The 55,661-nt window shown below is 70.8% G+C and carries 53 protein-coding genes and 1 pseudogene (1 of these 54 only partly in view); 35 read left to right on the plus strand and 19 right to left on the minus strand.

Annotation, left to right across the window (positions count from 1 at the left end):
* From ABZX12_RS11030 to ABZX12_RS11075, 10 genes and pseudogenes are all read left to right on the plus strand, one after another.
* Positions 1-358, plus strand: partial view of a 2Fe-2S iron-sulfur cluster-binding protein gene (locus ABZX12_RS11030; RefSeq protein WP_355692000.1) — the 3' portion only. Its footprint begins 662 nt before the window's first position; the window shows 358 of its 1,020 coding nt (coding positions 663-1,020); its start codon lies off the left edge, out of view; its stop codon occupies positions 356-358.
* 1 nt (position 359) lies between these two features.
* Positions 360-1,457 carry an aromatic/alkene monooxygenase hydroxylase subunit beta gene (locus ABZX12_RS11035; RefSeq protein ID WP_355692001.1) on the plus strand — a complete coding sequence of 366 codons (1,098 nt, stop codon included), beginning with the start codon at positions 360-362 and terminating at the stop codon, positions 1,455-1,457.
* A 2-nt stretch (positions 1,458-1,459) separates the two neighbouring features.
* Entirely contained in the window at positions 1,460-1,795 is a 336-nt protein-coding gene (mimD, locus tag ABZX12_RS11040) for a propane 2-monooxygenase effector subunit MimD (protein ID WP_355692847.1), read from the plus strand.
* 10 nt (positions 1,796-1,805) lie between these two features.
* Positions 1,806-2,837, plus strand: coding sequence for an amidohydrolase family protein (locus ABZX12_RS11045; protein WP_355692002.1), 1,032 nt, complete (start codon positions 1,806-1,808; stop codon positions 2,835-2,837).
* Positions 2,834-3,544: an iron-sulfur cluster assembly protein gene (locus tag ABZX12_RS11050; protein WP_355692004.1), complete on the plus strand. Its 711-nt coding sequence runs from the start codon at positions 2,834-2,836 to the stop codon at positions 3,542-3,544. Before ABZX12_RS11045 ends, ABZX12_RS11050 begins: the two co-directional genes overlap by 4 nt.
* Positions 3,541-4,566 (plus strand): NAD(P)-dependent alcohol dehydrogenase, encoded by a 1,026-nt coding sequence (locus tag ABZX12_RS11055; RefSeq protein ID WP_355692006.1) that lies wholly within the window; start codon positions 3,541-3,543, stop codon positions 4,564-4,566. The genes ABZX12_RS11050 and ABZX12_RS11055 overlap by 4 nt, the downstream gene beginning before the upstream one ends.
* Positions 4,567-4,585: 19 nt before the next feature.
* Positions 4,586-6,235 carry a chaperonin GroEL gene (gene groL, locus ABZX12_RS11060; RefSeq protein WP_355692008.1) on the plus strand — a complete coding sequence of 550 codons (1,650 nt, stop codon included), beginning with the start codon at positions 4,586-4,588 and terminating at the stop codon, positions 6,233-6,235.
* Positions 6,236-6,249: 14 nt separating this feature from the next.
* Positions 6,250-6,597, plus strand: a complete 348-nt coding sequence (locus ABZX12_RS11065) for a metalloregulator ArsR/SmtB family transcription factor (protein ID WP_355692010.1) — start codon at positions 6,250-6,252, stop codon at positions 6,595-6,597.
* Between the two features lie 27 nt (positions 6,598-6,624).
* Positions 6,625-6,966, plus strand: a pseudogene (locus ABZX12_RS11070) (MFS transporter); the annotation flags it as partial.
* 121 nt (positions 6,967-7,087) lie between these two features.
* Positions 7,088-7,729: an MFS transporter gene (locus ABZX12_RS11075; protein WP_355692012.1), complete on the plus strand. Its 642-nt coding sequence runs from the start codon at positions 7,088-7,090 to the stop codon at positions 7,727-7,729.
* Here ABZX12_RS11075 and ABZX12_RS11080 read toward each other — a convergent pair.
* Positions 7,695-8,273: a TetR/AcrR family transcriptional regulator gene (locus ABZX12_RS11080; protein WP_355692013.1), complete on the minus strand. Its 579-nt coding sequence runs from the start codon at positions 8,271-8,273 to the stop codon at positions 7,695-7,697. The two genes, ABZX12_RS11075 and ABZX12_RS11080, sit on opposite strands and share 35 nt — an antisense overlap.
* Positions 8,274-8,343: 70 nt before the next feature.
* On the opposite strand from ABZX12_RS11080, the gene ABZX12_RS11085 reads away from it, so the two are divergent.
* Positions 8,344-9,435 carry a serine hydrolase domain-containing protein gene (locus ABZX12_RS11085; protein ID WP_355692015.1) on the plus strand — a complete coding sequence of 364 codons (1,092 nt, stop codon included), beginning with the start codon at positions 8,344-8,346 and terminating at the stop codon, positions 9,433-9,435.
* On the opposite strand, the gene ABZX12_RS11090 is transcribed toward ABZX12_RS11085, so the two are convergent.
* On the minus strand, positions 9,404-10,846 hold the full coding sequence (locus tag ABZX12_RS11090; RefSeq protein WP_355692017.1) for an alkaline phosphatase PhoX: 1,443 nt from the start codon (positions 10,844-10,846) through the stop codon (positions 9,404-9,406). The two genes, ABZX12_RS11085 and ABZX12_RS11090, sit on opposite strands and share 32 nt — an antisense overlap.
* Before the next feature lie 244 nt (positions 10,847-11,090).
* Between ABZX12_RS11090 and ABZX12_RS11095 the strand changes: the two genes are divergently transcribed.
* On the plus strand, positions 11,091-11,402 hold the full coding sequence (locus ABZX12_RS11095) for a hypothetical protein (protein WP_355692019.1): 312 nt from the start codon (positions 11,091-11,093) through the stop codon (positions 11,400-11,402).
* Between the two features lie 187 nt (positions 11,403-11,589).
* Here the strand turns inward: ABZX12_RS11095 and ABZX12_RS11100 are convergent, their stop codons facing one another.
* Positions 11,590-12,864 carry a S8 family serine peptidase gene (locus ABZX12_RS11100; protein ID WP_355692020.1) on the minus strand — a complete coding sequence of 425 codons (1,275 nt, stop codon included), beginning with the start codon at positions 12,862-12,864 and terminating at the stop codon, positions 11,590-11,592.
* A gap of 45 nt (positions 12,865-12,909) precedes the next feature.
* Between ABZX12_RS11100 and ABZX12_RS11105 the strand changes: the two genes are divergently transcribed.
* The 3 genes from ABZX12_RS11105 to ABZX12_RS11115 all read left to right on the plus strand — a co-directional run bounded on the left by ABZX12_RS11105 (position 12,910) and on the right by ABZX12_RS11115 (position 16,640).
* Positions 12,910-15,522 carry a CHAT domain-containing tetratricopeptide repeat protein gene (locus ABZX12_RS11105; protein WP_355692022.1) on the plus strand — a complete coding sequence of 871 codons (2,613 nt, stop codon included), beginning with the start codon at positions 12,910-12,912 and terminating at the stop codon, positions 15,520-15,522.
* Positions 15,523-15,588: 66 nt separating this feature from the next.
* Positions 15,589-16,170 carry a sigma-70 family RNA polymerase sigma factor gene (locus ABZX12_RS11110; RefSeq protein WP_355692024.1) on the plus strand — a complete coding sequence of 194 codons (582 nt, stop codon included), beginning with the start codon at positions 15,589-15,591 and terminating at the stop codon, positions 16,168-16,170.
* Between the two features lie 17 nt (positions 16,171-16,187).
* A complete protein-coding gene (locus tag ABZX12_RS11115) occupies positions 16,188-16,640 on the plus strand; it encodes a hypothetical protein (RefSeq protein WP_355692026.1) in 453 nt (150 codons plus the stop codon).
* A 13-nt stretch (positions 16,641-16,653) separates the two neighbouring features.
* On the opposite strand, the gene ABZX12_RS11120 is transcribed toward ABZX12_RS11115, so the two are convergent.
* Genes ABZX12_RS11120 through ABZX12_RS11130 form a run of 3 tightly spaced genes read right to left on the minus strand, consistent with a single transcriptional unit; the run spans position 16,654 to position 19,385 of the window.
* A complete protein-coding gene (locus ABZX12_RS11120) occupies positions 16,654-17,085 on the minus strand; it encodes a VOC family protein (protein ID WP_355692027.1) in 432 nt (143 codons plus the stop codon).
* Between the two features lie 8 nt (positions 17,086-17,093).
* The gene (locus tag ABZX12_RS11125; protein ID WP_355692029.1) at positions 17,094-17,915 is read right to left on the minus strand and encodes an IclR family transcriptional regulator C-terminal domain-containing protein; all 822 of its coding nucleotides are present in this window, start codon (positions 17,913-17,915) and stop codon (positions 17,094-17,096) included.
* A gap of 21 nt (positions 17,916-17,936) precedes the next feature.
* The gene (locus ABZX12_RS11130) at positions 17,937-19,385 is read right to left on the minus strand and encodes an amidohydrolase family protein (protein WP_355692031.1); all 1,449 of its coding nucleotides are present in this window, start codon (positions 19,383-19,385) and stop codon (positions 17,937-17,939) included.
* A 164-nt stretch (positions 19,386-19,549) separates the two neighbouring features.
* Between ABZX12_RS11130 and ABZX12_RS11135 the strand changes: the two genes are divergently transcribed.
* From ABZX12_RS11135 to ABZX12_RS11155, 5 genes are all read left to right on the plus strand, one after another.
* A complete protein-coding gene (locus ABZX12_RS11135; RefSeq protein WP_355692033.1) occupies positions 19,550-20,677 on the plus strand; it encodes a CoA transferase in 1,128 nt (375 codons plus the stop codon).
* Entirely contained in the window at positions 20,674-21,444 is a 771-nt protein-coding gene (locus tag ABZX12_RS11140) for a citryl-CoA lyase (RefSeq protein WP_355692035.1), read from the plus strand. Before ABZX12_RS11135 ends, ABZX12_RS11140 begins: the two co-directional genes overlap by 4 nt.
* Positions 21,445-21,455: 11 nt before the next feature.
* The gene (locus tag ABZX12_RS11145) at positions 21,456-22,319 is read left to right on the plus strand and encodes a hypothetical protein (RefSeq protein ID WP_355692037.1); all 864 of its coding nucleotides are present in this window, start codon (positions 21,456-21,458) and stop codon (positions 22,317-22,319) included.
* Between the two features lie 73 nt (positions 22,320-22,392).
* Entirely contained in the window at positions 22,393-22,755 is a 363-nt protein-coding gene (locus ABZX12_RS11150; protein ID WP_355692039.1) for a hypothetical protein, read from the plus strand.
* Positions 22,756-22,764: 9 nt separating this feature from the next.
* Positions 22,765-23,730, plus strand: coding sequence for a zinc-binding alcohol dehydrogenase family protein (locus ABZX12_RS11155; protein WP_355692041.1), 966 nt, complete (start codon positions 22,765-22,767; stop codon positions 23,728-23,730).
* Positions 23,731-23,846: 116 nt separating this feature from the next.
* Here ABZX12_RS11155 and ABZX12_RS11160 read toward each other — a convergent pair whose 3' ends face one another.
* Both ABZX12_RS11160 and ABZX12_RS11165 read right to left on the minus strand, forming a co-directional pair.
* Positions 23,847-24,533, minus strand: a complete 687-nt coding sequence (locus tag ABZX12_RS11160; protein WP_355692043.1) for an ATP-dependent Clp protease proteolytic subunit — start codon at positions 24,531-24,533, stop codon at positions 23,847-23,849.
* A gap of 75 nt (positions 24,534-24,608) precedes the next feature.
* Positions 24,609-25,538 (minus strand): nucleoside hydrolase, encoded by a 930-nt coding sequence (locus ABZX12_RS11165; protein ID WP_355692044.1) that lies wholly within the window; start codon positions 25,536-25,538, stop codon positions 24,609-24,611.
* A 58-nt stretch (positions 25,539-25,596) separates the two neighbouring features.
* Here ABZX12_RS11165 and ftsH point away from each other — a divergent pair, with 58 nt between their 5' ends.
* The gene (ftsH, locus tag ABZX12_RS11170) at positions 25,597-27,567 is read left to right on the plus strand and encodes an ATP-dependent zinc metalloprotease FtsH (protein WP_355692046.1); all 1,971 of its coding nucleotides are present in this window, start codon (positions 25,597-25,599) and stop codon (positions 27,565-27,567) included.
* An 83-nt stretch (positions 27,568-27,650) separates the two neighbouring features.
* Here the strand turns inward: ftsH and ABZX12_RS11175 are convergent, their stop codons facing one another.
* Genes ABZX12_RS11175 through ABZX12_RS11185 form a run of 3 tightly spaced genes read right to left on the minus strand, consistent with a single transcriptional unit; the run spans position 27,651 to position 31,995 of the window.
* Entirely contained in the window at positions 27,651-29,060 is a 1,410-nt protein-coding gene (locus tag ABZX12_RS11175; protein WP_355692047.1) for a DUF4832 domain-containing protein, read from the minus strand.
* A gap of 8 nt (positions 29,061-29,068) precedes the next feature.
* Positions 29,069-30,802, minus strand: a complete 1,734-nt coding sequence (locus ABZX12_RS11180; protein WP_355692049.1) for a DUF4832 domain-containing protein — start codon at positions 30,800-30,802, stop codon at positions 29,069-29,071.
* Positions 30,803-30,861: 59 nt separating this feature from the next.
* Positions 30,862-31,995, minus strand: coding sequence for an ROK family protein (locus ABZX12_RS11185; RefSeq protein ID WP_355692050.1), 1,134 nt, complete (start codon positions 31,993-31,995; stop codon positions 30,862-30,864).
* Positions 31,996-32,172: 177 nt separating this feature from the next.
* On the opposite strand from ABZX12_RS11185, the gene ABZX12_RS11190 reads away from it, so the two are divergent.
* Together ABZX12_RS11190 and ABZX12_RS11195 are read left to right on the plus strand one after the other, a co-directional pair.
* Positions 32,173-33,153: a Gfo/Idh/MocA family oxidoreductase gene (locus ABZX12_RS11190; protein ID WP_355692052.1), complete on the plus strand. Its 981-nt coding sequence runs from the start codon at positions 32,173-32,175 to the stop codon at positions 33,151-33,153.
* A gap of 12 nt (positions 33,154-33,165) precedes the next feature.
* A complete protein-coding gene (locus tag ABZX12_RS11195; protein ID WP_355692054.1) occupies positions 33,166-34,158 on the plus strand; it encodes a Gfo/Idh/MocA family oxidoreductase in 993 nt (330 codons plus the stop codon).
* 48 nt (positions 34,159-34,206) lie between these two features.
* Here ABZX12_RS11195 and ABZX12_RS11200 read toward each other — a convergent pair whose 3' ends face one another.
* Positions 34,207-35,121 carry an SDR family oxidoreductase gene (locus tag ABZX12_RS11200; protein ID WP_355692056.1) on the minus strand — a complete coding sequence of 305 codons (915 nt, stop codon included), beginning with the start codon at positions 35,119-35,121 and terminating at the stop codon, positions 34,207-34,209.
* Between the two features lie 88 nt (positions 35,122-35,209).
* On the opposite strand from ABZX12_RS11200, the gene ABZX12_RS11205 reads away from it, so the two are divergent.
* Entirely contained in the window at positions 35,210-35,773 is a 564-nt protein-coding gene (locus ABZX12_RS11205; RefSeq protein WP_355692058.1) for a TetR family transcriptional regulator, read from the plus strand.
* On the opposite strand, the gene ABZX12_RS11210 is transcribed toward ABZX12_RS11205, so the two are convergent.
* Entirely contained in the window at positions 35,763-36,950 is a 1,188-nt protein-coding gene (locus tag ABZX12_RS11210) for a low temperature requirement protein A (protein ID WP_355692060.1), read from the minus strand. The two genes, ABZX12_RS11205 and ABZX12_RS11210, sit on opposite strands and share 11 nt — an antisense overlap.
* A gap of 125 nt (positions 36,951-37,075) precedes the next feature.
* Here ABZX12_RS11210 and ABZX12_RS11215 point away from each other — a divergent pair, with 125 nt between their 5' ends.
* The 6 genes from ABZX12_RS11215 to ABZX12_RS11240 are packed head-to-tail and all read left to right on the plus strand — an operon-like array spanning position 37,076 to position 41,049.
* Positions 37,076-37,822, plus strand: coding sequence for an SDR family oxidoreductase (locus ABZX12_RS11215; protein ID WP_355692062.1), 747 nt, complete (start codon positions 37,076-37,078; stop codon positions 37,820-37,822).
* A complete protein-coding gene (locus ABZX12_RS11220; protein ID WP_355692064.1) occupies positions 37,819-38,043 on the plus strand; it encodes a hypothetical protein in 225 nt (74 codons plus the stop codon). Before ABZX12_RS11215 ends, ABZX12_RS11220 begins: the two co-directional genes overlap by 4 nt.
* Positions 38,036-38,902 (plus strand): RNA polymerase sigma-70 factor, encoded by an 867-nt coding sequence (locus ABZX12_RS11225; RefSeq protein WP_355692066.1) that lies wholly within the window; start codon positions 38,036-38,038, stop codon positions 38,900-38,902. Before ABZX12_RS11220 ends, ABZX12_RS11225 begins: the two co-directional genes overlap by 8 nt.
* Positions 38,903-38,942: 40 nt before the next feature.
* Positions 38,943-39,281: a hypothetical protein gene (locus ABZX12_RS11230; protein ID WP_355692068.1), complete on the plus strand. Its 339-nt coding sequence runs from the start codon at positions 38,943-38,945 to the stop codon at positions 39,279-39,281.
* A 44-nt stretch (positions 39,282-39,325) separates the two neighbouring features.
* On the plus strand, positions 39,326-40,387 hold the full coding sequence (locus ABZX12_RS11235; RefSeq protein WP_355692070.1) for an LLM class flavin-dependent oxidoreductase: 1,062 nt from the start codon (positions 39,326-39,328) through the stop codon (positions 40,385-40,387).
* A complete protein-coding gene (locus ABZX12_RS11240) occupies positions 40,384-41,049 on the plus strand; it encodes an NAD(P)-binding domain-containing protein (protein WP_355692072.1) in 666 nt (221 codons plus the stop codon). Before ABZX12_RS11235 ends, ABZX12_RS11240 begins: the two co-directional genes overlap by 4 nt.
* A gap of 385 nt (positions 41,050-41,434) precedes the next feature.
* On the opposite strand, the gene ABZX12_RS11245 is transcribed toward ABZX12_RS11240, so the two are convergent.
* Positions 41,435-42,325 carry an EamA family transporter gene (locus ABZX12_RS11245; RefSeq protein ID WP_355692074.1) on the minus strand — a complete coding sequence of 297 codons (891 nt, stop codon included), beginning with the start codon at positions 42,323-42,325 and terminating at the stop codon, positions 41,435-41,437.
* Positions 42,326-42,397: 72 nt separating this feature from the next.
* Between ABZX12_RS11245 and ABZX12_RS11250 the strand changes: the two genes are divergently transcribed.
* Positions 42,398-43,306 (plus strand): LysR family transcriptional regulator, encoded by a 909-nt coding sequence (locus ABZX12_RS11250; protein WP_355692076.1) that lies wholly within the window; start codon positions 42,398-42,400, stop codon positions 43,304-43,306.
* On the opposite strand, the gene ABZX12_RS11255 is transcribed toward ABZX12_RS11250, so the two are convergent.
* A complete protein-coding gene (locus ABZX12_RS11255) occupies positions 43,257-44,006 on the minus strand; it encodes a methyltransferase domain-containing protein (RefSeq protein WP_355692077.1) in 750 nt (249 codons plus the stop codon). The genes ABZX12_RS11250 and ABZX12_RS11255 overlap by 50 nt on opposite strands.
* Positions 44,003-45,733: an FAD-dependent oxidoreductase gene (locus tag ABZX12_RS11260; RefSeq protein ID WP_355692079.1), complete on the minus strand. Its 1,731-nt coding sequence runs from the start codon at positions 45,731-45,733 to the stop codon at positions 44,003-44,005. Before ABZX12_RS11260 ends, ABZX12_RS11255 begins: the two co-directional genes overlap by 4 nt.
* A 134-nt stretch (positions 45,734-45,867) precedes the next feature.
* Here ABZX12_RS11260 and ABZX12_RS11265 point away from each other — a divergent pair, with 134 nt between their 5' ends.
* From ABZX12_RS11265 to ABZX12_RS11280, 4 genes are all read left to right on the plus strand, one after another.
* A complete protein-coding gene (locus ABZX12_RS11265; protein WP_355692081.1) occupies positions 45,868-46,578 on the plus strand; it encodes an alpha/beta hydrolase in 711 nt (236 codons plus the stop codon).
* Between the two features lie 126 nt (positions 46,579-46,704).
* On the plus strand, positions 46,705-47,196 hold the full coding sequence (locus ABZX12_RS11270; protein WP_355692083.1) for a sigma-70 family RNA polymerase sigma factor: 492 nt from the start codon (positions 46,705-46,707) through the stop codon (positions 47,194-47,196).
* A gap of 63 nt (positions 47,197-47,259) precedes the next feature.
* Complete coding sequence (locus ABZX12_RS11275; protein ID WP_355692085.1) at positions 47,260-49,992, plus strand: AAA family ATPase; 2,733 nt, start codon at positions 47,260-47,262, stop codon at positions 49,990-49,992.
* A gap of 62 nt (positions 49,993-50,054) precedes the next feature.
* Positions 50,055-51,395 (plus strand): FAD-dependent oxidoreductase, encoded by a 1,341-nt coding sequence (locus tag ABZX12_RS11280; RefSeq protein WP_355692087.1) that lies wholly within the window; start codon positions 50,055-50,057, stop codon positions 51,393-51,395.
* On the opposite strand, the gene ABZX12_RS11285 is transcribed toward ABZX12_RS11280, so the two are convergent.
* The 3 genes from ABZX12_RS11285 to ABZX12_RS11295 all read right to left on the minus strand — a co-directional run bounded on the left by ABZX12_RS11285 (position 51,373) and on the right by ABZX12_RS11295 (position 55,628).
* Positions 51,373-52,701 carry a peroxidase family protein gene (locus tag ABZX12_RS11285; protein WP_355692089.1) on the minus strand — a complete coding sequence of 443 codons (1,329 nt, stop codon included), beginning with the start codon at positions 52,699-52,701 and terminating at the stop codon, positions 51,373-51,375. The genes ABZX12_RS11280 and ABZX12_RS11285 overlap by 23 nt on opposite strands.
* Before the next feature lie 68 nt (positions 52,702-52,769).
* Positions 52,770-53,597: a DMT family transporter gene (locus tag ABZX12_RS11290; RefSeq protein WP_355692091.1), complete on the minus strand. Its 828-nt coding sequence runs from the start codon at positions 53,595-53,597 to the stop codon at positions 52,770-52,772.
* A gap of 39 nt (positions 53,598-53,636) precedes the next feature.
* Positions 53,637-55,628, minus strand: coding sequence for a heparinase II/III family protein (locus tag ABZX12_RS11295; protein WP_355692093.1), 1,992 nt, complete (start codon positions 55,626-55,628; stop codon positions 53,637-53,639).
* Positions 55,629-55,661 lie beyond the last annotated feature (33 nt).

The following is a 55,661-nucleotide window of genomic DNA, read 5'->3' on the forward strand; positions in this document are numbered from 1 at the left end:
CCTGTCCATCCTGCGGCACCTCGCCGGGACCGGCAGCACCCGGCCGGTCCGGTTCTACTACGGCGCCCGGACGGCGGCCGACCTCTTCTACCTGGACGCGATCCGCGACCTCGGGGCGACGCTGACCGATTTCGAGTTCGTGCCCTGCTTGTCCGAGTCGCCCGAGGGGGAGTACGAGGTCGGCAACGTCACCGAGGTCGTCGACCGCCGGGAGCCGCAGCTGGGCAAGTGCGAGGCGTACCTGTGCGGCCCGCCGCCGATGGTCGACGCCGCGCTCGCCCTGCTCGACAACCACGCCGTACCGAAGGACCAGGTCTTCTACGACAAGTTCACCAGCCCCGTTACCGATGGAGTCTGAGATGACACAGACCAAGCACCGCAGCTTCCCGAGGATCGAGTTCACCGACTCCGAGGCCGGCGCACTCGAGTTCCCCAGCTCGACCAGCCGCAGTTACAACTACTACAAGCCGGCCAAGCTGCGCGCGACGATGTACGAGGACGTCACCGTCGACGTCCAGCCGGACCCCGACCGGCACCTGACGCAGGGCTGGATCTACGGCTTCGGCGACGGCCCGGGCGGCTACCCGAAGGAGTGGACGGCCGCGAAGTCGTCGAACTGGCACGCGTTCCTCGACCCGAACGAGGAGTGGAACCAGACCATCTACCGGAACAACTCCGCGGTCGTCCGGCAGGTCGACCTGTGCCTGCAGAACGCCAAGCGGGCCAGGGCTTACGACAGCTGGAACCCGGCCTGGCTGAAGTTCGTCGAGCGCAACCTGGGCGCCTGGATGCACGCCGAGAACGGGCTCGCGCTGCATGTCTTCACCAGCATCCAGCGGTCCGGTCCGACGAACATGATCAACACCGCGGTCGCGGTCAACGCCGCGCACAAGATGCGGTTCGCGCAGGACCTCGCGCTGTTCAACCTCGACCTCGCCGAGGCCGACGTACCGTTCGACGGGTCCGCGCACAAGGAGGTCTGGAAGTCGGCGCCGGAGTGGCAACCGACCCGCGAGGTGGTCGAGCGACTGACCGCCGTCGGTGACTGGTGCCAGCTGCTGTTCGCCACCAACATCGTGTTCGAGCAGCTGGTCGGCTCGCTGTTCCGGACCGAGCTGGTGATGCAGATCGCCGCCCGCAACGGCGACTACATCACGCCGACCATCGTCGGCACCGGCGAGCACGACTACGACCGCGACCTCGGCTACACCCGCGGCCTGTTCCGGCTGCTGACCCGCGACGCCGAGTACGGCGAGGACAACAAGGCACTGTTCGGCGAATGGCTCGCGATCTGGGTGCCGCGCTGCCTCGACGCCGCGCTCGCGCTGCAGCCGATCTGGTCGCAGCCGGCCGACAAGTCGGTCACGTTCGCGGTCAGCCTGGACGCGGCCAAGCAGAAGTTCCGTTCCCTGCTCGAGGACCTCGGGCTCGACGTTCCGAAGGAGCTGGACCAGTGAGCATGCAGTTCGGATCCGACACCGAATTCTCCAACAAGTGCGGTGTGACCCTGATGAACACGCCGATCGGCCGGGTCGTGGCCCGGGTGATGGGCGCCAAGGACGGCGTCGAGCTGACCGAGTACCCCTCGATGATCCGCGTCGACGGCACCGGCGTCCTGGACTTCGACTACGCCGAGCTGACCGACGCGCTCGGGTCGGAGTTCGACGGGTCGGTGTTCGAGGAGATCAGCTCGACGCACTACGGGCGGATGGTCCACCTCGACGAGCGGACGCTGCTGTTCGCGAGCCCGGAGGACGCCGCGGAGTACATCGGCTTCGACCTCACCGCCCACTAGGAGGGCACGCATGTACGACAAGGACGGCGAGAAGTACTTCGTGGTCGACGCGCACATCGCCCTGTGGGACGGGCGGGCGGCGAACCACAAGAACATCCACGGCAAGCAGTTCATCGACTGCTTCTACGACTACCACAAGAACCTCAGCCCGGAAGAGGTCCTGTGGGACTACGACACCTACACCTACTACGGCGGCCAGCGGCTGATGAAGGACCTGTTCGACGACGGCTACGTCGACCACGCGATCTTCCAGCCGGCGATCCTCGGCGAGTTCTACCGCAACGGGTTCGGGCAGACCGAGGAGGCGTTCGGGCTGGCGCAGGAGCATCCGGACAAGCTGACGTACAACCACGCCTACGATCCGCGCAACGGGGAAGCGGGCCTGGAACAACTCCGCCGGGACGCGGAGCGGATGCACCTGAAGGGCGTCAAGCTCTACACCGCCGAGTGGCACGGCGACTCGCGCGGCTACAAGCTCGACGACCCGTGGTCGCGGCGGTACCTCGAGGAGTGTCTCGAGCTCGGGATCCACAACATCCACATCCACAAGGGCCCCACGATCCGCCCGCTGGACCGGGACGCGTTCGACGTCGCGGACATCGACAAGGTCGCGACCGACTACCTCGACCTGAACTTCGTCGTCGAGCACGTCGGCCTGCCGCGGCTGGAGGACTTCTGCTGGATCGCCACCCAGGAGTCCAACGTGTACGGCGGTCTCGCGGTCGCGATGCCGTTCATCCACACCCGGCCGAAGTACTTCGCCCAGATCATCGGGGAGCTGCTCTACTGGCTCGGCGAGGACAAGATCTTCTTCTCCAGCGACTACGCCCTGTGGACGCCGAAGTGGCTGGTCGAGAAGTTCGTCGACTTCCAGATCCCCGAGGAGCTGACCGAGTACGCGCCGATCACCACGGCGCAGAAGAAGAAGATCCTCGGCCTGAACGCCGCGGCGATGTACGACCTCGACGTACCGGCCGAGTTGCGGCTGCCGACCGAGGCCGGCGACGCCTCCGTCGAGGTGGCTGCGGGCGCGCGGCCATGATCGCGGTCGCCACGTCCGCCACGTCCGGCACGTCACTGTCCGACAAGGTGCTGGCGGCCCTGTCGGCGGTGACGGATCCCGAGCTGGACGAGCCGATCACCCAGCTCGGCTTCGTCCGCTCGATCCGGATCGAGAACCCGTGCGTCACCGTGCACCTGCGGCTGCCGACGTCGTTCTGCTCGCCGAACTTCGCCTACCTGATGGCGTCCGACGCACTGGACGCCCTCCGGAAGGTGGAGCGGATCGGGCAGGTGGTCGTCCAGTTGGACGACCACCACGACTCGGACAAGATCAACGCCGGCCTGGCCGCGGACGCTGGGTACGTCGGAACGTTCGGCGTCGAGGCCGAGGAAAGCCTCGACGAACTGCGGGAGATCTTCCACCGCAAGGCGCACACCGCGGCGATGGAACGGTGCGCCGAGCAGCTTCTGCGGACCACCGACGTGACCGTGGACGATCTCCACCGGGTCACGCTGGCCGACGTCCCCGCGGGGTCGCACAAGGAGGCGTTGCTGCGCCGCCGGGTCGCGGTCGGGCTCGGCGTACGGCCTGCGGATCCGCTGGTGGTGTCCGAGGACGGGCAGCCGCTGGCTCCCGAGGACGTTCCGCTCCGGCTGCGGTTCGCGAAGTCGGTGCGGATCTCGATGGAGGGCAACGCGCACTTCTGTCGTGGACTGTTGGCTACGAGATACGGGAGCACAGCATGAGAGCGGTCCGGGTGGTCGGTTATCACACAGGTCTGCGGCTCGACGACGTACCGGAGCCGAAGGTCGAGGGGCCGCTCGACGTGATCGTGCGGATCGGCGGAGCCGGGGTGTGCCGGACCGACCTGCACATCCTCGAAGGACAGTGGGCCGCGAAGTCCGGCGTGGTGCTGCCCTACACGATCGGGCACGAGAACGCCGGCTGGGTGCACGCGACCGGCGACGCGGTCACGAACGTGAAGCCCGGCGACAAGGTGATCCTGCATCCGCTGGTCACCTGCGGCCTGTGCCGTGCGTGCCGGTTCGGCGACGACGTGCACTGCGAGAACAGCCGGTTCCCGGGGATCGACACCGACGGCGGGTACGCCGAGTACCTGAAGACGACCGCCCGCAGTGTGGTGCGGATCGACGACAGTCTCGAACCGTCCGACGTCGCGGCGCTCGCGGACGCGGGGCTGACGGCGTACCACGCGGTGCGCAAGGCCGCGCGGACGCTGCGCCCGGGCGACGTGTGCGTGATGATCGGCGCCGGCGGGCTCGGGCACATCGGGATCCAGGTGCTGAAGGCGATCTCGGCGGCGACGCTGGTCGTCGTCGACCGCAACCCCGCCGCAGTCGGGCTCGCGGTCTCGATCGGCGCCGACCACGGGATCGTTGCCGACGGCACCCAGGTGCAGCAGGTGCTGGAGCTCACCGGCGGCCGCGGCGCCGAGGCGGTGGTGGACTTCGTCGGCGAGGGCGGGGCGACCGCGGAAGGCGTGGCGATGCTGCGCCGGGCCGGCAACTACTACGTCGTCGGCTACGGCGAAGACCTCGTCGTACCGACGATCGACGTCATCTCGACCGAGATCAACTTCGTCGGGAACCTGGTCGGCTCCTACACCGACCTGCAGGAGCTGATGGTTCTGGCCGCGCAGGGCAGGGTCACCCTGCACACCAGCAAGTACCCGCTCACCGACTTCCAGTCCGCGATCGACGACCTCGACCGCGGACTGGTCCGCGGCCGGGCGATTCTCATCCCATAACCCGAAGGGCGGCCCGACCATGGCCAAGGAACTGCGGTTCGACGAAGAAGCACGACGCCTGCTCGAGGCCGGGGTGAACACCCTGGCCGACGCGGTGAAGGTGACGCTGGGACCGAAGGGACGCAACGCCGTCCTGGAGAAGCTGACCGGGCCGCCGACGATCACCAACGACGGGGTGACGATCGCCCGGGAGATCCAGCTGCGCGAACCGTTCGCGAACATGGGCGCCCAGCTGGTGAAGGAAGTCGCGATGAAGACCAACGGCGTGGTCGGCGATGGGACGACGACCGCGACGGTGCTCGCCCAGGCGATGGTCCGCGAGGGCCTGCGGGCCGTCGACGCCGGCGCCAACCCGATGCGGGTCCGCCGCGGCATCGAGCAGACCGTACCGGTGGTGGTGGCGACGCTGCGGTCCTGGGCGGCCGAGGTCGGCGGCGGGCAGGACCTGCGGCACATCGCGACCATGGCCGCCGGTGACGACGAGTCGATCGGCGAGGTGATCGCCGCGGCGGTCGAGCGGGTCGGGCGCAACGGCGTCGTCACCACGGAGGAGTCCGACGAGCTCGGGATGTCGGTCGAGGTGGTCGACGGGATCGAGTTCGACCACGGCTACACCTCGGCGTACATGGTCACCGACAAGGAGCGGATGGAGGCCGTCCACGAGCGCCCGCTGGTCCTGCTCACGAACCGCAAGATCAACCAGGTGCAGGACATCATGCCGACGGTCGAGGTGGCCAAGCGCGCGGACCGGCCGCTGGTCGTGCTCGCCGAGGACGTCACCGGGCCGGCGCTGCAGTTCCTGGTCGGCGGGAACATGCACGGCACGATGCAGTCGGTCGTGGTCCGGGCCCCCGGCTTCGGGCACCGGCGGATCGCCGAGCTGGAAGACCTCGCGGTGGCGCTCGGCGGGCACGTGATCGCGCAGGACACCGGGCTCGAGCTCGCCGAGGTGGCGTTGGAGCACCTCGGCACCTGTGACCGGATCACGATCAGCGAGGCCAGTACGACGATCGTCGGCGGGCACGGCGACCCGGCGCTCGTCGAGGCACGGCTGCGGCAGCTCGAGACCCAGTTCGAGCGGGCCCGGATCGACGCCGACCGGGACAGCCTGCAGCTGCGGATGGCGCGGCTGTCCGGGCGGGTGGCCGTGATCCGGGTCGGCGGCGCGACGAGCGTCGAGCTCAAGGAGCGGATGCTGCGGGTCGAGGACTCGCTGGCCGCCACCCGGGCGGCGGTCGAGGAGGGCGTGGTGGCCGGCGGCGGTACGGCGCTCGTCCAGGCGCAGGAGGCGGTGTCGCGCGTCGAGCTCACCGGCGACGACGCGATCGGCCGCGAGGTCGTCCGGCGCGCGCTGCCCGAGCCGCTGCGGTGGATCGCGATCAACGCCGGGTACGACGGCGACGAGGTCGTCGCGAAGGTGGCGAGCCTGCCGCTGGGCCACGGGTTCAACGCGCTGACCGGGCACTACGACGACATGTTCGACGAAGGCGTGATGGACCCGCTGAAGGTGACCCGCGCGGCCCTGGAGAGCGCGGCGTCGATCGCGGCGCTGCTGATCACGACCGAGACCGCGGTGGTCGAGGAGGTCGTCGGCAACCCCGGCGCGATCCTGGCCCCGGGCTTCGGCGACCTGGCCGAGGGCATGGTCCGGCCCTCGAACATCTACTGAGATGACCAGGTGAGATGAACGGCTCCGAGCCCGCGGCGGCCGCGGTCAGGTCCGGGCGGATTGCCCCGACCCGCCGGCAGCTGGCCGCCGCGGCTCGGACCTTCGGGCTGCTGTCGCCGCCGGTGCGGCTGCATCTGGTGTGGTTCGCGGCGAACGGCGAGTACGACGTGGGCACGTTGGCGGAGCGTGCCGGCGTGAGCGTCGCGACCGCGAGCCAGCATCTCGGTAAGCTCCGGATCGCCGGCCTGATCACGGTCCGCCGGGCGGGGCGGCGGCACATCTACACCGTCGACGATCCGCACGTCGTCGCGCTGGTCGATCAGATCTTCGACCACATCGCCCCGGACGGCGGGTTCGCCTAGATAGTAACGAGCGGTACCATCTAGCCCATGACGGTTCCGGTCCGGCGGTTGTGGGTGGCGGTGCTGTGCGGGTATCTCGCGTTCGGCGCGGCGCTGCAGGTGTTGCCGTCGTACGTGCCGGACAGGTACGGCGGCGGCGCGCTGGCCAGTGGGACCGCGATCGGGATCGCGTTTCTCGCCACGGCGTGCGCGCGGCCGCTCGCGGGCGGGCTGGCTGATGCGGGGTGGTCGCGGCCGGTCGTTCTTGCCGGGGGAGTGCTCGCGGCGATTGGTGGCCTGGGGCAACTGTGGGCGCCCGGCCTGGGGGTGCTGCTGGTCGCGCGGCTGGTGATGGGGGCGGGGGAGGCGGCGCTGTTCTCGGCCGCGTTGCCGTGGGTGCTGTCGGGTGTGCGACCGGCGCAGCGCGGCCGGTTGGCGGGCTGGTTCGGGCTGCCTGGCCGCCGGTCCGCTCCTCGGATCTGCTGCGGGTGGTGCGGTTTGGTGGGTGGTCGTGGGGTTGTCGCTCGTGTCCGCGGGGCTCGTGCTGACGACTCGCCGGGACCCAGGGCTGCGCGAGCCGTTGGTGCGGCTCCGGGGTTTGGTGCCGCCCGGCGTTCCGTTGCCGGGGGTGACGATCGGGCTGGCCGCCTACTGCTACGGGACGGTGGCTGCGCTGCTCGTGCTGCGGTTACGTGCCGATCACATCGAGGTCGACGGCGTCGCGCTGGCGGTGTTCGCGGCGGCGTTCCTGGTCGTCCGATTCGCCGGCAGTCCGCTCGTCGACCGGTACGGCGGGCGCGTCGTGGCCGTCTCGACGATCTCGGTGGAAGTCGTGGCGCTGGCCGGGATCGCGTCGGCGAGCGGACCTGTCGGCGCGCTGGTGTTCATCGCGGCGGCCGGGGTCGGGTTGGCGTTGATCTATCCGGCGTGTGTGTCGATGACATTGGATCGCGTGCGGGGGCTGCGGCCCGGCGTGTCGATGGGGGTGATGACGTCGTTCTGGGATCTCGGGGTGATGGTCGCGGGCCCGGTTGGCGGGCTCGTCGCCGAGCGCGCCGGGTTCCGCGCGGCCTTCCTTCTGGCCGCCGGTGCGGGACTCGCGTGCGTCGCCGTACTGCTCAGAATGCCGCGTCCAGCAGGGTCTCGACGATGACCCGCGCCTCGGCGCCAAGTCCGGGGTCCTGGTCGACAGCGCTGATCAGCGTCGCACCTTCCAGGACGACGACCAGCTGCCGCGCGGTCACCTCGGGGTTGCGCGCGCCGATCAGCAGACGTTCGAACAGCTGCCGGTAGAACCTGAGATGATCCTGCGCGAGTCGTCGCGGCGCCCCGTCCTGCCCGCGATCCTCCGTCGCCGCGTTCATCATCGCGCACCCGCGGAACCCGGCCTCGGCGTACCAGGTCGCGATCAGCTCGAACACCGCCAGGATCTGCTCACGACCGGCCGGCGCCGCGTCGACCGCCTCGTTGTGCCACGCGCGGACCCGCTGCGTGCGGTCGGTCAGGACGGCCTCGACCAGCCCTTCCTTGGAGCCGAAGTTCTTGTAGATCGTCAGCTTGGACGCGCCGGCCGCTTCGACGATCTCGTTCATCCCGGCCGCGTGGATCCCGCGCCGGCCGAACACCTCCGCGGCCGCCTTCAGGATCCGCGCGCGGGTCGCCTCGGGATCAAGCCGCTCCCCAGCCTTCACCGGCATCGTGCCACCACCTCCGCAGCCACCCTACCGAGCTGGACCAAGATAAGAACGATCGGTACTATCGTTCGTCATGTGGGCACACGTAGCTGAGGCGTTCGCGCGCAACTTCACCGAGCGCGGCGAGGTGGGTGCGGCGTTCGCGGCGTACCACCGGGGCGAACTGGTGGTGGACCTCTGGGGCGGGACGGCTGATCCCGGCACGGGCAGGGCCTGGGATCGCGACACGATCCACTTGATGTTCTCCGGGACCAAAGGGCTCACGACCGCGTGCATTCTGCTGCTGGTGCAGGGCGGACGGCTCCGGCTGGACGACCCGCTCAGCCGCTACTGGCCCGAATTCGGTGCGCAGGGCAAGGAATCGATCACGATCGCCGACGTGCTGTCCCACCAGGCACGGTTGCCGTGGGTGGACGCCGGGTACGCCGATCTGCTCGACCACGACGCGATGGCAGCGCACCTGGCAGCTCAGGCCCCGGCAGCGGACGCCCGTGCCGGGTTCGTCTATCACCCGGTCACCTGGGGCTGGTTGCTGGACGAGCTGGTGCGCCGGGTGGACGGGCGGACCGTCGGCCGGTTCTTCGCGGACGAGTTCGCGGGGCCGCTCGGCCTCGAGGTGTGGATCGGGCTGCCCGAGGACCTGCACCGGCGCGCCGCGACGATGGTGGCACCGGACGGAGTCCTCGTCGACGGGCCGTGGACCGAGCTGAACCGGCCGAATCCGCTGTGGATCCCGGGCGCGGAGAAGATCTGGAACAGCGCCGAGTACCGCACCGCGGGACTGGCCGCGGTCGGCGGCTACGCGACGGCCCGCGGGATGGCCCGGTTCTACGCGTCGCTGATCGGCGACGTCGACGGCGCCCGCGTCCTGACCCCGCAGACCGTCGAACTCGGACGCCGCGAGCTCCGGCGCGGCCTCGAACCCAACTGGGGCAGCCCGATGAGGTACGGCGCCGGCTTCGAGTTGCAGACCGGCGACGGGCGGATGGGCGACGCGCCCGACGCGTTCGGTCATGCGGGAGCCGGCGGCTCGCGGCACGGCGCCTGGCCGCACCGCGAGGTCGCCTTCTCCTACCTGATGAACGAGGTCCGCGTCGGCCCCGACGACCGCCCGCTCACCTTGCTCGCATCGCTCAGCCGAGGTAGTCGCGCCACGGGCCGGTGATGGCCAGGGTGATGCCCGGGGTCTGGATGTTGACGAACAGCACCTTGCCGTCGGCGGAGAAGGTCGGGCCGGTGAACTCGGAGTCGTTCAGCATGTTCCGGGCGATGGCGTACGTCGGGCCGCCCGGCGTCGCGCTCAGCACGTGGCTGCTGGCGTTGCCGTCCTCGGCGAGCACCAGCGAGCCCCACGGCGTGACGGTGACGTTGTCCGGGCCGTCGAAGTTGTAGTCGTCGTACTTCGCCTCGGCGCCCTTGTTCGCGGCGGCGTTCTCCGGGAAGTACGTGACCAGCTGGATGGTCCGCTCGGCGTAGTTGTAGAACCAGACCATGCCGTCGTGCGGGACGGCGTCGGCGGGCAGGTCGGCGGTGCCGGACTCGGCGTAGGAGTTCACGACGTACACGCCCTGCTCGGTGCCGAAGACGCCCTCGAACTTCTTGCCGCGGGTGATCTGGCCGTCGGTGAACTGCTTGCGCACCGAGGTCGTCGCGCCGTCGCGGTCCGGCACCGGCACCCAGGCGACCCGGAACGGGCGCAGCAGCTGCGCCGAGGTCAGGTACGCGACGTCCGGGATCGGCTTGCCGTCGTCACCGAGGATGGCCAGCGCCTCCAGGGTGCCGAAGTCCTTGTTCTGCAGGTCCGTCCAGCTGTTCGGGCCGAGCTTGTAGCCGCGCGGCGCGGACCAGCGGTAGAAGGTGCCGTTCGGGCCGGAGGCGTCCTCGGACAGGTAGATGTGGGTCCGATCCGCGTCGATCGCGAGCGCCTCGTGGGCGTACCGGCCGAGGGCCTTCAGCGGCACCGGGTGCGCGGTCTTGCCGTCGCCCCAGACCTCGAAGACGTAGCCGTGATCCTTCAGCCGGGTGGTGCCGTTGGCCTTGTTCTCGGTCTCCTCGCACGTCATCCAGGTGCCCCACGGCGTCGGGCCGCCGGCGCAGTTGGTCAGGGTGCCGGAGATGCCGACCCACTCACCGAGGTTCGTGCCGTCCTTGCCCACGGTGATGACGGTGCAGCCACCGGCCGCGCCGACGCCGGCGTCGTACACGGTGCCCTCGATCGGCGGGACGCCGAGCGGACCGTCCGAGCTGATCTCGTGGTTCTGGATCAGCTGGTACTTGTTCCCGGTGCTGAAGACCGCGGTGCCGTCGTGGTGGTCCGGTGTCGGCTGGCCGGTGGTCAGCTTCGTCTGGCCGGCATAGGTGACGATCTTGTACTTGAACCCGGGCGGCAGCGCCAGGATGCCCTTCGGGTCGTCCAGCAGCGGCGGGAACGGCTTGTGCCGAGGGAACGGCGAACGGTCGCCGTGCGAAGCCGGCGCGGCCTCCGCGAGCGTCGGCACGGCGCCGACGGTGGTGAACCCGACCCCGGCGGCACCGGCGGCGGCGCCCCGGAGGACGGAACGACGATCGACTGACATGGGTTTGACTCCTTGGAAAGGCGGTTCCCGATCAGTCGAGATCCTTCACGCCGTGGACTGACACCTGGCAAACAGAACTTGAACAAATCGTCTGCAACGAATGGTGCCGGCCGGACGTCTACTGTGGGAGGTGATGGTGATGCGCAGCGTGACGAGTGTGGCGGGCAGGATCACGGGCATGGCGGCCGTGGCCGTGCTTCTGGTTGCATGTGGCAATGAAGCCCCGACAGGAGGACGACCGTCGATGACGCCGAGCAGCAGCAGTAGCAGCAGTTCCGGACCCGCGAGCCCGGGCGGCGGGGTGGTCGACCAGGCGAAGGCCGACCTCGTGCAGAAGCTCGGTGTCGACGCCGCCGCCGTCACCGTGGTCAGCTCCGAGGACGTGACCTGGCCGGACGGCAGCCTGGGCTGCCCGGAGCCGGGGATGCACTACACCCAGGCCTTGGTGCCCGGGAACCGGACTGTGCTGGAGGCCGGCGGGAAGCAGTACCACTACCACTCGGGCGGCCACCGGGCGCCGTTCCTTTGTGAGCAGCCGCAGCCGCCGGCTCGTTGAAAACTTTCCTGGTTGAGCGGTGTATCAACTCGCACCGAGGGTGACTCCGCAGAAGTGGGGGCAAGCCCTCGGGCCGTCGCAGGGGGAGGACGGGACGAGGGTGCAGAGGGGGATGCTGACGCGGTGCGGTGGTTCGGTGGGTCAGGCCGGAGGTCCGCACCGCGTCGGCGTGTGAACGGGCTGCCGGTCAGGGCGTGCCGAGGGACGTGAGCGCGTCCCCGGCGTGCAGGACGGGCCCGACGCCCGGCTCGGGCTGGGTCAGCGCGAACGCCAGCAGCGCGTCGGACGCCTGCTTCGCGCTCTCACCGGTGACCGACATCCGGCCGGCGATCAGGCCGGCCACGAGCGGCGTCGCGAACGACGTACCGCTCCAGCGTGCCATGCCCTGGAACGAGCGCAGCTGGCCGGTGTTCGGCGGTTCGGTGCACTCGTAGTCGCCGGTGAGGAACGCGTTCACCAGGTGCTCGCCCGGTGCGTAGACGTCGACCCAGCCGCCGAAGTTGCTGAACGACGCCCGGTCCCGCCCGTTCTCGGCAAGCGCGCCGACGCCGACGACCTCCGGGAACGCGGCCGGCCAGAAGTAGTCCCTGGACGACTCGTTGCCCGCCGCGGCGACCAGCGTGAGGCCGTTGACGCGATCCAGCCGGGTCCGGACGAACACGTCCAGGCCGAGCGCCGGCAGGTCGAACCGGGTCCGGGTGCCGGCCGACAGGCTGATGATGTCCGGCGCCAGGTCGAGCACCTCGTCCAGCGCCTGCGCGAGGTCGAACTCCCACATCGCCCCCGCGCTGGTGAAGTAGCTCTTCACCACGACCTCGACGTTCCGAGCGATCGCCCGCAGGACGCCGGCGATGAAGGTCCCGTGCCCGGCGTACGGCCGGATCCGCCCAGAGCCGTCGAACGCGTTCTCCGGATCGCCGGTCACGCCGGCCAGCCAGTACGCCGCCGGCGCGTCGGACCAGCCGACGTCGAGGACGACGACCTTGACGCCGCGGCCGTCCGCGGCGCCCGCGGCCAGGAAGGGGGTGGGCAGCACCGGGTCCGGCGGGATTCCGGGCGGCACCTCCTCCGGCTCGGTCGCCGGGCACGGGCTGACGCTCGGCGTCACGTAGAACAGGTGCTCCGGTGTCACCACGCCGCGGCCGAGCCGCAGGTCGGCGTACTTCAGGAACCGCTGCGTCGGCGATCGGTCCTCGGGCGCGTCCGGCGGCACCTCCTCCGGGAGCAGCAGCCGCGTGACGCCGCCGATCCCGCCTTCGTCGGGCCGGCCGCCCCGGAACAGTTCGACCACCCGCTGAAGGTCCTCGTCGCGGACCAGGACCACCCCGGTCCGGTAGAGGTAGTCGGCCCCCTCCGGCCGTTTCTCCCAGTCCTCGGGATGGACCGCGACCTCGCGCCCGAATGCCTCCAGAATCAGCTCGATCTGAGAGACGTATTTTCTCTCACTCGCTTGATCCGCCATTTCGTTCCTTCCCCCAGCTGCATGAATGGTCGATATGATTACAGAGTGCCATCGGCAGGGGGGAGTGCTGAGGCAGCAGAAAATCTGCTGCCGCTCGCGTTGTCGCGCCCGCACGACGCGATCGCGTCCGCGCGGACGCTGCTGGCCGGCGGTCCGCCGCAGGTCGAGGCGTCGATCGCGCATCAGGCCTGGGGGATCGGTCTGCGGCAGCTCGGCGACGTGCCGCGAGCGGTCCGGGAGTTGCGCACCGCGCTGCGGCTGGCGGAGCAGTCCGGGCGGTCGGAGCGAGAGGCGGATGTCCTTGCCACGCTGGGCGCAACGCTCGGCCGGGCCGGGCGCAGCCGGGAGGGTTTGGCGCGGCTCGATCGCGCGGTCGACCTCAGCCGCGGCGCCCTGACCGGCCGGGTGCTGCTGCGGCGCGCCGACGTACTGCTGGTGCTTGGGCGGCACCGCGAGGCGCTCGAGGATCTGCGCGCGGCGATCACGCGGCTGCGGCGGTCGGGCGACCAGGTCTGGGAGGCGCGGTCGCGCAACTATCGCGGATTCATCCAACTCGCCCTCGGCGGGACGAAACGGGCGGACGCGGATTTCGCGGTCGCGGAGAAGCTGTACGCCGCGACGGGTCAGGAGTTCGAGTACGCCGAAGCCCGGCAGAACCGGGGACTGGTCGCGTATTCGCGAGGCGATCTGCCGGCGGCGCTGCGGTATCTGGACGAGGCAGGCCGGCGCTTCGCGGCGGTCGGTGTCGTCTGGCCGGACCTCGCGATCGATCGCTGCGGCGTGCTGCTGGCCGCCGGTCTCAGCGCGGAGGCCCTGGCCGAGATGGACCAGGCGATCGCGGCCGAGGGCGGTACGGCGACCAAACGCGGCGAGCTGTGGTTCGCGGCCGCGACCGCGGCGCTGGCGGCCGGCGATCCGGCGGCGGCGCGGGAGCGGGCAGAGCAGGCCCGGCGGTTGTTCTCGGCGCAGCGGCGGGAGTGGTGGTCGGTGCGGTCGTCGATGGTGCTGCTCGAGGCGCGGTACCAGTCGGGCGAGCGCGGCGAGCCGCTCCTGCGCCGGGTGAGTGCGGTGGCGGCCCGGCTGGATGCGTTGGGTGCGTCCGAGGCGTCGGCCGCGCATCTGCTCGCGGGCCGGTTGGCGTTGGCCGCGGGCCGTGCGCGGGCGGCGGATCGGCAACTGGAGCTGGCCGGACGGCACAGCAAGGACGCGCCGCCGATCGCCCGGAGCGCTGCCTGGTTGGGGAAGGCGTTGCGCGCCGAGGCCCGGGGCGAGGTGCGCGGCATGTTGTCGGCGTGCGCCCGTGGTCTGGACGCGTTGGACGAGCACCGGCTGGCGATGGGTGCGACCGAGCTGCGGGCGTTGGCGACCGGACAGGGTGCGGAGCTGGCGGAGTTGGCGCTGCGGGACGCACTGCGGCGCGACGATCCGCGGCGGTTGCTGAGCTGGGGTGAGCGGTGGCGCGCGACGGCGCTCGGCGTACCGCCGGTGCGGCCGCCCGACGACGAGCAGTTGGTCGGTGAGCTGGCCGCGTTGCGCGACGTCGTACGGCGGTTGGACGCGTCACCGGATCCCGCGCTGGACAGGGAACGCCGGCGTCTGGAGAAGGCGGTTCGCGATCGGACGTTGCGGGCCGCGGGCGGCGGCGGGGCGGGCGCCCGGCGATTCGACGTCGACGAGTTGGCGGCGGCGTTGGGCGAGACCGTGCTGGTGGAGCTGGTCGAGGTGGACGGCCTGCTGCACGCGGTGGTGGTGCGGGACGGGCGTATCACCAGACACGAGGTCGGCCCGCTCGCGGCGGCTGCGCTCGAGGTCGAGCGCTCCCGATTCCGTCTGCGGCGGCTGGCCCACGGCCGCTCCCGCCCCGGCAGCACCCAGGGCCCGGCGCGGCCTGCTGGGCCTTCGCTCGAGGTGCTGGGGGCTCGGCTCGGGGACGCGATTCTCGGCCCGGCGCAGGAGTTGCTGAGGGATCGGGACGTGGTGCTGGTTCCGCCTGGGCGGTTGCATGCGTTGCCCTGGGGACTGGTTCCGGGGTTGGCCGATCGGGCCGTGAACGTGGTGCCGTCGGCGGCGACCTGGTTGCGCGCGCAGAGGTTGCGGCCGCCGTCGAACCGGCGGGTCGTGCTGGTCCTCGGTCCCGGGCTGTCCGCGGGTCGTGCCGAGGTGCTGCGGCTGGCCAAGGAGTATCCGGACGCGACCGTGCTGGCCGACGGCGACGCGTCCGCGGAGAACGTACTGCGCGAGCTCGACGGCGCGTGGATCGCGCACATCGCGGCGCACGGCACCTTCCGCTCGGACAGCCCGCTGTTCTCGTCGCTGCGGCTCGACGACGGGCCGTTGACGGTGTACGACTTCGAGCGGCTGCGCCGGGCGCCGTACCGGATGGTGCTGTCGAGCTGCGACTCCGGCCTCGCGAAGCCGGTCGGCGCGGACGAGTTGCTCGGACTGAGCAGCAGCCTGATCCCGCTCGGCGCGGCCGGCATCCTGGCGAGCGTCGTACCGGTGAACGACCCGGCGACCGCACCCTTGATGCTCGCGCTGCACGACAACCTGCGGGCCGGCCGGTCACTGGCGGCCGCGTTCGCCGCGGCGCGTCAAGGGACGGCGAACGACCCGGTCGCCGACGCCGCCGGCCGGTCCTTCGTTGCACTGGGCGCGTGATGTATCAGCAGTGGTCCGAACCGCTCTGTATCAATGAGAGGGCGGTCCGGAGGAAAGGGGGACGGCATGCGGGACGATCCGACAGTCGTCGACCTGGTCATCCGGGCCAGGGACGGCGAGAAGAGCGCTTGGGACGAGCTGGTGGAGAGATACGCGCCGCTCGTTTATTCGGTGTGCAGGCGGTATCGCCTGACCCAGCCGGACATCGACGACGTCGGGCAGAGCGTGTGGCTGCGGCTGGTCGAGCACCTGCCCGGTCTGCGCGAGCCGGCCGCGCTGCCGGGCTGGATCGCGACCACGACGCAACGCGAGTGCTTCCGGCTGATCCGTGCGACCAGCCGGGTCGAGCCGGTCGACCTGGTGCAGTCGCCCGACATCCCTGAGCAGGCGATCGCCGAGGAAGAGGTGCTGCGGCACGAACGCGGCGCGATCCTGCGCACCGCGTTCAGCGAGCTGTCGCGCAAGTGCCAGCAGTTGCTGTCGTTGCTGATGCAGGACCCGCCGGCGCCGTACGACGAGATCAGCCGGCGACTGAGCTTGCCGGTCGGCAGCATCGGACCGAACCGGGCGCGCTGCCTGACCCGGCTGCGGCAGACCCCGGCGCTCGCCCTGCTGGCGGCCGACGGCCCCGGACCGAACGACGAATGAACGAGGAGGTGAGACCCGTGATGGATCCCGAATGGCACGACGACGAGAAGTTGATCGCGGCCTTGCGCGAGGCCTTGGCCTCCGCCGACGACGTACCGTCGGCTTTCGTCGAGGCCGGCAAGGCTGCGTTCGCGTGGCGGAGCATCGACGCCGAGCTGGCGGCGCTCACCTACGACTCCGCGCTGGAACCGGTGGCGATCCGGTCGGAGAGTGCGATCCTGCGGTCGCTCACGTTCGCCTCGGACGGCTGGACGGTCGAGCTCGAGTTGACGCCGGACGCGGTCCTCGGACAGCTCGACCCGCCCGCCGTCGGCACGGTCACGGCCCGCGGCGACGGCGGCGAACTGGCCACCGCGGACATCGACGAACTCGGCTTCTTCGTCCTCGGCCCGCCGCCGACCGTACCGTACCGCCTGGTCTGCCAGACCGGCTCCGGCACGACCATCCTGACCGGCTGGATCACGCCCTAGCCGGACATCCGGCTCAGGCGGCGAAGACCTGGGAGTCGTCGGCGAAGGCCTTGAACTCCAGCGCGTTACCGGCCGGGTCGAGGAAGAACATCGTCCACTGTTCGCCGGTCTGTCCCTGGAACCGGACGTACGGCTCGATGACGAAGGTGGTGCCGGCCGCCCGCAGCCGCTCGGCGAAGCTCTGGAACTCCGCGACGGTCAGGATCAGGCCGAAGTGCGGCACCGGTACGTCGTGGCCGTCGACCGGGTTGTGGATCCGCTGCGCCCGCTCGGGTGCGACGTGCGTGACGAACTGGTGGCCGCGCAGGTTCCAGTCGATCCAGGTCTGCGAGCTGCGGCCCTGTTCGAGGCCGAGGACCTCGCCGTAGAAGTGCCGGGCCGCGTCCAGGTCGTCGACCGGCATCGCGAGATGGAACCGGGGGATGGGCGAGTCGAGAACAGTCATGCCTCCATTCAAGCAGTCGTTTCGTCGCGCTGCTCGATCTCGACGTGTGGCCTGGACTGCCACAGCGCCCACTCCGCACTGACGTCGCCGGCCGTCCGGAGCAGCAGCGGCAGGTGGTCGTGCAGCAGCTTGTCGACCGAGGTCTCGGCCGCGTGCACGGTCACGTTCATCGCGGCCCGCACGGTGCCGGTGCCGTCGCGCACCGGCGCCGCGACCGAGCGGACGCCGGGCGCGAGCTCCTCGTCCGCGAGTGCCCACCCGCGCGCCCGGATCTCGGTGAGTTCGTCGCGCAGCTGGTCCGCGGTGCGGCCGATGTACGGCGGGAGCCCGGCGCGGCTCGGTTGCGCGAGCACGCCGGCCAGGTCGTCGGGGGACAGCGCCGACAACAGCACCTTGCCCTGTGACGTCTGCGCCGCGGGGAACCGGGTGCCGATGTCGACGCGGAGCGCGATCAGCTTCGGCACCGACACGCGCGCGACGTACACGATGTCCGAGCCGTCGAGCTGCGCCATCGACGACGACTCGCCGGTGCGCGCGACGAGCGCCTCGAGATGCGGTTTCGCGATGTCCCAGAGGCCGAGCGAACCGACGTACGCCATCCCCAGCGTGAGCACCTTCGGGGTGAGCTGGAAGGACCCGCCGACGGTGCGGACGAAGCCGAGCTCCTCCAGTGTCAGCAGCAGCCGGCGCGCGGTCGGCCGGGCCAGACCGGCCGCGGTCGCGACCTCGGTGAGCGACATCGTGCGGTGGTCGGCGTCGAAGCACGCGAGCACGTCCAGCCCGCGCGCCAGTGCCTCGACGAAATCCGGACCCGCGCCGCGCCCTGCCATCTGGTGATCCTCCCGCTCGACTTACGACTCACCGAAGATGGTGCCACGGGCCTCGCGGGTGGAGTCGGACTTGTAGTCGGTGTACTGGTACGGGTTGTCCAGCACCTCGCCCTTCGGCAGCTCCGGGTTCATCCCGCTCTTCCACGCCTCCTCGCCGAGCGTCGATCGCAGGTAGTCGACGGTCGCCTCGACCTCCCGTCGTACGGCGGGCAGGTCGCAGCCGACCAGCTGGTGTTCGTGCTTGACCACGCGGCCGTCGACGATGACCGTGTGGACGTCGCCGCGCTGCGCCTGGAACGCCACCTGGCCGTACGGGTTGATCAGCGGGAACGACACCGGCGACGCGTCGTTCTTGATCAGGATCACGTCCGCCGTCTTGCCTGGTTCGAGGCTGCCCAGGTCGTCACGGCCGAGCGCGCGGGCGCCGCCGCGGGTCGCCCAGTCGACGACGTGCTCGGCGCGCAGATGGCTGTGCGTCACGGTGGCGCCCTTCATGTGCGCCTCCAGGTGTTCGCGGGCCCGGTCGGCGCCGAGCGTGGTCCGCATCGCGCTGAACAGGTCGCCGCTCCACCACACGCTGGTGTCCTGCGACAACGACACCGGAATGTCGTGCCGGCGGACCTGCCAGGTCGGCGGGTAGCCCTGGCCGGCGCTCTGCTCGGACTCGGTCGACACCGAGATCGAACCGCCGGTCGCGGCGATCCGCTGGTACGAGTCCGTGGTCAGGGTCGCCGCGTGGACGTAGATGTTCTGCGGCGTCATGAAGCCGTTCTCGTGCATCAGCTTGATGCCGTTGTCGTTGGTCGCACCCCAGACGCCGGCGTGCGTGGTGACGCCGAGCCCGAGCTCGCGGGCGACCTCGAACGCGGCCCGCTCCGGGAACGCCGGATCGCCGGTCACGTCGAACGCGAGCTGCAGACCGAGCCGGCCGTCGCCGCGCAGCCGCTCGAGGAACGCCCGCACGGACGGATCGGCCGTCCACTCCCAGGGCCCGGCCTGGATGTTGCCGTAGGCAAGGACGAACCGGCCGGGCACGGCCGTCAGCGCGTCGACCGCGGCCTCGGCGTGGTCGACGCTCTGCAGCCCGTGCGACCAGTCGACGGTGGTGGTGATGCCGGCTTCCAGCGACTCCCACGCCGAGGTCAGGTTGCCCGCGTGGATGTCCTCCGGCCGGAACGTCTTGCCGTGCTCGAGGTAGTACCAGACGAAGTACTGCGTGAGTGTCCAGTCGGCGCCGTACGCGCGCATCGCGGTCTGCCACATGTGCCGGTGGGTGTCGATCATCCCCGGCATCACGATGCCGCCGGACGCGTCGACGACCTGGGCGCCCTCGGGGACGTCGAGTCGTTGCCCCTGCTGCCCGACCGCCGCGATCTTGTCGCCATCGATCAGTACGTCGCCGTCCGGGACCACCGTGTGGTGGTCGTCCATCGTCAGCACGGTCCCGCCCCGCAACAGCACTGTGGTCATCGCTGCCTCCAAGAGCTTGCCCGGACATACGTCCGCATGACGGTCAACGGGGCGGTCAGCCTCCACTCTCTGAGCGCGGTTCGATGGTGTCAAGAGTCTGTTGACAGGTGCTGCGAGGAGATCGAGACTTATGCGGACAGGTGTCCGTAGATCCGGGAGGTCAGGTGAAGGGTCCGCTCTCCGGGTTGCTGGTGGCCGACTTCTCCCGGATCCTGGCCGGTCCGTACGCGACCATGCTGCTGGCCGACCTGGGGGCCGACGTGGTGAAGGTCGAGTCGCCCGGCGGTGACGACACCCGGTCCTGGCAGCCGCCGGTGCGCGACGGCGTCTCGACGTACTACCTCGCGGTGAACCGGAACAAGCGGTCGATCGCGCTCGACCTGAAGGATCCGTCGGACCTTGCCGCCGCGCAGGAGCTGGCGCGGCGCGCGGACGTGCTGGTGGAGAACTTCCGGCCGGGCGGGCTGGCCCGGTTCGGGCTCGACTACGAAACCGTTGCCGCCGGCAACCCGAGGCTGGTGTACGCGTCGATCAGCGGGTTCGGGTCCGGGCCGGGCGGCGCTTCGCTGCCGGGGTACGACCTGATCGTGCAGGCGATCTCCGGGCTGATGAGCCTGACCGGTGATCCGGACGGCGAGCCGTACCGGGCCGGGATCTCGGTGTTCGACGTGATGGCCGGGCTGCATGCGACGATCGGGGTGCTGTCGGCGCTCAACCTGCGGCACGAGACCGGCCGCGGGCAGCACGTCGAGGTGAACCTGCTGTCGTCGGCGCTGTCCGGGCTGGTCAACCAGTCGAGCGCGTACGTCGCGGGCGGCGTCGTACCGCTGCGGATGGGGAACAGCCACCCGAGCCTGTTCCCGTACGAGCCGCTGCCGTGCGCCGACGGGGAACTGATCATCACGGCCGGGAACAACGGGCAGTTCCGCAAGCTGGTCGAGGTGCTCGGCGTACCGGAGCTGGCCGACGACCCGCGGTTCGACCGGAACGAGAAGCGGACGGCCCGTCGCGAGGAACTGCGGCCGTTGCTCGTCGAGCGGTTGATGACCCGGACCAAGCTCGACTGGTTCCGCGACATCATCGCGGCCGGGGTGCCGTGCGGGCCGATCAACACCGTGGACGCCGGGGTCGAGTTCGCCGAGGACATCGGGCTGGACCCGGTGGTGACGGTCGGGGACATCCCGACGGTGCGCAACCCGATCACGTTCTCCGGCAGCGCGGCGTCGTACCGGCTGCCTCCGCCCGACCTGGACGAACACGGCGCCGAGCTGAGGAAGTGGCTGTCCGCATGACTTTTCCGACTTCTCTGGGGACGTCGACGGCGGACGAGATCCGCCTGCTCGGCCAGGACCTGACCAACGACTTGATGGGCAAGGTCGGCTTCGGCGAGCTCGCCTTCTGGCTGGTCGCGCTCCGTCGGCCGACGCCGTCCGAGACCCGGGTGTTCGAGTCAGTTCTCGTCGCCCTCGCCGACCACGGCTTCACTCCCACTGCCATAGCCGCCCGGCTGACGTACCTGTCGGCCCCGGACTCGCTGCAGGGCGCCCTGGCAGCAGGTCTGCTGGGCGGGGGATCCCGCTTCCTCGGCGTCACCGAAGACTGCGCCGCCTTCCTGCACCAGACCCTGGACACCGCCGCCGCCCCGCAGGACGAGGCCGGCTGGGATGCGCTTGCGTTGGAACTGGTTCGGCAGTCCAAGGCCCGTGGGACCTACATCCCCGGGCTCGGGCACCCGGTGCACAAGGTGGAGGACCCTCGGACGCCTGTGCTGATCGGCATCGCCCGCGAGGAAGGCCTGGAAGGCCCGCATCTCAAGCTCTTCCAGGCGATCGGGCGGGTGCACGAGCAGGTGCTGGGACGCAAGCTGCCGCTGAACGGAGCCGGAGTGTGCGGCGCCGCGCTCGCCGACCTCGGCCTACCGGTGGAGATGCTGCGCGGCTTCGCCCTGCTGGCCAGAGCCGCCGGACTCCTCGGCCAGTTGGCCGAGGAGCGACGCAGGCCCATCGGCATGGACGCCTACCTGACCGTCGATCGCAACGCCGTGTACGTCGAACCCTGAAGGAGCACCAGATGGCCACAGTCGCCGCGGTGATCGCCTCCACGCACCACCCGTTCTACTACCGGGCGAGCACCGCCACCGGCGCCGACCGCCCGCCGTTCGCCGATGAGTGGGTCGCGAAGATCGAGGCCTTCCGGGAGACCCTGACGAAGGCGCGGCCGGACATCCTGGTGATGGTCGGCAGTGATCACTTCCACCAGCTGTGGCTGGACAACATGCCGCAGTTCCTGGTCGGCAAGGCGCCGTACTTCGACGCGAACTGGTACAACGAGGAGCGCGAGTTCGGCCTGCCCCGGATGCGGCTGGCCGGCGACGAGCAGCTCGCCGGGCACATCCTGCGCAACGGCCTGGACGCCGGCTTCGACCTTGCCTTCAGCAACGAACTGCGAATCGACCACAGCATCACCTGCCCGATCATCACGCTGCGCCCGGACGCGGACCTGCCGATCGTGCCGATCTACACCAACATCTTCGCACCCCCGCTGCCGCGGCCCGGCCGGTTCGTCGAGCTCGGCCGGACGATCCGCCGGCTGGTGGAGTCGTGGCCGATCGACAAGCGGGTCGCGATCATCGGGACCGGCCACCTGTCGCTCGAACTGGGCGGGCCGCGGCAGTTCGGCGAGCACGGCCCGGACCCGGAGTTCGACCGCAAGGCGGTGGACTGGATCGCGAGCGGGGACATCGACGGCTGCCTGTCCGAGGTGACGCTGGACAGCCTGCATCTGCCGGGCAATGCGACGCACGGCTTCATGGACTTCATGCTGATGATGGGCGTCGCGGGCGCCGGCGCGAAGGCGGACCACGTGGACTCGCTCGACCTGTTCCATACGATGGAGGCGTATTTCACTTGGTACCCGAACGGGGTGCCGACGTGAAGGAGCGGAGCGAGTTCACCATCAAGCAGAGCAGCATCTGCTCAGCCGCGCCCGGAGCGAAGCGAGGACGCGGATGAGCAAGTACCTGCTGGACAAGTTCCTCTACACGGTCGACCGGGACCCGGAGCTGGTGGAGCGCTACCGCGAGGATCCCGCCGGCACGGTGGACTGGTGGGAGCGGGAGAAGGCGAACGAGATCCTGAACTGCGCGGTCGCGGAGAAATCCACCTGGCTCGCGTTCACCGACGCGGAGCGGAAGGCGTTGCGTGAGCACGACCACCTCGCACTGTTCGGCCTGGGCGCGCATCCGTTCCTCACGCTGACGCTGTTCATCGCCATGTTCGAGCGGGATCACGGCCCCCTGGAATACCAGAAGGCGTACGGTCGGGCTCTGCAGCAGCAATACGCCCTGCCGTATCCCGATATCGCTACCTGAGGAGTCCGCGTGCGCGCCGCAGTCCTGCACACCCACGGCCAGCCGCCGTCGCATGCCGAACACCCCGACCCGGTGGCCGGTGAGGGTTCCTCGATCGTCCGGGTGACCGCGGCCCCGATCGTTCCGCTCGATCTGCTGTGCGCCTCCGGTACGTCGTACTTCGGCCCGCCGGCGCTTCCGTACGTCCCGGGTGTGCAGGGTGTCGGCGTGGTCGAGGAGTCGTCGACGGTCCCCGCGGGCACCCGGGTCTTCTTCGCGACCTCGGCCGGGATGACGGCGGGCGACGGGAGTCTCGCGGAGCGGGCCGCCGTACCGGACGAGGATCTGGTGGCGCTGGACGTGCCGGTGCTGGACGCGGCGGTGGCAGCGATCGGGTTGTCCGGGGTCGCCGGGTGGATGGCGTTGACCTGGCGGGCCCGGATGCAGGCGGGGGAGCGGGTCCTGGTGTTGGGCGGCGGCGGTGCGGTCGGGCAGGTGGCGATCGGGGCCGCGCGGGTCCTCGGGGCGTCGGGGGTCGTCGCCGTCGTCCGGTCGGACGCGTCCCGGGAGCGGGCGTTGGCGGCGGGTGCGGACGAGGTGGTCGCGCTCAGCCCGGATGCCGACGAGCTGACGAGACTGCTGGGGGATCCGACGTACGACGTGGTGATCGATCCGGTGTTCGGCGTCGCGGCGACCGCTGCCTCGCGGGTCCTCGCCCCGGGCGGCCGGCTGGTGAATCTCGGTGGTTCGTCGGGTGACGAGGCGGTCTTCTCGTCGTCCGTCCTGCGGAGCAGGACAGCGAGCGTGCTCGGCTACACGAACAACGCCCTCACCACGGACCAGCGCCGCGACGCGCTGACCGCCGTTCTCCAGCACGCCGCGGTCGGTGCGATCACCGTCGCCTACGAGACCGTCACCCTCGCCGACGTCACCACCGCCTGGACCCGCCAGTCCACCGGCAGGACCGCCGGCCGGTTGGTCCTCACCATCACCTGAAGGTCTGCAGGGCGACAGTACGTATATGTCCACTGGCGGTCGTCGTGGCGGGCGCTCCGCGGGCGGAGTGCGGCTGGTAGTCGTATACGTACTGTTGAGCTGCGCGGCCGGCGTACTCAGAGAAGGTTGGTGATGAGGCCGTAGGTGCGGGCTTCCTCGGCGGTGAGGACTCGGCCGGGCTCGAGGTCGGCGGCGATCTCGTCGGCGGGGCGAGCGGTGGCCTGGGCGATGAGGTCACGGAGGCGGGCGGTCTGGTGCTCGTGTTCTTCGGCGACGGCGGCCAGTTCGTCGGCGGTGCCGTCGGCGGTGAAGTGGGGCGCGGACAGCACGAACATCGTGTGCCGGTGGGCCTCACGCTGAGCTGCGGCGGCGAGGACGGCGATCGCCGCGCCGCGGACGGTGCCGCGGGCAACGACATGGACCGGGGCGCTGATCAGGTCGATCGCGGCGGCCACGGACAGGGCCGCGTCCAGGTCGGCGTCCGGCGCGGACAGGTGGAGCTTGACCGGGTCGTTGCTCTGGGCATCCAGGAGGAGCAGCTGCGAGGCGACGTGGTTCGCCAGTGCGTCGTCGAGCCGCCCGCCGACCAGGATCACCCGCTCCGCCAGCAGCCGGTCGGTGAGCTCCCGTTCCAGCGAGATCGACGTCGGTTCGTACCAGGACGGCAGAATCGGCTGCGGCGCCGTCCGCTCCGGAACTCCGGGTACCCCGGGAATCTTCGGCCACGGCCGTCCCGGCCCCGGCACGCCCGGCCCCGGGATGCCGGTGCTGCTCAGAGTGATCGTCCGGTTCTCTGCATCCATGTGTGTCCTCCTCGACACCTCCAGCCTGGAGCAGCGGAGGACCGGGGTGAAGGGGTTCCGCTGTCAGCAGACGGATCAGCCGAGGGTGGTGATCGCGGTGACGACGCGGTCCCAGAAGGCTTCTCGATCGAGGGTGAGGGCGATCCGGGCGTTCGGCGGGCGGCCGGTGTAGCGGTCGAGGTCCACCACCGTGGCGCCGGCGGTCCACTCGCCGGTGGTTTCGACGACGAGGTTGGCGTCGACGCAGTGCACGATCGTGGGGTCGATGACCCGCGCCACCGCGACCGGGTCGTGCAGTGGTGGCGCCTCGAAGCCGAACAGATCGCGGTACGTCGAGGCGAAGAACGTCATCCACTCGCCGCAGACCCGCGCCAACGGCGTCCCGATCCGCTCCAGGCGCGCCAGGACGTCGTCGGTGACCAGCGCCTGATGTGTCACGTTCAGCCCGCACATCGTGAACGGCACGCCCGACCGCACCACCAGATCTGCCGCCTCCGGATCCACGAACGCGTTCGCCTCGGCGAGCGGCGCGATGTTGCCGCGCTCCGTGGACCCGCCCATCCACACGATCTCGGTGATGTTGCCGGCCAGTGACGGCTCCTCGGCGAGCAGCCGCGCCACGTTCGTCAACGCCCCGGTTGCCACGATCGTCGCCGGCCGTGAGCGCAGTACGTCGACCAGCAGCTCGTGCGCCGAGTACGGCGACTCCGGCACCGACGGCTCGCCCGTGAAGGCCGGGCCGTCGAGCCCGGTCGCGCCGTGGACGTCGTCGGCGATCCGCAGCCGCCGTACCAGCGGCCGGTCGGCGCCCCGGGCGACGGGAACGTCGGTGACCCCGGCCAGTGAGAGCACTCGCCGCGCGTTCACCGTGCACTTCTCGACGGTCTGGTTGCCGGCGACGGTCGTCACGGCGAGCAGGTCGACGGCCGGATCACCGACCGCGAGCAGGATCGCCAGCGCGTCGTCGTGGCCCGGGTCGCAGTCGAGGATCAGAGGTGTGACCATGCGCCAGGGTATGAGTTGTCGCTAGGGCCCGGCTGATCCAGCACCTATGTTTGGCTTCATGAGCGACAAGGAGCCGCCGGCGAAGGACGAGTCCGGTCCCGACCAGGCCGACCGCAAGAGCAACGGATCGCAGCGGCCGCCGCACAAGCCGTGGCGGACCGAGGGGCTGCCGGCCGGGCACGGCGACGACAAGCCGCGCCGGCCGCGGTGGTGGAAGTGGGCCGCGTGGATCGTCGGCGGGTACCTGGTGCTCTTCCTGCTCACCACGATGCAGGACCAGTTGGCCGGCGGCGAGCAGACGATCGCCTACACCGACTTCACCGCGCAGGTCCAGAAGCAGAACGTGGCCGAGATCTTCTCCCGCGGCGACACCATCGAGGGCCGGCTGAAGGAGGCCGCGGAGGTGCCGGGCAAGAGCGGCGAGACGTACACGAAGTTCACCACCGAGCGGCCGACGTTCGCCAACGACAACCTGTACGGCGACCTGCAGAAGGGCGGCGCCACGGTCCGGGCGACGCCGGTGGTGGCGCAGCGCGGTGTGCTGTGGAACCTGCTGATCTCGCTCGGCCCGTTCATCCTGATCGCGGCGTTCTACTTCTGGCTGTTCCGGCGCAGCCGGGCCGGCGGCGGGCTGGGCGGCCTGCTCGGCGGCAGCGGCCAGCAGAAGAAGCCGGTCGACCCGACCAGCGTCCGGGTGACGTTCGCCGACGTCGCGGGCATCGACGAGGTCGAGGCCGAGATCGAAGAGGTCGTGGACTACCTGAAGGACCCCGACAAGTACCGGCGGCTCGGGGCGCGGGCGCCGAAGGGCGTGCTGCTGGCCGGCTCGCCCGGCACCGGCAAGACGCTGCTCGCGCGGGCGACCGCCGGTGAGGCCGGCGTCCCGTTCTTCTCCGCGAGCGCCTCGGAGTTCATCGAGATGATCGTGGGCGTCGGCGCGAGCCGGGTGCGGGAGCTGTTCGGCGAGGCGCGGAAGGTCGCGCCGGCGATCATCTTCATCGACGAGATCGACACCATCGGCCGCGCCCGCGGCGGCGCCCGGTCGGTCGGCGGGCACGACGAGGGCGAGCAGACGCTGAACCAGATCCTCACCGAGATGGACGGCTTCTCCGGGACCGAGGGCGTCGTGGTGCTGGCGGCGACGAACCGCGCCGACGTCCTGGACCCGGCGCTGCTGCGTCCCGGCCGGTTCGACCGGACGATCACGGTCCATGCGCCGGACCAGCCGGGCCGGGAGGCGATCCTCAAGGTGCACGCGCGCGGCAAGCCGCTGGCCGCCGACGCCGATCTCGCGGCGCTGTCGCGGTCCACTCCGGGCATGACCGGCGCCGACCTCGCCAACCTGCTGAACGAGGCCGCGCTCGCCGCGGCCCGGCAGGGCGAGTCGCAGATCACCCAGCGGGACCTGACCGACGCGCTGGAGAAGGTCCAGCTCGGCACGGCGCGCAACGTGGTGATGCCCGAGGAGGAGCGGCGGCGGACGGCGTACCACGAGGGCGGCCACGCGTTGCTCGGCATGATCCAGAAGGGCGCGGACCCGGTCCGGAAGGTGTCGATCATCCCGCGCGGCCGGGCGCTCGGCGTGACGCTGTCGACGCCGGAGTCGGACCGCTACGGGTACGACGTGGACTACCTGCGCGGCCGGATCATCGGCGCGCTCGGCGGGATGGCGGCCGAGCAGGAGGTGCTCGGCGTCGTCACCACCGGCGCGGAGAGCGACCTGGAGACCGCGACCCGGATCGCGCGGTCGATGGTCGGCCGCTGGGGTATGTCCGACCTGATCGGCCCGGTCTCGGTCCTGCCGTCCGAGGGCGACGCCCGGATGGCCGGAGTCTCCGACGAGCTGCTGAACAGCGTCGACCAGGAGGTCCGGCGCCTGATCGAGCAGTGCTACGCCGAGGCCCGCCGCCTGCTCCGCGAGAACCGCCCGAAGCTCGACTCGATCGCCGAGCAGCTCCTCGAACACGAGACCCTCGACGAGGCCGACGCCTACGCCGCCGCCGGCATCACCCACGGATCCCGCACTTAGCTAGCACTAGCTGCAGGGGACCTGAGACAGGATATGGCGGGCTGAGACAGGTAATAACAGGTCTCAACCCGCCATTTCTTGTCTCAGCCGATGGTCACGGTCTGCTGGAGGTCGTTGTAGCCGCTGCTCGGCTGCCAGATCCCGTTGTTCGCCAGGCGGATCGAGTACTCGGGGTGCGTGGACAAGCGCGGGTCCGGCAGGTTCAGCATCAGCTGGTACTTGCCGGGCACCGGCGGTGCGGCGACCTTCCAATTGAGGGAGGTCGTCGTACCGGCTCCCCAGCGGCGCGGGTCGGCGGGGACGTCGACCTTGTAGGTGTGCTTCGCGCTCTGGAAGATCAGCTGGACCCGACGCGGGTTGTACGGGGCAGCCCAGCCGTCGTTGCGCAACTGCAGGTCGACCTGGACCGTTCCGCGCCGGGTCGTGACCGTGCTCTGGTCGAGCGCGAACCGGTAGCCGAGCTTCTGCTTGGCCACCTCGATGTTCGGGCCCCAGCTGCCGAGCACGTCCTTGTTGTAGTCGGTGTTCAGGAACGACACGTGCAGCCGGGCCAGCTCCGCCGCGGCCGAGTCCCACTCCGAGCGCGGCGGGTTCACGGCGCAGGTCTCGCCGCCTTCGGGCACGTAGTTGGTGTCCTGGGCAACGAAGTCCTTGTCCAGCTCGATCGGGTCGCTGAGATAGGTGCCGAAGTCGTCCGGGCTGGCCAGGAAGCAGTCGTTGTGGTGGCCGATCCGGGCCACCGGCGAACCGTCGTACGCCTGCTCGGCGGTCAGGCCGCCCGCGGTGCCGGTCGGTACGCCGTACATCCGTTGCTTCATGTACGGCGTGCGTACCTGGATCATCCGGTCCTTCGGCAGCGCCTTCAGCAGCGCGTCGGTCACCGCCTTGCGATCGGCCCAGTTCTGGTCCGAGACCCGGCTCGGGTCCTGCGGGTCGCTGAAGTGGTCGGTGTAGTAGCCCTCGCCCCACAGGCCGACGAAGCCGGACTGCACGAGTTCGATCACGTCGGCGTTGTCGCGCAGGACCGGCGTGAGTTGCTGGATGTGCTCGAGTACGCGGGCGACCGGCGCGTCGCCGTACGGCGTGGGCGGCGGCCAGCCCGCACCGGGCAGCGCGTACGCGAACCGCACGATCACCTTGACGCCGGCCGCCCGGGCGGTGCGGAAGTCGGCGCGGACCAGGTCGAGGTACTGCTTGTCGATCGCGTCCTGGCTCGCGAACTTCTCCAGGTAGAACACGCGCAGGATCTGCGTGATGTTCTCCTGGGTGCGGAAAGTGCGCAGGGTGGTGAGGTCGAGCGGGACGTACCCGGTGCCGCCATTACCACCAGGGCGGTAATGCGTCTCGGTGTGGTGGTAGAAGCCGCGTTCGGGGTTGGCGATCACCTCGTCGCTGGTCGTGTAGGTGTGCGTGCTGGTCGGTGCTGCGAGCGCCTGCTGGGCGGGGAGCAGCAGGCCGATCGCGCACACGGCGGCAGCGAGCCTTCGTCTCATGTCGTCTCCTAGCTGATGCTGACGGTGTGCAGGAGCGAGTTCATCCCGGTCGCCGCGTCCCAGGTGCTCTGGTTCGCGAGGCGGATCGAGTACTCGGGGCGAGTGGACAGAAGCGGATCCGGCAGGTTGAGCAGCAGGGCGTACGAACCTGCCGGAAGAGTGGCGGGCACGGTGAGTGTCTGCGACACCGTGGTCGAGGTCCCCGCGGTCCAGCGGCGCGGGTCTGACGTCATCGGGAGCTTGTAGGTGCTGCCAGTGGAGGTGTTCCGCAGCACCAGCTCGAGGTTGCGCGGGTTGAAAGGCGTCGCGTAGCCGTCGTTGTGGACGGTGAACGACACCGGCAGGGTGCCGCCGGGTGAGGCCGTCGACGGGTAGGTGCCGGATTCGAGGCGGAAGCGGTAACCGAGGCTCTTGCTGACGGTCGCCAGGCAGCCGCCGGAGTTCCATGAGCTCAGGACGTTGGGCTCGTAGTCGGTGTTGAGGAACGACCAGTGGAACTGCGCGAGCTCGCTGGTCGCCGTGGGGCACTGCGAGCGCGGCGCGTTCACGGCGCAGGTCTCGCCGCCCATCGCGACGTACGTCGTGTCGGACTGCAGGTACGGGTACTCGACGGACTGGTTCTCGTACGTGCCGAAGTCATCGGCGCTGGCGAGGAAGCAGTCGTTGTGGTGACCGATGCGCGACAGGGCCGAGCCGTTGTACGCGTCCCCGGGCTGGACCGGGGTGGTCGAGTAGAGGGTGCGCTTGAATTTGGGCGTCCGCAGCTGGACCATCCGGGTCGACGGCACGACGCTGAGCAGCTTGTCCGTCACTGCCTTGCGGTTCGCCCAGTCCGTCGCCGACACGACGCCGGCGTTGCCGAAGTTCTGCGTGTAGTACCACTCGCCCCAGGCACCGATCAGCCCCGCCTGGACGACGGCGATCACGTCCTTGCCGGCCGCGAGGTACGGCGCCAGCTGGTCGAGGTGCGCCAGGACACGGTCCTTCGTCGCGTCGTCGCCGCTGGTGGACGTGGTGTACGCGAAGCGCAGAACCATCTTGAGGCCGGCCGCGCGGACGGTATCGAGCTGCTGCTGCAGCTGGTCGAGCGCCGCCTGGGCGATCGGGCCGTTCTTGTACTCGGCCAGGTAGAAGACGCACATCACCAGCGAGATGCCTTGGCTGGTGCGGTAGCTCTGCAGGGTGGACTGGGAGAAGTCGGCTTTGTCGCAGTCGCCGGTGTGGTGATAGAAGCCGCGCTCCGGGTTGGCGAAGTTGTCGGTCGACGGCGTGTAGGTCACTCCGCCGCTGCCGGCGGTGTAGACCTGCGTGTACTTGGCGGACGTCTCGAGCGGGGCCTCGGCCTGGAAGATCAGGTCGGCGTCGTTCGGCGTGGCGGTCTCGCCCAGGTCCGCGCGTCCGACCGTCCACTGCGCGACGCCGCCGGTGTTGCCGAAGGTGACAGAGCGGACGAGGGTCCAGCTCCAGCCGGTCCCGGTGTGCTGGTACAGGCTGCCGTTCTCGAGCAGGTAGTCGGCGCCGGTGCCGCCCTGGGCGAATCCGGTCGACGGGTTGCGGTCGGTGTCGACGTACACCCGGAGGAACTGCGGGGTGCCGGTGTAGGAGAAGCGGTAGGTGACAGTGGTCGCGGTGTTGGTCGCGGTCGCGCCGCTGATGGTGGCCTGGGCGGGGGAGGTGAGCACCGCGGCGAGCAGGGCACCCGCGGTGGCGACGACGGTGAGCAGACGGAACGGACGCATCATGATGCTTCCTCTCGCTGGGCGTGGCGATGGGGATAATCATGGAGTCCAGGAAAATTATGTCAAGGCCTGAGCCCGGTCGTGATGGTCGACTCGACCTCGTCGAGCGCCAGCCGGACGGCGCCCAGCGCGACACCCTCGTCGGCGAACGCGGACACCCGGATCTCCGGCGTCCGCAGGCACCACCGGTCCAGCTCGCGCCGCAACGGCGCCACCATCACGTCCGCCGACCGCGAGAACCCACCCCCGATCACGACCAACTGCGGGTCCAGTGTCAGCACCAGGGCGGAGGCCCCCACCGCCAGATCCCGCACGTACGCGTCGACGGCCGCCAGGGCCGCCGCGTCGCCCGCGCGAGCGGCCACGAACACCCGCTCGAACCCGCCGCTCGCCGCGGTGGCGGGGCTGTTCTCCAGCCAGTCGTGCAGGTGTTGCGGGGCTTGTTGCCAGCCGGCGGCCGGAAGGGCGCCGATCTCGCCGGACCAGTTGGCGAAGCCGCGGTGGAGCTTGCCGTCGATGATCAGTCCGGCGCCGGTGCGCAGGCCGGCGAGCAGGAAGACCACGTCCTTGGCGAAGCGGGCGACGCCGCGCCAGGTCTCGGCGAGCGCGGCGAGCTTGCAGTCGTTCTCCACGCGGACGGGGCCGGGGACCAGGCGCCGGACCTGCGCGGCCAGATCGACCCCGCTCCACTCCGGCAACGAGTCCGAGAGCATCACCTTCCCGGTCCCGTCGACCAGGCCGGTGGTCGCCACCCCGGTCGCCCAGATCTGCCCGTCGCCGGCGCCCGCCAGCGCCTTCGTCACGCACCGGTCCAGTGCCGCGAGCCGCTGCCGCCGCCCGGCCTCCGCGGCGATCTCGATCCGGCTCTGGCTGATCACCTCGCCGTCGAGGTCGGTGACCAGGGCGAGCGCCTTGTGCCCGCCGATGTCGATCCCGAGCAACCGCCCGGCGCCCGCGTTGAACCGGTACCGCCGCGCGGGCCGCCCGACCGACCCGGACGCCGGGGCCACCTCGGTCAGCCAGCCGCGGCCGAGCAGGTCCCGCGCGACGTCCTCGGTCGAAGCGCGCGACAGACCTGTTCGCTTCGACAACTCGGTGAGCGTCAGGGGCTGGTCGCCGCGCAGTTCCCGCAGCACGGCGGCGGCGTTGAGCTGGCGCAGCCGCGAGAGGTCCCCGCCGACCGATTCCTCGCTCATCAGCCACCTCACTTCTCCGGGAGTCCTGGATAACTATAAGCATCCCGATTGCGCGCGGGTCTCACCGTGTGAACGGGCGCGCCGGGGGTCTGTTGCGCACCGATGACAACGTTGTACCGTGATCTGCCGACGCTCGATCCGAAACGTTTCCGAAGGTTTCCACTGAGGAGGACCCGCGTGTCCAATCCGCTGAAGATCGCGACGCTCAGCTTCTGGCACGTCCATGCCGGCGACTACTCCAGGCAGGCCCAGGCGCACCCGGGGACGGAGCTGGTGGCCGTCTGGGACGACGACGCCGAGCGTGGCCGGGCCGGTGCCGACCAGTTCGGTGTGGAGTTCACCGGCGACCTCGACGCGCTGCTGGCGCGCGAGGACCTGGACGGCGTGGTGATCACGACGCCGACCGACGTGCACCGCGACATCATGGTCAAGGCCGCCCAGGCCGGTAAGCACATCTATACCGAGAAGGTGCTCGCGCCGACGGTCGCCGAGGCCGAGGAGATCGTCGCCGCCACCGACGCCGCCGGGGTGAAGCTGACGGTCTCGCTGCCGCGGCTCGCGCACGGCTACACGACCGCGATCCGGGAGGTGCTCGACAAGGGGACGCTCGGCCGGCTGACCTACGGCCGGGTCCGGCTCTCGCACGACGGCGCGATCGGGCGGGACGGCAAGGAGGGCTGGCTGCCGCAGCGGTTCTTCGAGCCGAAGGCCGCGATCGGCGGCGCGCTCACCGACCTCGGCTGCCACCCGGTGTACCTGACCCAGCTGTTCCTCGGCGCGACGCCGGAGACCGTGAGCGCGACGTACCGCTCGGTGGCCGGTCGCGGGCTGGAGGACAACGCGGTCGTCGTGGCCGGGTACGGCGACCAGACGATCGGGGTGATCGAGGCCGGGTTCGCCAGCAACAACCCGTTCACGATCGAGCTGTTCGGGACCGAGGGCACGCTCACCTACACCGACCGCGGGAACGTTCTCCTGGTGAACGGCGAGCAGGTCGAGGTGCCTGAGCACTCGCCGGATCCGTTCGCGCAGTGGGTCGACCACATCGTCAACGACACCCGTGCCGACGAGAACATCGAGCGCGCCGTCGAGCTGAGCCGCCTGGTGGTGGCGGCGAACGCGGCGGCCGAGTCCAACCGAGTGATCTCCTACAGCTGAAAGGACGACGGCATGATCAAGGTCGGGCTGATCGGCGCCGGGGGCATCGCTTCGGCGCACATCAAGGGGTACCGGGCGCACGCGGACCGGATCGCGGTGACCGCGGTCGCGGACGCCGTCGAGGAGACGGCCAAGAAGCGCGGCGCGGAGCTGGACGCCACGGCGTACACGGACTATCGCGAGATGCTCGCGAGCGAGGATCTCGACGCGGTCGACATCTGCCTGCCGCACCATCTGCACCGGGACGCGATCGTCGCGGCGGCCGAGGCGGGCAAGCACATCCTCTGCGAGAAGCCGCTGTGTCTGTCCGCCGAGGAGGCGGCAGACGTCCGCAAGGCGGTGACCGAGAACGGCGTGACGCTGATGTGTGCGCACAACCAGCTGTTCATGCCCGCCGTTGCGAAGGCCCGGGAGCTGCTGCAGGCCGGCACGATCGGCACGGTGTACGAGGTCCGGACGACGGACAGCTTCTACAACGACTTCGACCCGACGTCGATGGGCTGGCGGGCGAGCAGCAAGACGAGCGGCGGTGGCGAGCTCATTGACACCGGGTACCACCCCACCTATCTGATGCTGCACCTCGCCGGCGGGCTGCCGGTCGAGGCGACCGCGATGCTCTCCACGCACCGGTTGAAGTTCATGGAGGGCGAGGACTCCGCCCAGGTCCTGATCCGGTTCGACAACGGGGTCGTGGGCCAGTTGGTGACCAGCTGGGCGTACCAGCCGGCCGCCGGCACCGAGCGGTTCTCGGCCGTCGGCGAGCTCGGCTCGCTGACCAGTGACGGTACGACGCTGTCCTACAGCCTCCGGTCGGGCGAGACCGAGACCTTCGAGTTCGAGCCGGTCGACACGTTCGTCGCCGAGATCGGCCACTTCGCCGACTCGCTGCTCGGCAAGCAGCGCCCGCTGCACACCGAGGAGGAGGGCATCGCCGTCCTCGGCATCCTGCTCGCGGCGTACGAAGGCTCGAAGTCCAAGACCGTCGCGCCGGTCCTCAAGGTGTAGCCAGCCACACCTCGCCGGGACCTTGCACAGGTCGTGACTTGTCCAAGGTCACCGGGAGGTGTCCTCGAAGTAGAACGGCTTGGCGAGGTCGTCGAGCAGGGTGGGCTCGGCCGGGTGCCAGTCGAGGAGCTCGCCCGTCAGGGTCGCCGTGGACGGGTTGTCCATGGCGGCGAAGCCGGCCAGGAAGCCGAGGTGCTCGGGCGCCTGCTCGGCGGTGATCGAGCGGGCCGGAACGTCCAGGCCGCGACCGATCGCTTCGGCGATGGTGCGGAAGGCGATGCCCTCGTCGTGGACGGCATGCAGGCGCGAACCGGCGGGCGCCGACTCGAGCGCCAGGCGGTAGAGCCTCGCGGCGTCGAGGGTGTGGACGGCCGGCCAGCGGTTCGCGCCGTCGTCGACGTACGCCGCGAAGCCGTTACGCCGGGCGAACTGGATCAGCGCCGGGACGAACCCGTTGTGGTCGAGTTCGCTGTGCACCTGGGGAAGCCGGACGATCGACGAGCGGATGCCCCGATCGGCCAGTGCGACGACGAGGTTCTCCGCGTCGATGCGGTATCCGCCGGCGGGGGAGAAGTCGGCCTCGGTCCCCGGACGGCCCTGGACGAATCCGGCCAGCATGCCGGTGCCCGACGTGCTGACCAGCGGCTTGTTCGTGCCGTCCAGTCCGTCGGCCACTGCGCGCAGCGCCGCGAGGTCGGCCTCGGCCGCGCCGGCCAGATCGCCGGCGACCATCAGGTCGTGGCGGAACGCGAGGTGTACGACGCCGTCGGCCGCCGCCGCTGCCGCGCGCAGCCGGTCGAGGTCGGCCAGGTCGCCGCGGACGACCTCGGCGCCCAGGTCGGTGAGCCGTTTCGCCGACTCGTCGGAGCGGGCCAGGCCGAGGACCTGGTGACCGTTGTGCAGGAGTTCCGGGACCACCGCCGAGCCGAGGTGGCCGGAGGCTCCGGTGATGAAGACGCGCATGAGAAGGTTCCTTCCGGTGATGTCACTGACTGACATCGCCGATCCTACACGCTGATGTCACTCGATGACATCGGCTAGGATCGATGTCATGGGACGGTGGGAACCGGATGCGGCCGGGCGGCTGCGCGAGGCGGCGATGGCGCTGTACGCCGAGCGCGGGTACGACGGCACGACCGTCGCCGAGATCGCCGACCGGGCCGGGGTCACCGCGCGCACCTTCTTCCGGCACTTCGCGGACAAGCGCGAGGTGCTGTTCGCCGGATCCGAGCTGCTCGGGCAGGACATGGCCGCCGCACTCGCGGCGGCGCCCGCGGACGCGTCCCCGATGGAGGCCGTGACGGCCGCCGTCCTGGCCTCGGCCGAGTTCTTCGACGACCTCCGCCGGGACTACTCGCGCCGCCGGGCCGCCGTGATCGCGTCGACGCCGGAGCTGCGCGAGCGCGAGCTGATCAAGATGGCGTCGATGACGACATCGCTCACCGACGGCCTGCTCGCGCGCGGCGTCGACCCGGACGTGGCCGCGCTGGCGGCCGAGACCGGGGTCGCGGTGTTCCGGGTGTCGTTCGAGCGCTGGATCGCCGCGCCGGACGACGTACCGATCGCCGACGTCATCCGGTCGACGCTGAAGACGCTGTCCGCCCTCACCGCCTAGCGTCCCACGAGGCGACGGCGACGACGCCGACGCAGGTCAAGGCCATCAGCGCGAGGTCCGCGACCGGTCCGATCGCCGGCGTCGCGAGCGGCAGCACGAGCAGTACGGCGATGCCCGCCACCGCCGTACCGAGGTGCACCCGGGAGATGTCGGCGATGGCTCGGTGGACGCCCCACAGCAACGCGATGAAGGACGCGGCCGGTACGGCGACCGCGTAGCTCGCGCCGGTGGGGGACAGGTGCAGCTCATGACCGGTCTGCTCGACCGCGACCTCGAGGCCGGCGCCGAGCGCGGCGAGTGAGGCGAACAGGCCGTAGTGGCCGTAGCCCCAGCGGTACGAGCGATTCCGTCGGTCCTCCAGCCGCGGACCTGCCGGATGCAGGAAGTACAGCCACCACAAGGCGAACAGGATCACCAGGCCGCAGCCCGCGACCGCGACCAGCTCGGCGTTCACGTCGGTCTCCGCGACCGCCCGGCGTACGGCGTTGGACGAGGCCAGCACCGCCTCGCCGAGCAGGATGATCGTGAAGAGTCCGTACCGCTCCGCGATGTGGTGCGGATGCCAGTGCGTCGCCCGCGGCCGCTCGGCCCACAGCGGTACGGACAGCTCCAGGATCGCCAGGGCTACGAAGGCGGCGAGCAGCACCGCGTCGGACGCGCCGGTGTTCGCGAGGTACAGCCGGCCGAACCAGCCGATCTGCAGTGCCCCGATCCCGATCGCGTAGCGGAACGCCGTCCGCCGCGACGCAGGGTCCTCGAGACCCGCGCGCAGCCAGAGCGAGACGAGCCCGAGCCGCATCACCAGGTACCCCGAGGTGATCATCAGGTAGTCGCCGTGGTCCGCCGCGGCCGGGACGCCGGCGGCGAGCAGCAGCACTCCGGCCATCTGCACCATGGTCAGGATCCGGTAGGTGACGTCGTCGGTGTCGTACGACGACGCGAACCAGGTGAAGTTCATCCACGCCCACCAGATCGCGAAGAACACCTGCAGGAACGGCAGCACACCGTCGCCGGCGTGGCCCTCGGCGATGGTGTGGGCGAACTGCTCGGTGACCGCGGCGACCGCGACCACGAAGGTCAGGTCGAAGAGCAGCTCGAGCTGGCTGGCGACCCGGTGCGGCTCGTCGATCGGTCGCGCCGTCATCCGTACCCGGATCCGGACCGTGGCGTTCGGCAACTGCCTCTCCTCTCAGCTGACGTCACAGACAAGACAGGGCAGCAGTCGCGGATGTGACTGTCACAAGCTCCGGGGGTGCCCTGTCTTACCTGATGACAGCTCAAGACAATCGAAGGGGATCTGCGATGAAGATCGTCGTGATCGGCGGCACCGGCCTGATCGGCACGAAGCTGGTGGCGAAGCTCACCGAGCACGGCCACGAGGCGGTCCCGGCCGCACCGAGCACCGGGGTCAACACGATCACCGGCGAAGGCCTGGCGGACGTGCTGAAGGGCGCCGACGTGGTCGTCGACGTCGCCAACTCGCCGTCGTTCGAGGCCGGGCCGGTGATGGAGTTCTTCAAGACGTCCACCGCGAACGTGCTGCAGGCCGAGGACGAGGCCGGTGTCCGGCACCACGTGGGCATCTCGATCGTCGGCACCGAGCGGATGCCGGACAACGCCTACTTCGCCGCGAAGATCGCCCAGGAGGAGCTCATCAAGGCCTCGGGCATTCCGTACTCGCTGGTGCACGCGACCCAGTTCTTCGAGTTCGTGCCGGCGACCGCCGACTCCGGAACCCAGGAGGACGGCAAGGTGCACATCGCGCCGGTCGCCTGGCAGCCGATCGCCGCCGAGGACGTCGCGAAGATCCTCGGCCGGACCGCGGTCGGCGAGCCGCTGAACACGCGGATCGACATCGCCGGGCCGGACGAGGTGCGGATGGACGAGTTCATCCGCAAGGCGCTGGCCGAGCGCGGCGACACCCGCGAGGTCGTCTCCGACGTGCACGCGCGGTACTTCGGCTCCGAGCTCACCGAGCGCAGCCTGGTCCCGCTCGGCGCGGCCACACTGGGCGAGCTGCACTACGCGGACTGGTACGCGGCGCAATGACCGGCGTACCGGAGTCCGAGTTCCTGCGTGAGCTCGACGTCGAGGTGGAGGCGGACATCCGACTGAATGCGGCCGGGACGCCGCCCGAGGACGAGTCGCCCGAGGAGTGGCTGATGGATCCGTTCGAGGTGCAGGCCGAGGCGGCCGACCTGAACAGCCTGCACAGCGCGATCGAGGCGCTGGAGGGCGAGCCCGGGCCGTATCCTCCGGCAGATGACTGAGGATCTGGACGACGCGGTCGCGGTCTTCCATCAGGTGCGGCCGCGCCTGATGGGGATCGCGTACCGCATGCTGGGCAGCCACGCCGAGGCCGAGGACCTGGTTCAGGAGGTGTGGCTGCGCTGGCAGGCCGCGGACCGCAGTACGGTCCAGAGCCCGGTCGCGTATCTGTCAACGGCGGTGACGCGGCTCGCGATCAACGCGAGCCAGTCCGCGCGGGCGCGCCGGGAGACGTACGTCGGGCCGTGGTTGCCCGAACCGGTCGACACCAGCGCGGATCCCTATCTCGGCGCCGAGCACGGGGAGGCGCTGAGCTTCGCGGTCCTGCTCGTGCTCGAACGGCTGTCGCCGACCGAGCGTGCGGCGTACATCCTGCGGGAGGCGTTCGACTACCCGTACGACGAGTTGGCCGCGATGCTGCAGACGTCCGAGGCCGCCGTCCGGCAGCTCGTCAGTCGCGCCCGCAAGCGGATCCGGGCCGAACGCCGGACCGAGGTCAGCGGAGACCAGCAGAAGACGCTGCTGACGGCGTTCGTCGCGGCGGCGCGCTCCGGTGATCTCGCCGTCCTCGAGCAGTTGCTGGCCAAGGACGCGATCAGCTACTCCGACGGCGGCGGCGCGGCCCGCGCGTCGAGGTTCCCGGTGGTCGGCCGGCTGCGGGTGGCGAAGTACCACCGGGCGTTCCACACCCGGTTCTGGGTCGGCGTCGACGTGGAGTTCGGTACGGCGAACGGCCGCGCGGTGGCGATGCTGCGCCGCGACGGCGAGGTGTTCGCGGTGTGCACGGTGACCGCGTCCACCGAAGGGATCGACGAGGTGTTGTGGCAGCTGAACCCGGCGAAACTCACCGCGGTCGCTTGAGCAGGAGGTGACGTTGTTCAGGCGAGGCGATCATGCCGTCGTGCACCGGTTCGCGACGGCGTGCCGGGCCGGCAGCGCCGGGGCGCTCCGGAGTCTGCTGGCGCCGGAGGTGGTCGCGGTCAGCGACGGCGGCGGCCGGGTGGCGGCCGCGTTGGACCCGATCCGCGGCGCCGACCAGGTCGCGCGGTGTGTGACGGAGCTGGTCGGCCCGGAGACCGTGCTGACCGTCGAGGCGGTCAACGGCGAGCCGGGTGTCGTGCTGCGGGCGGTCGGCAGCGTGGTCGCCGTGATGAGCCTGAAGGTCACCGGCCCGAAGGTGTCGGCGGTCTGGATCGTGCTGAACCCGGACAAACTCCGGCACTGGCGCACCGGGGAATGAACCCCTGCCGGTCTGGCGTTGACATGTCAACCTAGACTTGGTGCGTGAGTGGACAGGAGCGTGCGGAGATGGCCGAACTGGCCTTCGGACTCGATACTTTCGGCGACATCCCGGTGGACGACAGCGGTGCGCCGGTGACGGCCGCCGCGGCGATCCGGCAGGTGGTGGACGAGGCGGTGCTCGCCGACCAGATCGGTGTGGACGCGATCGCGCTCGGCGAGCACCACCGCCCGGAGTTCTCGATCTCGACGCCGGAGACGGTGCTGGCCGGGATCGCGACCCAGACCTCGAACATCCGGCTCGGGTCGGGTGTGACGGTGCTGAGCTCGGACGACCCGGTGCGGGTCTTCCAGCGGTTCTCGACCGTCGACGCGCTGTCGAACGGGCGCGCCGAGGTGATCCTCGGGCGTGGTTCGTTCACCGAGTCGTTCCCGCTGTTCGGCTACGACCTGGCCGACTACGACAAGCTCTTCGAGGAGAAGCTGCAGTTGTTCGTGCAGTTGCTCGACGAGAAGCCGGTGACCTGGGAAGGCACCGTGCGGGCGGCGCTGGACAACATCGAGGTCTACCCGAAGACGGAGTCCGGCCGGCTGACGACGTGGGTCGGGGTCGGCGGGTCGCCGCAGTCCGTGGTGCGTACGGCGTACTACGGACTGCCGCTGATGCTGGCGATCATCGGCGGGTCGCCGGACCGGTTCGCGCCGTACATCGACCTGTACAAGCGGGCCGCCCAGCAGTTCGGGACCGTCGCGCATCCGGTCGGCATGCACTCGCCGGGGTTCGTCGCGGAGACCGACGAGCAGGCCAAGGAGATCTACTACGCGCCGTACAAGGTGATGCGGGACCGGATCGGCGCGTTGCGCGGCTGGCCGCCGCTGAAGCGGGAGGAGTTCGAGTCCGAGGTGCTGCACGGATCGATGTACGTCGGTTCGCCGCAGACCGTGGCGCGCCGGATCGCGGGCGCGGTCAAGGCGCTCGGGGTCGAGCGGTTCGACCTCATCTACTCGGGCGGTCCGCTGCCGTCGAGCGCGCGGCTGAAGGCGGTCGAGCTGTACGGCACGAAGGTGATCCCGCTGGTCCGCGAGATCCTGGCGGAGTCCGAATGACGACGATCGGGATTCTCGGGGCCGGCAAGGTCGGGACGGTGCTGGCGCGGCTCGCCGTCGCGGCCGGGTACCGGGTGCTGATCGCCGGGTCGGGTGACGTGGCGAAGATCGCGCTGATCGTCGAGGTGGTGACGCCCGGCGCCGTGGCGGTGACCGCGGCGGAGGCGGCGGCCGAGGCCGACGTGGTGATCCTCGCGCTGCCGCTGGGCAAGCACCCGACGATCCCGGTCGAGGCACTGCGCGGCAAGCTGGTCGTCGACGCGATGAACTACTGGTGGGAGGTCGACGGCATCCGCGACGACCTCACCGACCCGCGGACGTCGTCGTCGGAGATCGTCCAGCGGTTCCTGCCGGAGTCCCGCGTCGTGAAGGCGTTCAACCACATGGGCTACCACGACCTCGACGAAGGCGCCCACGCAGCGCACCGCAAGGCGATCGCCGTCGCGGGGGAGCAGGCCGATGCGGAGGAGGTCGCGAAGATCGTCAACGCGCTCGGCTTCGACCCGGTGCTCGCCGGACCGCTCGCCGAGGGCAAACGTCTGGAGCCCGGCACGGAACCCTTCGGCGCCAACGTCGACGCGGACGAACTCCGCGCCATGCTCGCCCGCTACCCCGAAACCGTCCGGGGCCAGGAAGTAGCCCGAGCCCGCGCGGCCGCCTAGGCCCAGCAAAATCACCCGCAGGAGGGAGTTCGCGCGGCGGACGAACTCCTACGGTGGGGGCATGCGGAGGATACCGGCGTACGGCGTTGCGGTGCTGATGATCGGTTACGCCGTCGGGAAGGCGGTGTTCGCGGTCGAGGGCCGGCTGGGATTCCCGTCCGGCCCGATCGTCCCGCCCGACGCCGCGGAGGCGTACTTTCTGGACCCCGCGCCGGCCCAGGCGCTCGCCGCGCTCTCCGGCCTGGCCGGTGCGGCCCTGGCCCTGGCCACGGTGAGTTCGTTCGGCCGCCGGGTGCCGCGGAAGCTCTTGCTGGGCGGCGTTCTGCTGCTGGCGGTCGGCGTCGGCGCCGGAGCGGTGGTGCTGGTGCTCGACGGGTTCGTCGGGCTAGGCATCGGCTGGCAGTGGTACCACGGCGTTGTCGGTCTGGTCATGCTCGGTCTGCTCGCGGCGCTGGCCCACGGCTCTCTCCGCGCCGACGCCGGCCGCGATCACGCAGGCGATGCCGAACGCCTGGAGGAGCGTGGGGGACTGGCCGAGCAGTAGCCAGCCGATCAGCAGCGCCAGGGCCGGTTCGAGGCTCATCAGTGTGCCGAAGACACCGGCGTCCAGGCGGCGCAGCGCCAAGTACTCCAGGCTGAACGGGATCACCGGCAGCAGCAGCGCCAAGCCGAAGCCGATGGCGACCAGTTGCCAGGTCATGGCCGGGATCGTGGCCGGCCCCGCGACGGCCGTGGCAACGACTGCGGCGACGGGCAGCGAGACGCCCATGCCTTGAAGGCCTGCGACGTTGCTGCCCACGTGCTGGGTCAGGACGATGTACGCCGCCCAGCACGCGGCCGCGCCGAGCGCGAACAGTACGCCGGGGCCGTCGACCGACCCGTGCCACGGCTGGGTCAGCAGCAGCACGCCGGCGAACGCCAGCGCCGGCCAGACCAGTCGTCCGCGGCTCCGCAGGACCGCGACCGACAGCGGGCCGAGGAACTCGAGCGCACTCGCCGTACCGAGCGGGAGGCGTGCCGCGGCGGCCATGAAGAGCAAGGTCACACCGGCCGTGGCGACGCCGAGGCCGATCGCCGCCAGGAACGCGTTCCGGTCGAACGAGCTCGGACGGGGACGGAACAGCACGAGCACGATCAGTCCGGCGCACACCAGACGCAGCCAGGCCGCACCCTCGGGCCCGACCCGGTCGAACAGCCCGACGGAGGCGGCCAGTCCGAGCTGGACCAGCGTCATCGACAGCACCGCGAAGGCGATACCGGTCTCACGTGTGCGCATGCCGTCCAGTCAAGCTCGGGATTTCGTTCGCGTCCACGTGAGAATCCTGGACAGATCGTTCATGATCGATGAATGGATGTCCGCCGGCTCGAACTCCTCCTCGCCCTGTCCCGACTGGGCTCGATGCGCGCCGTCTCCGACATGCTCGGCGTCACCACGTCGACCGTCTCGCAACAGATCGCGGCACTCGCCCAGGAAGTCGGCACACCGCTGCTGGAGCCCGACGGCCGCCGCGTCCGCCTCACCCCGGCAGGCCGCCGGCTGGCCGAGCACGCCGTCCACATCCTCGCCGCCCACGAGGCAGCCCGAGCCGACCTCGACCCGTCCGCCGAACCAACCGGCACCGTCCGCGTGGCCGCCTTCCACACCGCGATCCGCGACACACTGCTGCCCGTCGTGCCGCAGCTGCCGCCCGCGGTCCGGGTGGCGATCCAGGAACAGGAACCACCCGAGGCGATCGCGTTGCTCGAGCGCGACCAGGTCGACCTCGCACTCACCTACGACTACAACCTCGCGCCCGCGCCGCAGCACGCCGCACTCCAGGCCGCTCCGTTGTGGGAGAACACGTGGAGTCTCGCCGTACCGTCGCGGTCCCGGCGTACGTCCGGTACGGCGGTCGACGTCATCGCCGCGTTCGCCGACAGCGACTGGATCGTGAACTCCCGGCACACCGCCGACGAGCAGGTCGTCCGCACCATCGCCGCCCTGGCCGGCTTCGAGCCCCGCGTCACCCAACGCGCCGACAGCCTCCAGCTCGTCGAGGAGATGATCACCGCCGGCCTCGGCGTCGCCCTGATGCCCGCCACCTACGCCAGAGCCACCGGCCTGTCCCTGCGCCGCCTCCGCGATCCCGAACCCCGCATGCGAGCCCATGCCCTGACCCGCCGCGGCCGCGGCGGCTGGGCGCCGCTGGCACTCCTCGTCGGCCTGCTCAGCGCTTCACGGCATGCAGGAGCTGCAGGGTCAGCTCACCGTCGGTGAAGAGGCGGCCGAGGCGGGTGTCCTGGCTGGTGGCGAGCGTGTAGGCGGGGTGGGTTCGGTAGCGGGCCGTGATGTGGGCGGTGACCTCGGCGGCGCGGCGGGTCCAGGACAGCGGAACGGCGGCGGGGCGTTCGGTTTGTTCGATGAGGTCGAAGCCGGTGTGGTCGAGGACGTCGGCGAGTTCGGACTGGGTGGGGAAGTGGTTGCCGTCCGGGGGGTCCGGGACGGGGCGGTTCGCGACCACGACGAGCAGGCCGAGGGATGCGTGCGGTCCGAGGACGCGATGGATCTCCCGCAGTACGGCGGCCTTGTCGTCGACCGTGCACAGGACGCCGAGGCACCACGCGACATCGATCGACGCGTCGCGCAGCGGGATGTGCCGGCCGTCGGCGGTGACGACCGGCAGGCCGAAGAGGCGTGCGGCGGCGCGGCCCGCGGACGGCATCGGCTCCAGCAGGATCGGTCGGACGCCGAAGCGCCGGGCGGCCCACGCCGCGGGGCCTCCGGAGCCCGCGCCGACGTCGAGGAGCTGGTCGCCCGGCGACAGCTCGCAGGCCTCGGCGAGCCACGCGAGCGCGGCCGGGCTCGAACTGCCGCGGCAGGCCGCCGGGATCGCGTGCTGGTCGCCGAGGTGCTCGACGGCCTCCGCGGTCCAGGCGGCAACGTCGTCGAACTCGGCGACCATCGCCGGCGCGGTCATTCGACGAGCTTGCCGTCGGACGAGACGTGGCGCATGAGCTGCCGCAGCTCGGCGGGGATCGGGGGGATCGGCTCCTTCTCGACCGCGCCGGGGCCGGACCAGACGAGGTTGACCTGGAGGGATTCGTCGAGGTCCGGGTGGTCCGAGCGGTTGTGGCAGCCGCGGGTCTCCCGCCGTACCAGCGCCGCGTCCAGGGTGGCGCGCGCGGCCAGCGCCGACGCCTTCAGGTCGAACGCATGCGCCAGGTCCTGGAAACCGGCGATGTCCGGGTGGACGCCGATCTGCGCGATCCGCTCCTCGACCTCCGTCAGCTCCGCGAGGCCGGCCTGCAGGCCCGCCTCGTCGCGGACCACGCCGGCGCGCGCCGTCATCGTGTCGCGCAGCGCGCGCTGCAGGGCGCGGACGTTCTCCGGCCCGTCGTTCGTCAGCAACTGGTCGACCTCGGCCCGGGCCTCGGCGACGGCGGCCGTGGAGCGCAGCTGGGCCTGCCGGCCGATCGAGTACTTCGCGGCCTCCTCGGCGACGATCCGCCCGAAGACGAGCAGCTCGATCAGCGAGTTGCCGCCGAGCCGGTTCGCGCCGTGCAGCCCGCTCGCGGCCTCGCCGATCGCCCACAACCCGTCGACGCCGGTGCCGTGGTCCTCGGGCCGGACCCAGACGCCGCCCATCGAGTAGTGCGCGGTCGGCGCGATCTCGATCGGCTGCTTGGTGATGTCGAGCATCTGCAGCTCGAGCAGCGTCTGGTAGACCCGCGGCAGCCGCCGCATGATCGTCTCGCGGGGCAGGTGCGACACGTCCAGCCAGACGCCGCCGTTCTGCGTCCCGCGGCCCTCCTTGATCTCGGTGTACTCCGCCAGCGCGACCCGGTCCCGCGTCGACAGCTCCATCCGCTCGGCGTCGTACCGGGACATGAACCGCTCGCCGAGCGCGTTGCGCAGCTGGCCGCCCTCGCCGCGGGCCGCCTCGGAGACGAGCGTGCCCGCCGCGTTCTCGGGCTCGATCAGCCCGGACGGGTGGAACTGCACCAGCTCGGGATCGCGCAGCCGACCGCCCGCGAGCACGGCCAGCCGGAACGCGTCGCCGGTGTTCTCGTCGCGCCGCGACGACGTCCGCCGCCAGATCCGGGTGTGACCGCCCGCGGCCAGGATCACCGCGTCGGCGTGGATCACGTACCGCCGTCCGGTGGTCAGGTCGAAACCGTAGGCGCCGAACACCGTGTTGTCCTTCACCAGGATCCGGGTCACGTAGACGGTGTCCAGGATGGGTACGCCGAGCTGCACCGCGCGGTTGATCAGCGTGCGCTGGATCTCCAGCCCGGTGTAGTCGCCGGCGAACGCGGTCCGGCGGTAGGTGTGCGCGCCGAAGAACCGCTGCGAGATCCGCCCGTCGGCCTCGCGCGCGAACGGCATCCCCCAGCGTTCGAGGTCCTCGATCCCGCGGGCCGCGCCCTGGGCGACGACCTGCACGGTGACCGGGTTCGCGAGCAGGTAGCTCTCCTGGAGGGTGTCGGCCGCGTGCTGCTGCCAGCTGTCGTCCGGGTCCATGGTCGCGAGCGCCGCGTTGATGCCGCCGGCCGCCAGCGACGTGTGCGCGTCCGAGCGCGAGCGTTTGCCGAGGGCAAGAACCTCGACGCCCTGCTCGGCCAGTTCGATCGCCGCCCGGAGGCCGGCACCACCGGTTCCGATCACCAGGACCGACGTGGCGATCTGCTGTTCGGTGATGCTCATCTGTTCTCCTTCGTGCGCTGCGGATGTCCTCACCCACCAGGACAACGCAGAGTGGCGTTCTGTGACTGTCTCCCCGGTCACAACCCGGCTGTCTGTCCGGTCTCACCCAGTACCCGAGGGAAGAGGAGAACCCCATGAGTGAGAATCCGGTCGTCGTCCTGGTCCACGGCGCGTTCGCCGAGTCGGCCAGCTGGAACGGCGTCGTCGAGCGGCTACGGGAGCGCTCGATCGAGACGGTCGCGGTGGCCAACCCGCTGCGCAGCCTCGACGGCGACGCGCAGTACGTCCGCGACGTCATCGCCGGGATCGGCAAGCCGGTGGTCCTGGTCGGGCACTCGTACGGCGGCATGGTGATCACCCAGGCCGCCGCCGGCAACGACGCGGTCAAGGCGCTCGTGTACGTCTGCGCGTTCGCACCCGACCACGGCGAGACCGCGTTCCAGCTGTCGTTGATGTTCCCGGGCAGCACGCTCGGCGACGCGCTGAACGCGTACCCGGTGGCCACCGGCGGCAACGAGCTCGCGATCCGCCCGGACGTGTTCCGTCAGCAGTTCTGCGCCGACGTGCCCGCCGAGCAGGCCGCGCTGATGGCCGCGACCCAGCGGCCGGCCACCGAGGCCGCGCTGACCGCCCCGCTGCCCACGTCCACGCCGGCCTGGCAGACGATCCCGTCCTGGTTCGTGTTCAGCGACCAGGACATGAACATCCCGGTGGCCCTGCACCGGTTCCTCGCCGACCGCGCCGGTGCGAAGGACACCCGCGAGATCGCCGGCGCTTCGCACGCCCTCAGCGTCTCCCAGCCGGAGGCCGTGACGGCCACGATCCTGCACGCCTTCGAGGCCTGACCACGCAGTCAACCACGTAATCGACCACGTAATCGGCCACGCAGTCGACCATGGGGTCTCCAGGGCGCGAACCCCGTGGTCGGCGGCCGACGCTGGAGGTGTTCCCCAGCGTCAGGAGGCCGGATCGTGAGTACGGCGGGTTTGGACGAGTTCCTGCAGGCCCGGCCGCGGTTGTTCCGGATCGCGCGCCGGATCGTCGGCAACCCGCACGAGGCCGAGGAGCTCGTGCAGGACGTCTGGGTGCGTTGGCAGCGGACGGACCGGTCCGCGGTGGCCGACCCGCAGGCGTTCCTGGCCACCGCGGTGTCGCGGCTGGCGATCAACGTGGTGCAGTCGGCGCGGCGCCGGCACGAGACGACGGTCGGGCCCTGGCTTCCGGACGAGCGGGTGGCGGCCGGGCCCGATCCGCATGCGTACGCCGAGAACCGGGAGGCGTTCGCGACCGCCGTCCAGCTGTTGAAGGACCGGCTCTCGCCGTCCGAGCGGGCGACGTACGTGCTGCGGGAAGGCTTCGACTACCCGTACCGTGACATCGCCGAGACGCTCCGGATCGGCGCGCCGAACGCGCGCCAGCTCGTCAAGCGCGCCCGCGACCGCTTGGCGCAGGAAGCCGTCTGATCGGCGCTTGCGGTACTGGCGGGTTCTGTACCCGTATCGCTGTTCGCACGTAGCCTCTGACGGGTGGGGTGGCAGCGATTGCGCGGGCGACGAGCGGAGTCCGCACGCCTCGACCACGTGGTCGCCGGAGTGCGCTCCGGGGACGGGCAGGTGCTGGTCATGCGCGGCGAGGCCGGCATCGGCAAGTCGGCGCTGCTCGAGTACGTCGCCGGACGGGCCGACGGCTGCCGGGTCGTGCGCGCGTCCGGGGTCGAGTCGGAGATGGAGGTCCCGTTCGCCGGCCTGCACCAGCTGTGCCTCCCGCTCCTCGGTCTCAGCGATCGCCTGCCGGGTCCGCAGCGCGGTGCCTTGGAGATCGCGTTCGGTCTGAGCGGCGGGGGACCGCCCGACCGCTTCCTGATCGGTGCGGCGACGCTCAGTCTGTTGTCGGCGGCTTCCGATCGGGAGCCGCTGCTGTGTGTCGTCGACGACGCGCAGTGGCTCGATCAGGCCTCGGTCCAGACGCTGACCTTCGTCGGGCGCCGGCTGTTCGCGGACCGGATCGGGCTGGTTTTCGCGCTGCGCGAGCCGGTGACCGGACCGGAATGGAGCGGGTTCCCCGAGCTGCCGGTCGGCGGTCTCGCCGACGAGTACGCCGGTTCGCTGCTCGACTCCGTCGTACCCGGGCGGCTGGACGCGCCCGTCCGCGACCGGATCGTGGCCGAGACCCGGGGCAACCCACTGGCGCTGATGGAGCTGCCGCGCGGGCTGACCGCGGCCCAGCTGGCCGGCGGGTTCGAGCGACCGGACACCCGGCCGCTCGCGAGCCAGATCGAGCAGAACTTCGCGCTCCGCGTCCAGGCGCTGCCGCGGGACACGCAGCGGCTGCTGCTGACCGCGGCCGCCGAACCGGTCGGCGACGTACCGCTGCTGGTCCGCGCTCTCGCGCTGCTCGGCGTGCCGATGAGCGCGGTGGCCCCGGCCGAGGCCGCCGGGTTGATCGATATCGCGGCCCGGGTCCGGTTCCGGCACCCGCTGGTCAGGTCGGCGACGTACCGCGCCGCGGACCCGGCGGACCGCCGTGCCGCGCATCAGGCTCTCGCGGAGGCGATCGACCCGGAGCTCGATCCCGACCGTCGCGCCTGGCATCGCGCCCAGGGCGCCGACGGCCCGGACGAGGACGTCGCGGCCGAGTTGGTGAGCTCGGCCGACCGGGCGCAACGACGCGGCGGTATGGCGGCCTCGTCCGCGTTCCTCCAGCGCGCGACCGAGCTGACGCCGGACCCGGGGATGCGCTCGGCCCGGGCCCTCGCCGCGGCGCAGGCGAGCCTGGCGGCGGGCGCGTTCGAGACCGCGCTGCGACTCCTGAACACTGCCGCCGAAGGGCCGGGCGACGACGTCCACCAAGCGCGCGTGGACCTGATGCGCGCGCAGGTGACGTTCGCCTCCGGGCACAGCCTGGAGGCGCCGCCGCTGCTGCTCGACGCGGCCCGGCGGCTCGAACCGCTCGACCTCGGCCTGGCGCGGGACACCTATCTGAACGCCCTGGCCGCGGCCCAGTTCGCGGGCCGCTTCGGCAAGGACAAGGGCATCGCGTCTGTCGCCCGCGCCGCCAAGGCCGTGCCCCGGCTGGCGGAGCCACGCAAACGCGACCTGCTGTACGACGCGGTCGCGACCTTGTTCGCCGACGGTTATCCGGCCATGGTCGCGCCGGCGCGGGAGGCGATGACCGCGTTCGAGGCGGAGAACGGCACGCCGGAGACGGACGACCTGACCTGGATGTGGCTGACCGCGGTGCTGGCGGTCAACCTGTGGGACGACCGGAGCTGGGATCTGCTCACCGCGCGGCACCTGCGGATCGCGCGCGAGGTCGGCGATCTCAACCAGCTGCCGCTCGTCCTGCACCACCGCGTGATGCTGAGCCTGTTCGGCGGCGAGCTCACGGCGGGCGCCGCGCTGCTCGCCGAGGTGAAGACCATCCACGACGCGACCGGCGCGGACCTGGCGTCGTACGGCGAGATCTGCCTGGCGGCCTGGCGTGGACAGGCCGACGCCGCGGCGCTGATCGCCGCCAGCCTGGACGACTCGGCGGCGCGCGGCGAGGGCGGGGCCGTGTCCTTCGCGCATATGGCCAATGCCTTGCTGCACAACGCCCAGGCGCAGTATCCGACCGCGCTGACCTCGGGTCTCGCGGCGACGGCGTATCCGGCCGAGCTCGGCGCGGCGAGCTGGGCGCTGCCGGAGCTGATCGAGGCGGCGTCGCGCGCTGGGCGCCCCGACGCTGCCGCGGACGGGTACGGCCGGCTCAAGGAACAGGCCGAGGCCACCGGCACGGACTGGGGCCTCGGGGTCCTGGCGCGGGCGACCGGGCTGCGGTCGGACGGCCGCGCGGCAGAGGCGGCCTACCAGGAGGGGATCCAGCGGCTGAGCCGTACGCGGATGCGGATGGACCTGGCGCGGACGCACCTGGTGTACGGCGAGTGGCTGCGGCGGGAGGGCCGCCGGCAGGACGCGCGGGGGCAGTTGCGGATGGCGTACAAGCTGTTCTCGGAGGCCGGCGCCGGTGCGTTCGCCGAGCGGGCGGCGCGGGAGCTCGCGGCTACCGGCGAGATGCTGGACGAACGCCGGACGGCGGACACCTCGGGCCGGGACTCGTTGACGGCGCAGGAGGCGCGGATCGCCGATCTGGCCGGCGCGGGACTGACGAACGCCGAGATCGGTGCGCAGATGTTCCTCAGCCAGCACACTGTCGAGTGGCACCTGCGCAAGGTCTTCGCGAAGCTGGGCATCACGTCCCGCAAGCAGCTCCGCCCGTAGATGTCACAACCGGCCGTGGCCGGGTGTCTTACTTGTGGGAAGTTCGACGGATGGAGAGTTCGGTGCGCAGGATCCTGGTGGTGGGCGGCGGATATGCCGGCTTCTACACGGCGTGGCGGCTGGAGAAGAAGCTGCGGCGCGGTGAGGCCGAGGTGGTCGTGGTCGACCCGCGGCCGTACATGACGTACCAGCCGTTCCTGCCCGAGGTGGTCGCCGGGTCCGTCGAGGCCCGGCACGCGGCCGTGTCGCTGCGGCGCAACCTGCGGCACACCAAGCTCGTGGCCGGCATGGTCACGAACATCTCGCACGCGACCAAGACCGTGACGATCCACCCCGCGGACGGGCCGGACTACCAGCTGACGTACGACGTGATCGCGGTGACCGCCGGCGCGGTGACGCGGACGTTCGACGTACCGGGCGTGGCCGAACGGGCGATCGGGATGAAGCACGTCGAGGAGGCCGTCGCGATCCGGGACCGGCTGTTCACCGCGTTCGACGAGGCGGCCGGGCTGGAGCCGGGCCCGGCGCGGCGCAAGCTGCTGACGGTCACGTTCGTCGGCGGCGGGTTCTCCGGTGTGGAAGGTTTCGCGGAGCTGCTGTCGCTGGCGCGGGCGCTGCTGAAGAATTACCCGGAGCTGTCCGCGGACGAGCTCGGGTTCCACCTGGTCGAGGCGACGCCGCGGATCCTGCCGGAGGTGACCGACCGGCCGGGCGACTGGGTCGTGAAGATGCTCGAGAAGCGCGGCGCGGTCGTGCACCTGAACACCACGATGCAGTCGGCCGACGACGGTCACGTGGTGCTGTCGGACGGGTCCGAGTTCGACTCGGAGCTGATCGTCTGGACCGCGGGCAACGCCGCGACCCGGCTGCTGCGCAACCACACCGACCTGCCGCACAACGAGCGCGGCCTGGTCCAGGTCCGGGCGGACCTGCGGATCGGCACCGACGCCGAGGTGGTCACCGACGCCTGGGCCGCCGGTGACGACGCGGCGGTGCCCGACCTGACGTCGCCGGTCGAGGGCGCGTACACGGTCCCGAACGCGCAGAACGCCGTACGGCAGGGGAAGTTGCTGGCGAAGAACCTGCTGCGGTCGCTGCGCGGGCGGGAGCCGAAGAACTACGTGCACAACAGCCTCGGCGTGATCGCGACGCTCGGCCTCGGGAACGGGATCTTCCAGTACAAGCGGCTCGTCATCAAGGGCCTGCTTGCGTGGCTGATGCACCGCGGGTACCACGTGCTGGCGGTCCCGACCTGGGACCGGAAGATGCGCGTGCTGTCGATCTGGCTGGTGTCGTTCTGCTACGGCCGCGACATCGTGTCGCTGGCCTCGGTGCAGAGTCCGCGCGAGGCGTTCCAGACCGAGGCCAAGGCGCGCAGCCTCAGCGCGAGCCGTCCGGCATGAGCAGGTCGGTCAGCCCGAACGTCTCGCCGTCGGCAGGCAATGTTGGCTGCCAGCCGGGATCGAGACTGAGGTAGCTGGCCCCGTCGGCCCGCAGCAGTCCGAGCAGTACCTCGGCGACGATGCGCCCGCCGACAGGCCCGAGGCGGTCGCCGTCGCCGAAGGCCTCGGACTCCTTCAGGACGTAGAACCACAACGGCGTACCGCCCGGCCAGGTGCCCTCGGTCAGCGGCGGTACGCCAAGGAGTTTGGCGACCTCCTCACCGCTCGGTAGACCGGTGGTGTCGCCGCGCAGCAGATCCCGGACGGCGAGGGACTTGTACGCCGTCTCGTCGACGGCGCCGGTGACCTGTTCCGGCAACCCGATCAGGCTCGCGGGGAGCCGCCCGTCGAGCCGCTTCGCGCGTTGCGCCGGCGGACGACCGGGTACGTCGAACACCTGCGTGAGATCGAGCCGCTGCCGAGGCGGACCGAACCCGACCAGATCGGGGAACAGCGGCACCTCAGGTCCGCCCGCGGTCAGGCGGTACGTGTGCCGGATCTGGCCGTGACCGTAGCGGTACGCCGCATCGGCGAACTCCAGCGGGATGAACGCCTGCAGCGGTTCCGGTGTGAACCACTTCCCGCCGCCGGTCAGCACCTCGTCCACCAGCGGCCGCCCGACCAGCCGCGGCAGGAAGTCGTGCACCACGACCCACTGGTAGTGCCAGGTGAGCGTGATCCGCGCGCGCTCGAACACCTCCTGTTCGGGGATGCCGCTGGCCCGCAGCCGGTCGACGATCCGGTTGTGCGCCCGCAGCAACGCCACGTGCAGCGTCAGCGAGAACAGGTGGACGTCGTTGCGCGGGTCGCCGATCAGGGCCACGCCCTGCGGGTTCCGCGGTACGTCGTCCCCGTTCAGCAGGAACTTCGCCGGGTCGTGCAGGTCGAACAGGTACGGCGAGCCGATCGGGCCGTCGGCGTACAGCATCTCCAGGTTCAGCCGCGGCGAGCGCGCGTTCCGCAACGCGTCGGTCTCGACGCCGCCCGCGATCGGCGAGCGGTCCGCGGTCGTGTCGTGGGCCAGCAGTTGCCCGAAGAACGGCCACCCGGCCGCCTGTTCCGCGTCGTCCCCGCCGCTGCCGGGATCGAGGACCGCGGCGGCGTCACAGATCCCGCCGTCCGCGCCCGCCCGGATCAGCACCTGCGGGTCGGCGCCGAGCGGCGCCAACCCCGGGAACATCCGCCCGTACCGCGCTCCACCAGTCGGCCGATCCACGCTGCGTACGAGACTCAGACAGTGGTCCCGCGCCGCCGGATGCCTGCTCATGCACTACCTCCCAAGGATTCGAATCCACTGGAGAGACCAGGCAGCCGCCGCGATTGTGACCGTCGCGCTCAGACGGAGACCAGGACGACGGTGGCCGCGGCGCACAGCAACCCGGCCACCTGCCGAAGGGTCAGGCGTTCGTGCAGCACGGTCAGGCCGAGCAGGACGGTGACGGCCGGATAGAGCGAGGTCAGCACGACCGCGACCGACAGCGCCTGCTCGCGAGAGGCGAGCAGGAAGGCGCCGATCGCACATGTTCCGAGGACACCGGAGGCGACGGCGAGCATCGCCGTACGACGCTCCATCCGCAGCCGCTCGCGCCGGACCGCGATCGGCGCCACCGTCACCACGGCAACCAGCCGATTGAAGGCCAGCGGCCAGAATCCCGCGGCCTCGCCGGCGCGCGCGAGGGCGACGTACTGGAGCGCGAACGCGGCGCCGGACAGCAACGCCCACCCGGCGCCTGCAGTCGTACCGGCTCGTGGTCCGCGCCGGCTGGTCATCAACCAGATCGCGGGGACGGCGACCGCGAAACCGGCCCAGGCCCACCAGTGCAGATGATCGCGCAACAGCGTCACACCGATGATCACGGGGATCGCCACACCGGCGACATCGCTCAGCGGTACGACGAGGCTGAACCGGCCGACCTTCATGGCCTGGAACAGGAACGCCGCACCGAGGCCGGTCCCGATCCCGGACACGGCACCCCAGGCCAGATCGGCCGGGGCGGTGCTCGGAGCGGCAACGAGCAAGGCCAGGAGTGTGACCAGCACGACTCCGCAGATCTGGCCGAGCAGGACGACGACCGCGCTGTGCAGGCGGCGTGCGGCCAGTCCGGCCGCGAAGTCCGACAGCCCGAAGCACAGCGCGGACGCCAGTGCGAGTCCGACACCCACCCGCGTCCGGTAACCGGCCAGGCAGGTCCCAAACCGCGCTCAGCTGATGCGGGTGAGGCGGCCGTCCTGCTGGATCCGGATGGTGGCTTTGCGGGTCCCGACGGTCAGGTCGACGAAGAACATGCCGCTGACCGTGCGGGTCTTGTAGGTGACGGTCTCGGTGGAGCCGGCCGGGACGATCGCGGAGAGGACGGTCGCGGCGTTGCCGTTGCGGTTGAACTTGACCACGGGGGCCGGCTCGCGGTGGAAGATGTCGGGGTAGTACCAGCCCTGGACCGGATCCTGCCGGCCTTGGACGACGGTGATGCCGTCGGCGGGCGGTTGCTGCTGGTACGGGATCTGCAACAGGTACGTCTTCGACTTGCCGCCGGTGGCGATCGCGGTGGTCGGCGACTGGACCGTCACCTTCTGGCCCGGCGCGAGATGCCAGAGCGTCTCGTACCGCTGGGTGCTCGTCGCCTGGCCGCGGTCCAGGGTGACGACCAGGTCCGGATCCTTCAGGACGAGGACGTCGCGCTTGCGGGTCACGCCCGGCGCGGGCGAGTCGGCGAGCGAGTACGACTCCCAGGCCGGCGTGATCGATGCGCGGACCAGTTGTGTCGGCACACTCACGGTCTCCGCCGACGGGATCGTCATCACGTTGTGCGCGGCCTGGCTCTTCGACCACGCCTGCCACTTGTCGAGCTGGTACCCGGAATGTCCCGGATCGATCAGGACGTCGTGGCCGTGCGACGAGTAGGTGATCGACATGTGGTCGTCGTGACCGTGCAGCGTCCGCGCGACGCCGTACCGGATGCTGTACGTCGACTCCTGCCCGAACGGCCGGGTCTCGCCCCAACCGGTCCGGCCGAAGATGTACCCGGCGTCGTAGACCGCGACCCGCTTGGACGGCTTCGTGCCGCGCTTGCCGAGCGAGGCCACATAATCGAGCGCGGTCCCGGCCGCGCCGGTCGGCTTCTGCCGGACGGCGTCACCGACCTGCTGCAGCTCGCCCGTCGACTTGGTCGCGAGCGCCAGCCACTCCGACAACGCCGCGCGCCGCTGGGCGATCACCTGGCCGGGGTCGGCGCCGCAGCGCTGCAGGGTCGTCGTAGCCCGGCCCCACAGCAGGTAGTTGAACATCGCGTACCCGACCGACTGCTCGTTGGTCGAGCCCTGCGGGTCGATCGCTGTCGTGATCGCCTGGGTCAGCCGGTCCACGGCGAGCTTCTTCAGCTCCGGACGTTTCAGCGTGCAGCCCACGCCGAACAGCGCGATGCTCTCGTCCGTCCCGTGGTTGGACGACCCGCTCCAGTTCACGATCATGAACTGCGCGTGGTCCACGAGCGCCTTGTCGAGCCAGGCGTACTGCGTGGGCAGCGAGCTGACCCGCATCCCGGTCAGCACGGCCTGCCGGGCGCACAGCAACACGTTGGTGCGGTGCATCGTGGCCTCCCACGCGCCGACGTCGCCCTTCCACGAGTACGGGTTGTCCTGCACCCAGTCGTGGATGATCGCCAGCACGTGCCGCAGCGCCTTGCGGTCACCGCGCTGCCCGGCCTCGATGCCGTTGCCCAGCCAGCGCAGCGAGTGCAGCCACATGTACCAGCTGGGCTTCTGGTACGGGTTCGAGCGCCAGTTGACGTCGCCGCTCCCGTTGCCGACCTTGTACGGCGGGTCGTCGCCCCATGCGAACGTGTCCTGCAGCAGCATCGGCAGCGGAACGCCGGACTCGATCCCGCTGAACCCCGGGCACTCGTAGGTGCCGGTGTTCGCGACCGGGGTCGACGGCGGGGGAGTGGCCGGCGTGTCGACACCGGGCAGCGGCTCCTCGCTCGAGGTCGTGTCGGGGACCGACGGCCGCGGACCGGCTGTCGGGCTCGGTGGTGGGCTGCCCGGGGTCGGCGATGTGTCGGCGGACGCGGCGGTGGGGCGGTTGCGGGCGCCCGGCATCAGCACGAAGACCGCTCCGGCGAAGGCAACACCGCAGACCAGGACGCAGGCAAGCGTCAGCGCGACGGTCGTACCCAACCGCCTCTTCGGCTGCGCCACTCGCCCCCCTCTCCACCTGCTAGACGCTCCGTG

It is taken from the genome of Kribbella sp. NPDC003505 (genome assembly GCF_040610875.1).
Classification (GTDB): domain Bacteria; phylum Actinomycetota; class Actinomycetes; order Propionibacteriales; family Kribbellaceae; genus Kribbella.

Excerpts from the sequence above, each read along its gene's own strand:
- ABZX12_RS11130 (WP_355692031.1), bottom strand. The coding sequence starts at position 19,385 with ATGACCACAGTGCTGTTGCGGGGCGGGACCGTGCTGACGATGGACGAC.
- ABZX12_RS11245 (WP_355692074.1), bottom strand. The coding sequence starts at position 42,325 with ATGCGCACACGTGAGACCGGTATCGCCTTCGCGGTGCTGTCGATGACG.
- ABZX12_RS11200 (WP_355692056.1), bottom strand. The coding sequence starts at position 35,121 with ATGCGCGTCTTCATCACCGGAGCCTCCGGCCACCTCGGCTCGGCGGTG.
- ABZX12_RS11120 (WP_355692027.1), bottom strand. The coding sequence starts at position 17,085 with ATGACTGTTCTCGACTCGCCCATCCCCCGGTTCCATCTCGCGATGCCG.
- ABZX12_RS11145 (WP_355692037.1), top strand. The coding sequence starts at position 21,456 with ATGGCCACAGTCGCCGCGGTGATCGCCTCCACGCACCACCCGTTCTAC.
- ABZX12_RS11285 (WP_355692089.1), bottom strand. The coding sequence starts at position 52,701 with ATGAGCAGGCATCCGGCGGCGCGGGACCACTGTCTGAGTCTCGTACGC.
- ABZX12_RS11090 (WP_355692017.1), bottom strand. The coding sequence starts at position 10,846 with ATGTCAGTCGATCGTCGTTCCGTCCTCCGGGGCGCCGCCGCCGGTGCC.
- ABZX12_RS11095 (WP_355692019.1), top strand. The coding sequence starts at position 11,091 with ATGACGCCGAGCAGCAGCAGTAGCAGCAGTTCCGGACCCGCGAGCCCG.
- ABZX12_RS11065 (WP_355692010.1), top strand. The coding sequence starts at position 6,250 with ATGAACGGCTCCGAGCCCGCGGCGGCCGCGGTCAGGTCCGGGCGGATT.
- ABZX12_RS11165 (WP_355692044.1), bottom strand. The coding sequence starts at position 25,538 with ATGGTCACACCTCTGATCCTCGACTGCGACCCGGGCCACGACGACGCG.
- ABZX12_RS11100 (WP_355692020.1), bottom strand. The coding sequence starts at position 12,864 with ATGGCGGATCAAGCGAGTGAGAGAAAATACGTCTCTCAGATCGAGCTG.
- ABZX12_RS11175 (WP_355692047.1), bottom strand. The coding sequence starts at position 29,060 with ATGAGACGAAGGCTCGCTGCCGCCGTGTGCGCGATCGGCCTGCTGCTC.
- ABZX12_RS11085 (WP_355692015.1), top strand. The coding sequence starts at position 8,344 with ATGTGGGCACACGTAGCTGAGGCGTTCGCGCGCAACTTCACCGAGCGC.
- ftsH (WP_355692046.1), top strand. The coding sequence starts at position 25,597 with ATGAGCGACAAGGAGCCGCCGGCGAAGGACGAGTCCGGTCCCGACCAG.
- ABZX12_RS11110 (WP_355692024.1), top strand. The coding sequence starts at position 15,589 with ATGCGGGACGATCCGACAGTCGTCGACCTGGTCATCCGGGCCAGGGAC.
- ABZX12_RS11080 (WP_355692013.1), bottom strand. The coding sequence starts at position 8,273 with ATGCCGGTGAAGGCTGGGGAGCGGCTTGATCCCGAGGCGACCCGCGCG.
- ABZX12_RS11260 (WP_355692079.1), bottom strand. The coding sequence starts at position 45,733 with ATGAGCATCACCGAACAGCAGATCGCCACGTCGGTCCTGGTGATCGGA.
- ABZX12_RS11055 (WP_355692006.1), top strand. The coding sequence starts at position 3,541 with ATGAGAGCGGTCCGGGTGGTCGGTTATCACACAGGTCTGCGGCTCGAC.
- ABZX12_RS11180 (WP_355692049.1), bottom strand. The coding sequence starts at position 30,802 with ATGATGCGTCCGTTCCGTCTGCTCACCGTCGTCGCCACCGCGGGTGCC.
- groL (WP_355692008.1), top strand. The coding sequence starts at position 4,586 with ATGGCCAAGGAACTGCGGTTCGACGAAGAAGCACGACGCCTGCTCGAG.
- mimD (WP_355692847.1), top strand. The coding sequence starts at position 1,460 with ATGCAGTTCGGATCCGACACCGAATTCTCCAACAAGTGCGGTGTGACC.
- ABZX12_RS11050 (WP_355692004.1), top strand. The coding sequence starts at position 2,834 with ATGATCGCGGTCGCCACGTCCGCCACGTCCGGCACGTCACTGTCCGAC.
- ABZX12_RS11035 (WP_355692001.1), top strand. The coding sequence starts at position 360 with ATGACACAGACCAAGCACCGCAGCTTCCCGAGGATCGAGTTCACCGAC.
- ABZX12_RS11160 (WP_355692043.1), bottom strand. The coding sequence starts at position 24,533 with ATGGATGCAGAGAACCGGACGATCACTCTGAGCAGCACCGGCATCCCG.
- ABZX12_RS11150 (WP_355692039.1), top strand. The coding sequence starts at position 22,393 with ATGAGCAAGTACCTGCTGGACAAGTTCCTCTACACGGTCGACCGGGAC.
- ABZX12_RS11205 (WP_355692058.1), top strand. The coding sequence starts at position 35,210 with ATGGGACGGTGGGAACCGGATGCGGCCGGGCGGCTGCGCGAGGCGGCG.
- ABZX12_RS11255 (WP_355692077.1), bottom strand. The coding sequence starts at position 44,006 with ATGACCGCGCCGGCGATGGTCGCCGAGTTCGACGACGTTGCCGCCTGG.
- ABZX12_RS11220 (WP_355692064.1), top strand. The coding sequence starts at position 37,819 with ATGACCGGCGTACCGGAGTCCGAGTTCCTGCGTGAGCTCGACGTCGAG.
- ABZX12_RS11240 (WP_355692072.1), top strand. The coding sequence starts at position 40,384 with ATGACGACGATCGGGATTCTCGGGGCCGGCAAGGTCGGGACGGTGCTG.
- ABZX12_RS11125 (WP_355692029.1), bottom strand. The coding sequence starts at position 17,915 with ATGGCAGGGCGCGGCGCGGGTCCGGATTTCGTCGAGGCACTGGCGCGC.
- ABZX12_RS11225 (WP_355692066.1), top strand. The coding sequence starts at position 38,036 with ATGACTGAGGATCTGGACGACGCGGTCGCGGTCTTCCATCAGGTGCGG.
- ABZX12_RS11265 (WP_355692081.1), top strand. The coding sequence starts at position 45,868 with ATGAGTGAGAATCCGGTCGTCGTCCTGGTCCACGGCGCGTTCGCCGAG.
- ABZX12_RS11045 (WP_355692002.1), top strand. The coding sequence starts at position 1,806 with ATGTACGACAAGGACGGCGAGAAGTACTTCGTGGTCGACGCGCACATC.
- ABZX12_RS11195 (WP_355692054.1), top strand. The coding sequence starts at position 33,166 with ATGATCAAGGTCGGGCTGATCGGCGCCGGGGGCATCGCTTCGGCGCAC.
- ABZX12_RS11250 (WP_355692076.1), top strand. The coding sequence starts at position 42,398 with ATGGATGTCCGCCGGCTCGAACTCCTCCTCGCCCTGTCCCGACTGGGC.
- ABZX12_RS11215 (WP_355692062.1), top strand. The coding sequence starts at position 37,076 with ATGAAGATCGTCGTGATCGGCGGCACCGGCCTGATCGGCACGAAGCTG.
- ABZX12_RS11185 (WP_355692050.1), bottom strand. The coding sequence starts at position 31,995 with ATGAGCGAGGAATCGGTCGGCGGGGACCTCTCGCGGCTGCGCCAGCTC.
- ABZX12_RS11140 (WP_355692035.1), top strand. The coding sequence starts at position 20,674 with ATGACTTTTCCGACTTCTCTGGGGACGTCGACGGCGGACGAGATCCGC.